34 protein-coding genes are annotated in these 40650 nt (G+C 72.5%); 13 read left to right on the top strand and 21 right to left on the bottom strand.

Annotation, left to right across the window (positions count from 1 at the left end; all coding sequences use genetic code 11):
• Nucleotides 1–170 precede the first annotated feature (170 nt).
• Together ACFV9J_RS39090 and ACFV9J_RS39085 are read right to left on the bottom strand one after the other, a co-directional pair.
• Nucleotides 171–1343, bottom strand: coding sequence for a serine hydrolase domain-containing protein (locus tag ACFV9J_RS39090; RefSeq protein WP_385362780.1), 1173 nt, complete (start codon nt 1341–1343; stop codon nt 171–173).
• On the bottom strand, nt 1304–2590 hold the full coding sequence (locus ACFV9J_RS39085) for a multidrug effflux MFS transporter (protein ID WP_385362779.1): 1287 nt from the start codon (nt 2588–2590) through the stop codon (nt 1304–1306). Before ACFV9J_RS39085 ends, ACFV9J_RS39090 begins: the two co-directional genes overlap by 40 nt.
• Nucleotides 2591–2692: 102 nt before the next feature.
• Here ACFV9J_RS39085 and ACFV9J_RS39080 point away from each other — a divergent pair, with 102 nt between their 5' ends.
• The gene (locus tag ACFV9J_RS39080) at nt 2693–3715 is read left to right on the top strand and encodes a Gfo/Idh/MocA family protein (protein ID WP_385362777.1); all 1023 of its coding nucleotides are present in this window, start codon (nt 2693–2695) and stop codon (nt 3713–3715) included.
• Here ACFV9J_RS39080 and ACFV9J_RS39075 read toward each other — a convergent pair.
• Entirely contained in the window at nt 3702–5414 is a 1713-nt protein-coding gene (locus ACFV9J_RS39075; protein ID WP_385362775.1) for an alkaline phosphatase D family protein, read from the bottom strand. The genes ACFV9J_RS39080 and ACFV9J_RS39075 overlap by 14 nt on opposite strands.
• A 132-nt stretch (nt 5415–5546) precedes the next feature.
• On the opposite strand from ACFV9J_RS39075, the gene ACFV9J_RS39070 reads away from it, so the two are divergent.
• Nucleotides 5547–6338, top strand: a complete 792-nt coding sequence (locus ACFV9J_RS39070; RefSeq protein WP_385362772.1) for an SDR family oxidoreductase — start codon at nt 5547–5549, stop codon at nt 6336–6338.
• 212 nt (nt 6339–6550) lie between these two features.
• On the opposite strand, the gene ACFV9J_RS39065 is transcribed toward ACFV9J_RS39070, so the two are convergent.
• Nucleotides 6551–6877 (bottom strand): nuclear transport factor 2 family protein, encoded by a 327-nt coding sequence (locus ACFV9J_RS39065; RefSeq protein ID WP_385362770.1) that lies wholly within the window; start codon nt 6875–6877, stop codon nt 6551–6553.
• A 153-nt stretch (nt 6878–7030) separates the two neighbouring features.
• Here ACFV9J_RS39065 and ACFV9J_RS39060 point away from each other — a divergent pair, with 153 nt between their 5' ends.
• Together ACFV9J_RS39060 and ACFV9J_RS39055 are read left to right on the top strand one after the other, a co-directional pair.
• Nucleotides 7031–7573 carry a DoxX family protein gene (locus tag ACFV9J_RS39060; RefSeq protein ID WP_385362768.1) on the top strand — a complete coding sequence of 181 codons (543 nt, stop codon included), beginning with the start codon at nt 7031–7033 and terminating at the stop codon, nt 7571–7573.
• Between the two features lie 30 nt (nt 7574–7603).
• Complete coding sequence (locus tag ACFV9J_RS39055; RefSeq protein ID WP_385362766.1) at nt 7604–7942, top strand: MazG-like family protein; 339 nt, start codon at nt 7604–7606, stop codon at nt 7940–7942.
• A gap of 64 nt (nt 7943–8006) precedes the next feature.
• Here ACFV9J_RS39055 and ACFV9J_RS39050 read toward each other — a convergent pair whose 3' ends face one another.
• A complete protein-coding gene (locus ACFV9J_RS39050) occupies nt 8007–9011 on the bottom strand; it encodes a polysaccharide deacetylase family protein (protein ID WP_385362764.1) in 1005 nt (334 codons plus the stop codon).
• Nucleotides 9012–9040: 29 nt separating this feature from the next.
• Nucleotides 9041–10051 (bottom strand): glycoside hydrolase family 11 protein, encoded by a 1011-nt coding sequence (locus ACFV9J_RS39045; protein WP_385362762.1) that lies wholly within the window; start codon nt 10049–10051, stop codon nt 9041–9043.
• Nucleotides 10052–10365: 314 nt separating this feature from the next.
• On the opposite strand from ACFV9J_RS39045, the gene ACFV9J_RS39040 reads away from it, so the two are divergent.
• Both ACFV9J_RS39040 and ACFV9J_RS39035 read left to right on the top strand, forming a co-directional pair.
• Complete coding sequence (locus ACFV9J_RS39040) at nt 10366–11415, top strand: LLM class flavin-dependent oxidoreductase (RefSeq protein WP_385362760.1); 1050 nt, start codon at nt 10366–10368, stop codon at nt 11413–11415.
• A gap of 276 nt (nt 11416–11691) precedes the next feature.
• On the top strand, nt 11692–12795 hold the full coding sequence (locus tag ACFV9J_RS39035; RefSeq protein ID WP_385362782.1) for a hypothetical protein: 1104 nt from the start codon (nt 11692–11694) through the stop codon (nt 12793–12795).
• On the opposite strand, the gene ACFV9J_RS39030 is transcribed toward ACFV9J_RS39035, so the two are convergent.
• From ACFV9J_RS39030 to ACFV9J_RS39020, 3 genes are all read right to left on the bottom strand, one after another.
• Complete coding sequence (locus ACFV9J_RS39030; RefSeq protein ID WP_385362758.1) at nt 12771–13394, bottom strand: hypothetical protein; 624 nt, start codon at nt 13392–13394, stop codon at nt 12771–12773. The two genes, ACFV9J_RS39035 and ACFV9J_RS39030, sit on opposite strands and share 25 nt — an antisense overlap.
• A gap of 148 nt (nt 13395–13542) precedes the next feature.
• Nucleotides 13543–14685 (bottom strand): hypothetical protein, encoded by a 1143-nt coding sequence (locus tag ACFV9J_RS39025; protein ID WP_385362756.1) that lies wholly within the window; start codon nt 14683–14685, stop codon nt 13543–13545.
• Nucleotides 14686–14721: 36 nt separating this feature from the next.
• Nucleotides 14722–15123: a hypothetical protein gene (locus ACFV9J_RS39020; protein WP_385362755.1), complete on the bottom strand. Its 402-nt coding sequence runs from the start codon at nt 15121–15123 to the stop codon at nt 14722–14724.
• Nucleotides 15124–15164: 41 nt separating this feature from the next.
• On the opposite strand from ACFV9J_RS39020, the gene ACFV9J_RS39015 reads away from it, so the two are divergent.
• The 3 genes from ACFV9J_RS39015 to ACFV9J_RS39005 all read left to right on the top strand — a co-directional run bounded on the left by ACFV9J_RS39015 (nt 15165) and on the right by ACFV9J_RS39005 (nt 19089).
• Nucleotides 15165–16703 carry a helicase-related protein gene (locus ACFV9J_RS39015; RefSeq protein WP_385362753.1) on the top strand — a complete coding sequence of 513 codons (1539 nt, stop codon included), beginning with the start codon at nt 15165–15167 and terminating at the stop codon, nt 16701–16703.
• A gap of 924 nt (nt 16704–17627) precedes the next feature.
• The gene (locus ACFV9J_RS39010; RefSeq protein WP_385362751.1) at nt 17628–18440 is read left to right on the top strand and encodes a BTAD domain-containing putative transcriptional regulator; all 813 of its coding nucleotides are present in this window, start codon (nt 17628–17630) and stop codon (nt 18438–18440) included.
• 34 nt (nt 18441–18474) lie between these two features.
• Entirely contained in the window at nt 18475–19089 is a 615-nt protein-coding gene (locus ACFV9J_RS39005) for an NADH oxidase (protein ID WP_385362750.1), read from the top strand.
• A 49-nt stretch (nt 19090–19138) separates the two neighbouring features.
• Here ACFV9J_RS39005 and ACFV9J_RS39000 read toward each other — a convergent pair whose 3' ends face one another.
• The 10 genes from ACFV9J_RS39000 to ACFV9J_RS38955 all read right to left on the bottom strand — a co-directional run bounded on the left by ACFV9J_RS39000 (nt 19139) and on the right by ACFV9J_RS38955 (nt 33352).
• Nucleotides 19139–19747, bottom strand: a complete 609-nt coding sequence (locus ACFV9J_RS39000; protein ID WP_385362748.1) for a DNA-binding response regulator — start codon at nt 19745–19747, stop codon at nt 19139–19141.
• A 79-nt stretch (nt 19748–19826) separates the two neighbouring features.
• Nucleotides 19827–21071, bottom strand: coding sequence for a sensor histidine kinase (locus ACFV9J_RS38995; RefSeq protein ID WP_385362746.1), 1245 nt, complete (start codon nt 21069–21071; stop codon nt 19827–19829).
• 94 nt (nt 21072–21165) lie between these two features.
• Complete coding sequence (locus ACFV9J_RS38990; RefSeq protein ID WP_385362744.1) at nt 21166–21813, bottom strand: response regulator; 648 nt, start codon at nt 21811–21813, stop codon at nt 21166–21168.
• 2 nt (nt 21814–21815) lie between these two features.
• Nucleotides 21816–23003 (bottom strand): sensor histidine kinase, encoded by a 1188-nt coding sequence (locus ACFV9J_RS38985; protein ID WP_385362742.1) that lies wholly within the window; start codon nt 23001–23003, stop codon nt 21816–21818.
• 50 nt (nt 23004–23053) lie between these two features.
• Nucleotides 23054–25258, bottom strand: coding sequence for an MMPL family transporter (locus tag ACFV9J_RS38980; RefSeq protein WP_385362740.1), 2205 nt, complete (start codon nt 25256–25258; stop codon nt 23054–23056).
• A gap of 88 nt (nt 25259–25346) precedes the next feature.
• Nucleotides 25347–26240 (bottom strand): kinase, encoded by an 894-nt coding sequence (locus tag ACFV9J_RS38975; protein ID WP_385362738.1) that lies wholly within the window; start codon nt 26238–26240, stop codon nt 25347–25349.
• Nucleotides 26237–29584, bottom strand: a complete 3348-nt coding sequence (locus tag ACFV9J_RS38970) for an amino acid adenylation domain-containing protein (RefSeq protein WP_385362736.1) — start codon at nt 29582–29584, stop codon at nt 26237–26239. The genes ACFV9J_RS38975 and ACFV9J_RS38970 overlap by 4 nt, the downstream gene beginning before the upstream one ends.
• Entirely contained in the window at nt 29581–30819 is a 1239-nt protein-coding gene (locus ACFV9J_RS38965; protein WP_385362734.1) for an ATP-grasp domain-containing protein, read from the bottom strand. Before ACFV9J_RS38965 ends, ACFV9J_RS38970 begins: the two co-directional genes overlap by 4 nt.
• The gene (gene argH / locus ACFV9J_RS38960; protein WP_385362732.1) at nt 30816–32285 is read right to left on the bottom strand and encodes an argininosuccinate lyase; all 1470 of its coding nucleotides are present in this window, start codon (nt 32283–32285) and stop codon (nt 30816–30818) included. The genes ACFV9J_RS38965 and argH overlap by 4 nt, the downstream gene beginning before the upstream one ends.
• Entirely contained in the window at nt 32282–33352 is a 1071-nt protein-coding gene (locus ACFV9J_RS38955; RefSeq protein ID WP_385362731.1) for a cysteine synthase family protein, read from the bottom strand. Before ACFV9J_RS38955 ends, argH begins: the two co-directional genes overlap by 4 nt.
• A 275-nt stretch (nt 33353–33627) precedes the next feature.
• On the opposite strand from ACFV9J_RS38955, the gene ACFV9J_RS38950 reads away from it, so the two are divergent.
• Entirely contained in the window at nt 33628–34338 is a 711-nt protein-coding gene (locus ACFV9J_RS38950) for a thioesterase II family protein (protein ID WP_385362729.1), read from the top strand.
• 13 nt (nt 34339–34351) lie between these two features.
• On the opposite strand, the gene ACFV9J_RS38945 is transcribed toward ACFV9J_RS38950, so the two are convergent.
• Nucleotides 34352–35704 (bottom strand): class II 3-deoxy-7-phosphoheptulonate synthase, encoded by a 1353-nt coding sequence (locus tag ACFV9J_RS38945; protein WP_385362728.1) that lies wholly within the window; start codon nt 35702–35704, stop codon nt 34352–34354.
• Nucleotides 35705–35881: 177 nt separating this feature from the next.
• Between ACFV9J_RS38945 and ACFV9J_RS38940 the strand changes: the two genes are divergently transcribed.
• Together ACFV9J_RS38940 and ACFV9J_RS38935 are read left to right on the top strand one after the other, a co-directional pair.
• Nucleotides 35882–37411: an anthranilate synthase component I family protein gene (locus tag ACFV9J_RS38940; protein WP_385362726.1), complete on the top strand. Its 1530-nt coding sequence runs from the start codon at nt 35882–35884 to the stop codon at nt 37409–37411.
• The gene (locus ACFV9J_RS38935) at nt 37408–37992 is read left to right on the top strand and encodes an anthranilate synthase component II (protein ID WP_385362724.1); all 585 of its coding nucleotides are present in this window, start codon (nt 37408–37410) and stop codon (nt 37990–37992) included. Before ACFV9J_RS38940 ends, ACFV9J_RS38935 begins: the two co-directional genes overlap by 4 nt.
• Here the strand turns inward: ACFV9J_RS38935 and ACFV9J_RS38930 are convergent.
• Nucleotides 37982–39364: a PLP-dependent aminotransferase family protein gene (locus tag ACFV9J_RS38930; protein WP_385362722.1), complete on the bottom strand. Its 1383-nt coding sequence runs from the start codon at nt 39362–39364 to the stop codon at nt 37982–37984. The two genes, ACFV9J_RS38935 and ACFV9J_RS38930, sit on opposite strands and share 11 nt — an antisense overlap.
• Before the next feature lie 141 nt (nt 39365–39505).
• Between ACFV9J_RS38930 and trpD the strand changes: the two genes are divergently transcribed.
• Entirely contained in the window at nt 39506–40597 is a 1092-nt protein-coding gene (gene trpD / locus ACFV9J_RS38925; RefSeq protein ID WP_385362720.1) for an anthranilate phosphoribosyltransferase, read from the top strand.
• The last annotated feature ends 53 nt before the right edge of the window (nt 40598–40650 follow it).

Here is a 40650-nt window from a genome sequence, read left to right as displayed (position 1 = left end):
TTGGCGCGTCAACGCCCCGCACCCCCGTAGCCAACCGATTCCGCGCCGTTCCGAGGACGGACACCCCCCGGCGCGCCCCCGACCCACCCACCGCACAAACGGCGCAACGCGCACCCCCACCCAACCCCACAGGCCGCCGCAGGCATCCACCCCGCCGCCGCCGCGGACGATCAGGCCCGCACGGCCCGCGCCACCCGCGTGCACAGCGCCGCGCGGCCCCGGTTGTCCGGGGCGCGGCGGCGCGGATGGACCGTGTTGGCGAGGAGGATCGCGAAGGTGTCCGTCGCCCGGTCGAGGACCAGCATCGTGCCGGTGAATCCGGTGTGCCCCGCCGCCCCCCGCCCCGCCAGCTCGCCCATGAACCACGGCTGGTCCAGGGCGAACCCGAGCCCCGGTTCGGCCAGGAGCAGTTCCACGAAGTCCGGCCCGAGGATGCGCGCGGGCCCGTGGGAACCGCCCGCCAGCAGGGTCCGGCAGAAGACCGCCAGGTCCCGCCCCGTGGAGAACAGCCCCGCGTGACCGGCCACCCCGCCCAGCGCCCAGGCGTTCTCGTCGTGGACGACCCCGCGCAGCATCCCCCGGTCCGCCTTGGCCCACGGCCGCCGCTGGTCCTCCGTGGCCGCGGCGCCCGGACACGGCCCGAAGCCCGTCGCCGTCATGCCCAGCGGCCGGGTGATCCCGTCCCGGACGAGGACGTCGAGCCCCCGCCCGGTGATGCGCTCCAGCACCTGTTGCAGGAGCAGCATGTTCAGGTCCGAGTAGCAGTACGTGCCCGGCACCCCCACCGGCGGCTCCGCCCGCAGCCGCCGCAGCCGTGCCTCCTTGTCGGCGAAGGCGGCGCAGTCGTACAGCGGGAGTTCGGGCCGCAGCCCGGAGGTGTGGGTGAGCAACTGCCGTACGGTGACGCGGTGCTCGGCCGCCGCCCGGAAGTCCGGCAGGTAGGCGCCGACCTCCGCGTCGATGCCGAGCGTGCCCCGCTCGATCTGCTGCACGGCGGCCACCGCGGTGAACAGCTTCGTCAGCGAGGCGAGGTCGAAGGGCGTGTCCACGCTCATCGGCACCCGCGAGCCCTCCGGCAGCTCCACACCCGCGTCGGCGTCCGGGTCGTAGGAGGAGTAGCGCACGGCCCACCCCGCCGCGGCCTCGGCGGCGAGCACGGGCCCGCGTCCGACGGCCACGACGGCGCCCGCCGCCCAGGGGCGTTCGCCGGCGGTGAGGTCGTGGACGTGGGCGACGGCACGACGAAGCTGCCCGGGGTCGAGCCCGGCCCGCTCCGGGGTGTCGCTGCGCAGTCTCGGAGCGCTCAGTTGCCCTCTCCCTTGCCTGTTCTCTCCCCGCGGCACATGGTCACGAGGAAGCCGAGCGCCACCACCGCGGCCGCCAGCTGGACCACGGCCATCGGTACGGCGGTGTCCTCCCCCGCGATCCCGACCAGCGGCGAGGCGACCGCGCCGATGAGGAAGGAGGACGTGCCGAGCAGCGCGGAGGCGGAACCGGCGGACTTCTTCACCCGCATCAGCGCGAGCGCCTGGGTGTTGGGCAGGCTGAGACCCATCGCCGACATCAGCACGAACAGCGCGGCGGCGACCGGCCCGAGCCCGACCTCGCCGAAGACGCCCAGGGACATCAGCAGCAGCACCGCCGCCGCGGCGATCACGACGACGAGGCCGAGGCCGAGCACCCGGTCCAGCCTGACCCGCCCGACGAGGACCTTGCCGTTGATCTGCCCGACCACCACGAGCCCGATCGAGTTGAGGCCGAACAGCAGGCTGAACGTCTGCGCGGAGGCCCCGTAGATCTCCTGCATGACGAACGGCGACGCCGCGACGTAGGCGAAGAGCGAGGCGAAGGCGAAGCCGCCCGCGAGCATGTACCCGGTGAAGGCCCGGTCGGCGAGCAGGCCGCGCATCGCGCGCAGGGTGTCGCCGACACCGCCCGCGTGCCGCTCCTCGACGGGCAGCGTCTCCGGCAGCCGGGCCCACACGACGACGCCCAGCACCACCCCGACCACCACGAGGACGACGAACACGCCCCGCCAGTCCGTCACCCGCAGGATCTGCCCGCCGATGAGCGGCGCGACGACGGGCGCGACGCCGGAGATCAGCATGAGGGTGGAGAAGAAGCGGGCCATGGCCACGCCGTCGTACAGGTCGCGCACGACGGCCCGGGCGATGACGATCCCGGCGGCGCCCGCGAGTCCCTGGACCAGCCGGAAGGCGACGAGGAGTTCCACGTTCGGCGCGACGGCGCACAGCGCGGTGGCGACGACGTAGACGGCGAGCCCGGCCAGCAGCGGACGCCGGCGCCCCCACTTGTCGCTCATCGGGCCGACGACGATCTGCCCGAGGGCCATGCCGGCCAGGCAGGCGGTGAGCGTGAGCTGGACGGTCGCGGCGGGTGCGCCCAGGGACCGGGTGACCTCCGGGAGGGCGGGGAGGTACATGTCCATCGCCAGCGGCGGCGTGGCGGTGAGGCTCCCGAGGATGAGCGTGACGAGAAGACTGATACGCCGCCCGGCGGGCGGCGTTTGCCATATGTGCGACGACTGAGACGTTTGCGGCGTTTGCGTGGACGGCCCGCGCTCGGGCATGTGATGTGCCCCTCCCTCTTCTGCAGATCCGCCACCTATGCTCTCAGCTCGTACGGCCTTGAACGAAACGAACCTGAGCGAGGGTGGGGCAGGGTGTCAGCGGTGACCGGACAGAAGGTGCGCTGGGGGATTCTCGCGACCGGCGGGATGGCGGCGAGGTTCACGGCGGATCTGGTCGATCTGCCGGACGCGGAGGTCGTGGCGGTGGCCTCGCGGACCGAGGCGTCGGCGAAGGCGTTCGCCGAGCGGTTCGGGATACCGCGGGCGTACGGCGACTGGGAGACGCTGGCGCGGGACGAGGACGTCGACGTGGTGTACGTCGCGACCCCGCACTCGGCGCACCGGACCGCGGCCGGCCTCTGCCTGGCGGCGGGCCGGAACGTCCTCTGCGAAAAGCCGTTCACCCTGAACGCGCGCGAGGCCGGGGAACTGGTCGCGCTCGCCCGCGAACGGGGCGTCTTCCTCATGGAGGCGATGTGGATGTACTGCAACCCGCTGGTGCGGCGCCTGAAGGAGCTGGTCGCCGACGGCGCGATCGGCGAGGTCCGCAGCCTCCAGGCGGACTTCGGCCTCGCGGGCCCCTTCCCGGCCGCGCACCGGCTGCGCGACCCCGCGCAGGGCGGCGGCGCGCTGCTGGACCTGGGCGTGTACCCGGTGTCGTTCGCGCAGCTCCTGCTCGGTGAGCCGTCGGACGTCGCCGCGCGGGCGGTGCTCTCGGAGGAGGGCGTCGACCTCCAGACGGGCGCGCTGCTCTCCTACGAGAACGGCGCGCTCGCCTCGATCCACTGCTCGATCACCGGCGGTACGCCCAACTCCGCCTCGATCACCGGCTCCGAGGGCCGCGTCGACGTCCCGGACGGCTTCTTCTTCCCGGACCGCTTCGTGCTGCACCGGACCGGCCGGGACCCGCAGGAGTTCCGCGCCGACCCGGCCGACGGGCCCCGCGAGAGCCTGCGGCACGAGGCCCGGGAGGTGATGCGGGCCCTGCGCGCCGGGGAGACCGAGTCACCTCTGGTCCCCCTGGACGGCACGCTGGCCGTGATGCGGACACTCGACGCGATCCGGGACCGCGTAGGCGTCCGCTACCCGGGAGAAGCGGCGGACCCGGTGGTCACACCGGTGTGAGCCCCGGCTCCCCCGCCTGCGTCACGAAGGACCCCGCGGTCGTGAGCGGCGCGCCCTCGGTGCCGACGTGGGACACCGTCTTGAAGTCGGCGCGCGCCGACTCGCGGCCCAGGGACACCGTGGCGTAGCCGCGCCGCCCGTTGAAGAACTTCAGGTGCGGATTGGCGGCCATCAGGGTGTCCCAGTTGGACGGCTTCTCCGTGCCGTCGCCGCCGCTGGTGACGGACGTGGTGACGATCTCCGTGCCCAGGGTCCGGGAGTCCGGGTCGTCGAAGTCGCGCTTGATGTCGAAGCCGTAGGAGACGTGCACGTCGCCGGTGAGGACCATGAGGTTCTCGATCCCGGCGGCCTGCGCGCCGGCCAGCACCCGCTCGCGGGAGGCCGGGTAGCCGTCCCAGGAGTCCATGGAGACCTTGGACGGCGTGGTGGTCATGTTGTACCGCTGGGAGAAGGTGACCTGCTGGGGCACCACGTTCCACAGGGCGTTGGACCGGTGCCAGCCGTTGATCAGCCAGCGCTCCTGGGCGTCGCCGGTGAGGGTACGCCCCGGGTCCTCGGACTCGGGCCCGGGGAACTGCCAGCCGTCGCCGTACGCCTGGTTGGAGCGGTACTGCCGGGTGTCGAGGACGTCGAACTGGGCGAGCCGTCCCCAGTGCAGCCGGCGGTAGAGCCTCAGGTCCGGGCCGTCGGGCAGCTGCGGGCGGCGCAGCGGCATGTTCTCCCAGTAGGCCCGGTAGGCGGCGGCCCGGCGGATGAGGAACTCCTCGGGCGGGACGCTGTTCTCCGGTGTCTCGTCGGCGTAGTTGTTCTCGGTCTCGTGGTCGTCCCAGGTGACGACGAAGGGGTGCGCGGCGTGCGCGGCGCGCAGGTCGGGGTCGGACTTGTAGAGGGCGTACCGCAGGCGGTAGTCCTCCAGGGTCACCGTCTCGTGGTTGAAGTGGGCGGGCAGGGTGCCCGCGGGGTAGGCGCGGGAGCCGCCGGTGGCGTTCACGGCGTACTCGTAGAGGTAGTCGCCGAGGTGGAAGACGACGTCCACGTCCTCCTGGGCCAGGTGCTTGTAGGCGGTGTAGTACCCCTGGTCGTACTTCTGGCAGGAGACGAGACCGAAGGTGAGGCCGGACACCCGGCTGTGCCGCGCGGGCGCGGTGCGGGTGCGGCCCACCGGGCTGACGTACCGGCCGGCGCGGAAGCGGTAGTGGTAGACGTGGCCGGGCGCGAGGTGGTCGACCTCGACGTGCACGGTGTGGTGGAACTCGGGGTGGGCGGTGGTCCGGCCCCTTCTGACGACGCGGCGGAACCGTTCGTCCAGGGCCAGCTCCCAGCTCACCTCGACGCGTTTGGCGGGCAGCCCGCTGTCGGCCTGGTACGGGGCCGGGGCGAGACGCGTCCACAGCAGCACCGAGCCGGGCTGCGGGTCGCCCGAGGCGACGCCGAGGGTGAAGGGGTCGGCGGTCAGCTGCGCGGCGTCCAGCTCGGCGGCGCTCGCGGTGCCGGCGGCCGGCAGGTTGACGGCGAAGGCGAGCGCGGCGGCGGCGCCGGTGACGGTCAGGAAGCGGCGGCGGCCCAGGCTGCGGGCGGCGGCGCGGAGTTCGGGCGCGTGCGAGGACTGCGACTGGGCCGGGACCCGGGTCGGGGCCGGGGTCGGGGCCGGGGTCGAGGCCGGGGTCGAGGCCGGGGCCTGGTGGTTCGCGGGTGTCATCCGTTCCTCCCCTTGCGGTGGTTGCAAGGGGCATTCGAAGCGCCGGGAGCGACCCCGGTTTGGCACGGACATGGCGATCGCGTGTCGGACGGATGAGTTCCGCATGTTCCGCGGCCCGTACGCTGCCGAGTCATGAACACCGTGAGAACCACCGACGAGGAAAGCGCCGGAGTGCGGAAGGCCGCCGTCGTCACGGGCGCCGGGTCCGGCATCGGCCGGGCGGTCGCCGTCGAACTGCTCACCGCCGGCTGGTCGGTCGCCCTGGCCGGCCGTCGCCCCGAGCCCCTGGCCGAGACGGCCGCGGCGGCACCGGCGGGCGGCGGCACGGCGCTCACCGTCCGCGCCGACGTGTCGCGCCCGCAGGACGTGGCGGCTCTGTTCGGCGCCGTGCGCGACCGGTTCGGGCGACTGGACCTGCTGTTCAACAACGCGGGGACGTTCGGTCCCGGCGGCGTGCCGGTCGAGGACCTTCCCTACGAGGCCTGGCGGCACGTGGTGGACACCAACCTCAACGGGGCGTTCCTGTGCGCGCAGGCGGCGTACCGGCAGATGAAGGAACAGGACCCGCGGGGCGGCCGGATCATCAACAACGGCTCGATCTCGGCACACACGCCGCGTCCGCACTCGGTGGCGTACACGGCGACCAAGCACGCGCTGACGGGCCTGACCAAGTCACTGTCGCTGGACGGCCGTCCCTACGGCATCGCGGTGGGCCAGATCGACATCGGCAACGCGGCGACCGACATGACGGCCGGGATGCAGACCGGCGCGCTCCAGGCCAACGGGGAGACGGCACCCGAGCCCGTGATGGACGTCGCCGACGTGGCGCGCACGGTGCGGCACATGGCCGAGCTGCCCCTGGAGGCCAACGTGCAGTTCGCGACGGTCATGGCGACGGCGATGCCGTACGTGGGGCGCGGCTGAATCTCTTCACACGATCGGAATTTCGGAGTCCGCGCTATTGCGGCCGGTGAAGGACGTATGCTCAAATCTCCTTCACCAGAACTTCACACTTGAAGCGTTGGACTTCCACACGTCCACCACGCTCCATGGGCCACACCGAGGGGGGGAGACGGCAGCCGTTCCACCGCACCGGCCACACCGGTGGGCGGAACGGCTGCCGTACCGTTTCCCGGCTATGCCTGCCCGGTCTCGAAGCGGGCGATCCGGCCGTCCTCGTCGACGGTGAAGTCCCAGCGGGTGCGCATCTCGCCCCAGGTGTCGTTGCGGTAGCGGGCGATGAGGGCGCGCCCGCCGTTCGACTCGTTGTCGACCTCCAGGTGGCCGTTGGAGGAGAAGATCTCCTGGTCGATCCACTGGTCGAGGTTCCGGTCGTCCCCGTCGTCGGCCATGGTGGCGTCCGGCGCGAGCAGCGCGCGGAAGGCCTCGCGGTCGTGGGCGTTGACGGCGGCGACGAAGGCGCGGACGGCCGGGTCGCTGAGTCGCGTGGTCTGAATCGTCATGGCGGCAGCGTCACACCGGCTCCGCGCCCCCGCCACCGGGCGTACCGCCCGCCGTCGCCCGCCACCACCCGAACGGCGCCCGGCGACGGGCCCGGACGCCGCGGACGGGCGACGGTGGGCAGATGAGCCGCCACCGTCCGCGAGGGAGTCGACGTGAAGTGCTGTGACCGGCGGGATCTCGGACTGCTGCTGCTCCGCCTGGGAACCGGCGGGGTCCTGGCCGCGCACGGCACGCAGAAGCTGCTCGGCTGGTTCGGCGGCGGCGGCCTCGGGGAGACCGGTCGGGCCATGGAGGCCATGGGCTACGCGCCGGGCCGGGCCAGCGCCGCCGCGGCGGGTCTCGCGGAGGCGGGCGGCGGGACGCTGCTGGCGCTGGGACTGGCCACTCCGGCGGCGGGTGCGGCCGCGGCCGGCGCGATGGCGGGCGCCGCGGCGGTGCACGCCCCGGCCGGCTTCTTCGCCCAGGCGGGCGGCTACGAGTACGCCGTCTCCCTCGGCCTGACGGCGGCGGGGCTCGCGGTCTCGGGCCCCGGCCGGCTCTCCCTCGACCACGCCCTCGGTCACGCGGTCAACCGGAACTGGATGGTCCCGGCCGCCTTCGCGGTGACGGCGGCGGCCACGACGGTGGTCGTGGGGGCGCGGAACAGGCGGCTGCGCAGGGCGGCCGAGGGGCGCCAGGAGACGCTGTTCGACTGACGCCCGCCGGGACGTGGCACGCTGCTCCACATGAGCGACGACCCGGACCGCGCGCCGACCGACCCCTGGAGCACGGTCGAGGACCTGTGGAGGTGGCTGGATGCGGACCAGCCCGTCGGCGGCAGGGAGGGCCTGCTGCTGCGCATGCTGAAGCTGTCGGAGGAGGTCGGCGAGGTCGCCGAGGCGGTGATCGGCGCGACCGGCCAGAACCCGAGGAAGGGTGTCACGCACACCTGGGACGACGTGGAGGCGGAGCTGTGCGACGTCGTGATCACGGCGATGGTGGCCCTGCGGACGCTGACGCCCGAGGCGCGCGAGGTGTTCGGGCGGCATCTGGCGCGGGTGGCGGGGCGGTCGCTGGGTGAGTGAGTGACCGGAGAGGTCCGTACCCGTGGAATGTGGTCCCGGGTACGGACCGGGGGGGCCGGATCGGTCAGCCCGCGCTGCAGGACACGGCGGGCCAGGTCCAGTTGCCGTTGGCCTGGATGGTGGCGCCCCAGTTGTCGCCGCTGCCGTTCGACCTGGCGGTCAGCGTCTGCGCACCGGGATAGCTCGCGTTGACGTTCCAGGTCGACATGACCTTCGCCGGGGACGGCACGTTCATCGTCACCGTCCAGTCACTGGCACCGCTCACGGAGACGTCGAGGTTGTACCGGTCCCCCCACCGCTGCCCGGCGGACAGAGTGGCCGTACAGGCGCCGCCACCACCGCCCCCGCCGTCTCCTCCCCCGCCGCCGCTGCCGTCGGGGGCGACCGCACGGCCGGTCTGCGGCGAGATCATGCCGGAGCACAGTCCCTTCCCCGCCAGGGTCTGCGCGATGCGCGGGATGGCCGCGAGCGTGTTGGCGGGCCAGTCGTGCATGAGGATGACCTGGCCGTTGCCGAGCCGTGAGACGGCCTGCACGATCGCGTCGGTACTGGCGTTGTTCCAGTCCTGGGAGTCGACGTCCCAGATCACCTCGGTCAGCCCGTACTTGGCCTCGACCGACCGGAGCGTCGCGTTGGTCTCGCCGTACGGCGGCCGGAACAGCTTGGGCGTACCGCCGCCGGCATTGACGATGGCCTGCTGGGTCCGGGAGATCTCCGAATCCATCTGGGCCTGGCTGAGCTGGGTCATGTGCGGGTGGGTGTAACTGTGGTTGGCGACCCACATGCCGGCGTCGACCTGGGCCCGGACCAGGGACGGGTTCTGGGCGGCGTACTGGCCCTGGTTGAACATGGTGGCCCGCAGCCCGTTCTGCCTGAGCGCGTTGAGCAGGGACTGGGTGGTGCCGGAGGGTCCGTCGTCGAAGGTGAGCCCGACGTAGCCGTTGCAGGCCGCGGCCTGGGACGGAGCGGCGCCGGCCGCCACCGTGCCCGCGGCGGCGAGCGCGGTGACGGCGACGCCGGTGACCAGGCTGTGCAGGGGACGCGACGAGGGACGTGGTCTGGTGCGCATGCGTGGTTCCTCCTCTCCGCTGTGGTGGGTCAGCCCGCGCTGCAGGACACGCTGGGCCAGGTCCAGTTGCCGTTGGCCTGGATGGTGGCGCCCCAGTTGTCGCCGCTGCCGTTCGACCTGGCGGTCAGCGTCTGCGCACCGGGATAGCTCGCGTTGACGTTCCAGGTCGACATGACCTTCGCCGGGGACGGCACGTTCATCGTCACCGTCCAGTCACTGGCCCCACTGACGGAGACATTGAGGTTGTACCGGTCCCCCCACTTCTGCCCGGCGGACAGCGTGGCGGAGCACCCGCCACCGCCACCACCACCGTCGTCGCCACCACCGTCGTCGCCGCCACCCATGCCACCGACGTTGATGCTGGAGCTGCCGCTGCTCTGGTAGCCCTCGGTGGCCATGATCATGTAGTAGCTGAAGTTACCGAGCGGCATCCCGGCCCGCGCCCACGCGTCGAAGTGGTTGCCGGTGGTGATGGTGCCGCCGGTCCGCTTCGACTGCCTGACGCTCCAGTACTGGTCGAAGGTGCGGGTGCCCTCGACGGAGGGCTTGTTGACGCGGGTCGTCTTGTAGATGTCGTAGGTGCCGCCGTCGCTGGTGACGGTGCCCTTGTACTCGCCGGTGGGCCGGTAGGTGCCCCAGTTGTCGACGATGTAGTACTCGACGAGCGGGTTCGAGGTCCACCCGTAGAGCGCCAGGTACGCGTTGCCGGACGGGTTGAAGGTGCCCGAGTACTGCACGGTCCTGCGCCCGCCGTTGCTCCAGCCCTTGCCGGCGACGAAGTTGCCGGTGTTGCGCCACGAGGTGCTGTACTGACCGCCGGAGCCCATGTTCATGGAGACGGTGCCCTGGCTGTCGGTCCAGAACGAGTAGTAGTAGCCGTTGTCGGTGCCCTCCTGGTTGGTCGTGACGACCGTGTCGGCCTGGGCGGTGCCCGGCAGCATCAGCGCGGCGAGCGCCGCCAGCGCGACGGCCCACGCGCTCCTGACGAGCAAGGTGACGGGACCGCGTCTGCGGCGCCTCGGCTGGACGAGCAGGTTCATGGGGGGTGTTCCTCTCCTGCGGGTTCGGACAACGGCGACAGTGTTGACCTGCACCCATCAAGCGTCAACGGTTTCGGTAGAAGTTTCGAAACCTTCGACGTCACAGAGGATGCTTTCCTGGAGAGGAAGTTGCAGCTCATGCAACCCTCACCCCACGACGACACACGGCATCCAGAATCCTCTCCCCGCGCGTGCCAGAAAGGATGGATCACTCTTCCGAAAATTTCGAAACCACGGTCTCTGGACAGCCGCAGCGCGGACTCACATCCTCGGTAGCGGCAGAGCACCGTTTCCCACAACGGAGGTTGGCGCTCGTGAAGTTCAGCTACGCGATGCTCCCCGACTACCCCCTGGCCGAGTCCCTGGAGTCGATCCGGCTCGCCGACGAACTCGGCTTCCACGCCTGTTACGCCGCCGACGAGACCTGGCACAAGGACCTCTGGCTCCTCTTCGCCGCGGCCGCCGACCGTACCGACCGCATCCGCCTCGGGCCCAGCGTCTCCCCGGTGACGCTGCGCGAGCCGACCCTGATCGCCCAGGCACTCGCCACGCTCGACGAACTCTCGGGCGGCCGGGCCGAAGGCGTCCTGTCCAGCGGCAACTTCGGCCTGCTGGCCCAGTACCGCATCGACTGGGCCCGCACCAGGCCGCTGTCCCGGGTCAAGGAAGCCCTGCACGTGATGCGCACGTTCCTCGACGAGGGCGCCATCACGCACGACGGCGAGTTCTTCTCGTACGACGGCCTGTTCACCTTCGCCCGGCCCGTCCAGGAGCGGCTGCCGCTGAAGCTCGGCGCGATGCGGGGGCCGAAGTCCTTCGAGGCGGCCGGGGAGTTGTCGGACGGCTGCCACCACGCCCTGAGCTACACCCGCGAGGCCTACGACTACGCGGTGCGGCACATCAGGGCGGGCGCGGAGCGAGCCGGCAAGGACTGGCGTTCGCTGGACATCGGGGCCTGGGTGGTCTTCGCCACCGGACCCGACTCGGCGGCCGCCAAGGAGGCGGCGCGCAGCATGGTCGGCATCTACGCCTCCTCCATGCCCCAGGAGCAGCTTCGCCGCAACGGCGTCGATCCGGCGGAACTGAAGCCGGTCGTCGACGCGATCGGCGCGGGCGACCTGGCCCGCGGCATCGAACTGACCACCCCGGAGATCGCCGAGCGCCTCTCGGTCGCGGGCACGCCCGAGGAGTGCCGGGAGAAGATCGAACGGGACATCGCGCCCAGCGGCGTCAACCACATGATCTGCGCGATCACCGACCGTGCCCTGGTCCGCGCGTTCACGGGCCGGGACCTCGCCGGGGCGGCCGACGTGAACACCCAGTTGCGGCTGATCGCGGAGCGGGTGATGCCGGGGATCGGCTGAGGGGACAGTCCGGATTCGAGGACCGTTCTCAGCCACCGTGACGAGGGGTGCCCCTGCGCCGCCGAGGAAGGGCCACAAACACACCGGCGCCTTCGTCACGGTGGCTGAGAACGGTCCCATACCAGAGACGCGGTCTTGTGGCCGTCATCACACGGCGCCGACAGTGAGACACGGCGGGGCGCGGCCTGACGACCGTGAGGGGGCGATCTCGTGGGGGCAGGGGTGGGAGCCGGAGCCGGGGGAATCGACGAACTGCTACGGGACCGTTTGCTCATCATGGTCAATGACCGATCGGCGACCCAGGTGCTCCCGTACGTTCCGGCCCGTAGGGGCGGACTGGTGCTGACAGGGGCTGCCGCGCCCGTCCGGTGTCGGGAGATCCGCAATGCCCGGCCGGAGACGGTGGTTGTCGTGGACTACGGCAGTCACACCCGGCGTACGGCCACCACTGACGCACCCTTCGGAATGATGTCGGATCAAGGCTGGCGCCATCTGGATCTCGCCGGGCTCGATGAGGTCCTGGACGGCCAGCGCGACAACGGAGCGTCCTACTCCGTGACACCGACGTGCTTCATCCCGGCCGCCGACGGGGCGGGGAGCGCACGGGTGCTCGCCGCCGCGACCGCTCAGGCGAACCGGTTGCGCCGCCAGGACATGGTGCTGCTGCTGCCGTGCAGTTGGCGATGGTTACGGCGGAGCTCCGTGTCCATTCTCGCCGAGCAGATCCGGGCCTGCCGACATCCGGTTGCGCTCGTCATGCAGGCGGACGGCGACCCTCTCGAACGGAATCAGGCCGCCGAGGGGTTGCGCCGGTTGTGCCGCTCCTGTCCTCGTCTCGTGCTGTGGCGGACCGACCTGGCCGCCTTCGACGCGATGGCGCACGGGGCGCTGGGCGCGGCGGTCGGAGGCTCTGCCGTACTCAGGCACGGCGTGGCGCCGCGGCCGGACAACGGAGGAGGGGGCCACAAGGCGTACCCGGTAGTCCTGGTACGGCGCCTGCTGCGCTACCACCGGGTGGCGACGCTCCAGGACTGGTTCGCCCACATCGCCCCGTGGACCTGCGACTGTCCTGTCTGTAGGGGCGCCGCTCTCACCCGCTTCACGGACCACAAGGCCGACACGATCGCCGCCCTGCAGCACAGCGTCTGCGAACTATATGCGCTGCACGAGGAGTTGGACGCGACACTGGTCGGTGACGAACGGACCGGCTGGTGGCGTCAGCAACTCGCGGACGCGTGGGAGTACCACCGCCTGCTGGCCGCCCAAACGGGTACAGAGGTCTCGTTCCCCAAGGTTCTGCAAGCCTGGCGGCGCCAGAGTCCGATGGCGTTGCCCAGGGCCCAGGAGCAGCCGGGTCATGACCGTGCTGGCCCCAGTTGACGCCAAGCCTGCTCATGGAAGAGCCACTGTGCGGCCGAGTGCCGCTCCGGCCGGTAGGGAGCAGGCTCGATCAGCCAGCGCAGCGATCCAGTCGGCTCGTGCCGGGCGACCCCGACGCCGTAGTAGCGAGCCTTGATGAGCAGCAGGTCCATGTCGGTATTCGGTCCCCGCTCCGGCGCGGAGCGGGTTACGACGACCCCGCGGGCGCAGAACGGCGCGAACTGCGAGGCATCCCGCACTGCGGCGTCCCACTCGCCGGGGTCGATGCCGTCCGGTCCGTGTACGAGGACGAGCTCGACACGGACAGCGGGCACGAGCCGCCGTACGACCATGCTCCCCTCGTCGCCCAGGTCCACGATGCCTGGCTTTGCAGTGCGCAGCGTCCGCAGCGCATGGGCGTCGAGGCAGGACCGCGGTACCGGCAGGTCGACGGGCAGGTGGTGAAGGGCGGTGAGCAGCTGCCGGCTGTCGACATCACCGAGGCCGACCGAGGAGCGGCGGCGGGCCTCGTCGTCGAAGACCGTGACGGCGGCCTGTACCTGGTGGCCGCGCAGTCTGAGCCCTCTGAGCCCGACGAGCGCCTGCTCGGCCTGCAGCATGTCCCGTGTCCTCGTCCAGGTCGGTCAAGCGGGCTGGGTGCGGCTGGTGCCGCTCGCCTTCGTTGTCTATCAGCCCCGGCCGTCCTCAGCACATCCACGGCGGAACTTGCCCGCCGGGCTGTTGCCCGCTCTAGGATGCGCTCTCTCGTCAGGCAGCCCTGCGGACGGCGTCCGGCGCAGGTCGGGTCGCGCCCTCCCCGGCGGCCGGTGAGGGCGCCAGGGGTTCGGCGAAGGAGTCGAGCACTGTCACGCCGAACCGGCTGGCAAGTGGCGCGGCTGCCATGGCCAGCGTGACAACGATCGGCGCGGTGAACTCGCCGGCGGCTCCCGAGAGTCCCAGTCCGACGGCCATGGCAAGGAGGGCGCACAGGAAGAGCAGTGGGACGACTACGCGGGCCTTCGGAGAGGGCATCGCAGTCGTGTCCGGGACGGCCTCCGGCACATCGGCGAGCCGGTCCGCGTCGCACACGCGGAAGTCCACGACGAGGGCGCGCGGACGGCTGCTGTACGTGAGGATGCTGCAGACGATGAGCACCAGTTCGCGCTCGTGGGCTGTCCGTTCCTCGCACGCGGCGTTGCCGTGGACAAGGGCGCTGTGGTGACGCAGGGCGCGGATGACGGATGCGGTGCTCAATGCCATGGCAAAGCGACTTCCCGGTACGGCTCCGACGGACGCCCGATGGGCCCTGCGAACCAGGGCCGCGCACAGCTGCTCGACCAGCTGGCTCTGCCAGGCGACCGGCGTCGACTTTGCCGGCGCCTTGTCGGAACGGGTGGTGAAGCTCTCCAGGACGCCCACGGCCACCGCGGTGACCGTGCCCGCGGGGTCTGCGTTGCGCACGGCCAGGATGTCGATGCACATCAGAAAGGCCGACACAAAGAAGAAGGCGAGGTAGACGCCGATTGCCCACAGCGGCGAGGTGCGCCAGTCCGAGGGGACGACGACGAGCGCGAGTGCGGCGCAGGCGAACATGCCAGGTACGGCGAAGACGAGCCGGCTCAGAGGTACCCACGTGCTGTGCGCGTGCACCTGGTCCACGAGCGATTCCCTCGTGAGTACCTGCAACTCCGGGCAGGTGAAGCGCCGTTCAGCAAGTACGTCTTTGACGGCACCGAGGCGGTCTTCTGCCGTGCGTCGTCCGAGTCGCTTAAGCAGTGGCACGCCGCCGAGACGCCGCCCCGGTACGCGCGTACCACTCACCCAGGGGATGTAGTACACGACGAACGTGCCCGACGTCGCGAGGAGCCAGAAGTAGAAGACGAACCACAGGAAAGTCTGTCGCGTGCTCATGGAGGCAGGGTGGCAGGAGGCACCGACACTTCCAGCTCAGCTGACGCCCTGTGGGCCCGACCGTGCACGCCGATCCTCCGGTTGCGCTGTCTGATCGTCAAGGAGCAGCGCTTTCGGGAAGGTCCCGGACAAGAATCCGTCCAAGAACCGACCTCGCAGCTCCCGCAGCCTTTCGCTCTCGCTCTCCGCGATGCGCGCTCGGTCATGCAGACGTCCGGCAACCCGGGCGAACTGTTCGCGCACCTCCTGTGGAAGCCATCTGATCGTGATCGCGGCGAATGCCTTTCGGCTGAGCTCGCGGCCCGCGGATCCCTGTGCGGTCGCGACCAGTTCGGCAGGGCGCAAGCGGATCTCGTGCAGCAGCCAGTACGCGTCGGACGCCGACTCGGGTTCCAGTGCGAGTACGTTGCGGCCGATGGCGGCGGGCACGTGGTTCATACAGCCCGCACACCGTCTTCCCTCGATGCGACAAGGAGGCCGTGGGAAACCCGGAGCAGCTGCTCACATGGTTGCAGGGAGCGAGGGCCGAGCAGCGCGCAGCGCGAATCGTCGCCCCGCATCGGGACGAGAAGGCACCAGAGCTCCCGCCTCCCGGGGATGTCCAGCTCGACTACGTCGGCTCCCTGGCCAACGCCGCGACGGTGATCACGGCTTTGCACCGGGGGGAGAAGCGCCTGGTCTTCTGCGAATCACGCAAGGAGGTCGAGGAACTCGGCGCGGCCCTGCGGGCGAAGGGTGTGACCACCTTCCTGTCCCACGCGTCACTTTCCGCGGACGAGCGGCGGCGGGCAGAAGAAGCGTTCGCGGAGGCTCGGGACTGCGTGATCGTCTCCACCAGCACCCTGGAACTGGGCATCGACGTCGGAGACCTCGACCGGGTCGTCCAGATCGACGCACCCAGCACCGTGGCCTCGTTCCTGCAGCGCCTGGGCCGCACCGGCCGACGCCCCGGTTCCATCCGCAACTGCCTCTTCCTCGCCACCGACGAAGCCGGACTCCTGTCCGCGGCGGCGCTTCTGCTGCTCTGGTCACACGGCTGGGTGGAGCCGGTCGTGCCTCCTCCGGAACCGCGGCACATCGCGGCGCAGCAGATGCTGGCACTCTGCCTCCAGGAGCACCGGGTCGGCGACCGGCTGTGGCAGGAGTGGTGGGGAGGACTTGGACCCTTCGGCCCTTCGGCCGAGCCGATCATGCGCCATCTGGTCGATCAGGGCTTTCTGGACCGGGACGGCGAGCTGTTGTTCATCGGCCCCGAGGCGGAACAGCGTTTCGGCTACCGACACTTCATGGATCTCACCGCGGTCTTCACGGCCGCTCCGGAGTTCACCGTGCTGTCCGGCCGCAGCGAGATCGGTACGACCGATCCCGCGCTGCTCACCGACGAGGTCGTGGGCCCTCGCCGACTGCTGCTCGCCGGGCGCAACTGGCAGGTGACGTACGTCGACTGGTCACGCCGCCGCTGTTTCGTAGAACCCGTGGAGAGTGGTGGCCGGGCCCGGTGGGGCGGCGTCGGACTGGCCCGGGCCTCTTCCTACGGGCTGACGCGGGCGGCACGCGACGTCCTGCTTGGTTCGACGCCTCCGGTCGCTCTCACCCGCCGTGCGGAAGGCGCGCTCGCCCGCGTGCGCGACGAGAACGCCGAGGTGGTCCGGCATGACAGCACCGTCATCGTGCGTGGGGGGCGGGACACGAATGTGAGGTGGTGGACCTGGGCGGGGCATCGCGCCAATGCCACTCTTGCGGCCAGTCTGTCCACCGTCGCCGACCCGCTTCAGCGCCCGACGGACACGAGTGTCCGGCTGCGAGAGGACGTCACGCCTCAGGACTGGAAACGGGCGGCTGCGGACGCCGTGGACGGTCTGTGCCTCCCCTCGGTGGATCCCCGCGCGCTTGCCGGGCTCAAGTTCGGCGCGGCGCTCCCTCCACGTCTGGCCGAGGCGACACTCGCGGCTCGGACGGCCGACCTGGAGGGTGCGGCAGCCTCGCTGCGTGAGGCCGTCACATTCACCGTCAGTTGAGGGGCCCTCAGCTGAATCGACCGTCATCAGCTCTGGTGGATCACCTCGACGACCACTCTGATCTCGCCCGTGTTGTCGTCGAGGCAGCCCTCGCAGAGTCCGGTCGGCCTCCGTGCCGTGGCCGGCCGGGCCGGTCATGGGCGTGGTCTGCTGGTCGCCCGTCCACTCGCCCTGCTGGAACCTCACCGTGACGGTGTCGCCCGCGCGGACCACGGCACCCGCGACCGGCTGCCAGCTCTCGTTGGCGCTGACGACCATTTCGACGCCGGCGGGGCGGGCGCGTCGGCCTCGCTCTGGGGGCCCGGCAGCGCCCTGTCCCCCGCCCTGGAACGGCGCCACGCCGGCCAGGGCCAACCCGCCGCCCGCGACGGCGACGAGTGTGGCGGCGCCGGCGAGTGCCGCAGTCGGTGGGTACCGCACTGCTGTTGGCCGCAGCAGAACGTCGGCCGGCTTCACGTCGCGGTGCAGGGTGTCGACGAGGTGTACGGCACCGAGGGCGTCGCCCCAGTTGTCGGCCGAGGCGCGCGGTGTGAGCCGGGGTGAGTGGCCCGGACGGGCGAACCGGGGCCGCGAGTGAGGGCCGACGAGATGGCCAAGGGCATGCGCGGCGCGATGTGCCTGCGCCACGGCGCCCGTCGCCTGATCGTCGTCATGGAGCGCATCTCCAGGGACGGCTCCCCCAAAATCGTCGAGGGACTGACTGCTCGTACCCGGCACAGACACACGGACGTCTCGGTGATCGGCGACGGGCCCACCGTCAAAACTGAACGTCTGCCTGCCCTTCGCACCCCCCGCCACCTGCCGCGTATGAAGTTCTCATACCGGTGGGCTCGCAGGATTCACCTCCTTCTCGTGGCGCCCTCACTGTCGCCCGCACGGCGCCGGATGCCAGGCTCACGCCATCCGGGAGAAGAGGTAACTGGCATGGTCTATCTGGACATTGGAATGCTCGGTCCGTTCACGGCCTCGGTGGACGGTGTCTCCATCGTCCCCAGCGCGGCCAAGCAGCGCAGGCTGCTCGCACTGCTCGCGGTCGGCGGCGGAAGGGAGACGAGCATGGCCGCCATCGCCGAGGAGCTGTGGGAGGGATGCCCTCCGGCCGGCCCGGCGGCCGCCGTGCAGACGTATGTGAAGCAGTTGCGGCAGCGGATCGCCGCCGCCGTCTCCCTGCGCACTCCGTGCGTCGATCCCAAGGAGATCCTCAGCCGCGGGCACAGCGGCTACCGGCTCGACATGCCCGACGTACGGGTGGACGCCCGGGTGTTCGAGCGTCTCGTGCGCGAGGGTGAGCGGGCGATCGGCCGCGGTGAGGACCGGCAGGGTGTCCGGCTGCTGTCGGACGCGCTCACCCTGTGGCGCGGGCAGGCCCTCAGCGACGTGCGCTCGTCGGGCGCCCTGCGGGCCGAGGCACTGCGGCTGGACGAGGTACGGCTCGCCGCCGTCCAGTCGCGCATCGACGCCGAACTGCGGCTCGGTCAGCACGCGCACCTGGTCAGCGAGCTGACGGCGCTCACCACGCTGCATCCGCTGCAGGAGAACCTGCACGCGCAGTTCATCGTCGCGCTCTATCGCAGTGGGCGCCCCTCGCAGGCTCTGGAGGCGTTCCGGAGGCTGCGTGAGGCATCCGTGCGCGAACTGGGGATCGAGCCGTCACGGCGGCTTCAGGAGCTGCACCGCTGGGTGCTGACCGGTGAGCCGCTCCTTGACGCCCCGTCCTATACCCTGACCGCGTTCTAGTGGGCGGCAGGTCCCCTCGAAAGGAGGGCAGGCAATGCCACACACGCCTGCTGACGTCGTCACGGTCCACCTCTGGTCGCTGTCCGAGGACGTGACCGTCGAGGACGACGAAGGACACGACCAGGTGGTGCTCAAGAGCCGCTGGGGCCTGGACTGCGTGGACCGTCCCGGGCCCGAGGTACGGGAGGTGCTGCGGCGGATGGAGCTGGGGCCCGTGGTCCTGGCCAACGTCGCCGAGCCGCACGTCGACCTCACCGAGATCCTGCTGCCGGTGCTGAGCCGGCTGTCCCATCTGGTGGTGCGCACCCTCGGGGTGGAGGATCTGCGGGGCCCGCTGCTGTCGGTGTTCCCGTTGACGCCGGACGCGCCGCTGCCCCTGGTCTGGCTGCCGGACCAGCGGGCGGTGCGGCTCCCGCGCGGGATGGTCCTGACCATGGGTGATGCCGGGCTCTCGCTGGAGGCCGACGACTGTCCGCACCGGGTCGTGCTGCACCGGCCCGAGGCCGCGCTGGTGGTGGCCATGCTGGCCTGGCCGGTCACCCCGGACAGGGCGAAGGCGGAACTGCCGCTGCCGCTGCACGTGACCGAGGGCATCCTCCGGTATCTGGCGGCGGCGGGCATGGCGCCGCCCGCGTACGACGGCGGATGAGCCGGCAGGCGTCAGACCAGCCGGCCGATGTCGGACCAGCCGGCCGGTGTCAGACCAGCCAGCCGGCGTCCCGGGCGATGCGGATCGCGTCGACCCGGTTGCGGGCGTTCAGCTTGGTGACCACCGTGGTGAGGTAGTTGCGCACGGTCCCGGTGGACAGATGCAGGGCGGAGGCGATCTCCTTGGCCTCGGAGCCCTCCGCCGCCCGCCGCAGCACCTCCGTCTCCCGCTCGGTCAGCGGGCTCTGCGCACCGCCCCACGAGGCGAGCGCCAGCTTGGCGTCGATGACCCGGTGGCCTGCGACGATCCGCCGGATGGCGTGCGCCAGTTCGGCCGGTGACTCGTCCTTGAGGAGATAGCCGTGCACCTCGGCGGCGAGCGCCCGGCGCAGGGTGCCGGGGCGCCCGAGGCTGGTGAGCATGAGCGTCTTGCAGCCGGGCAGACGTTCCCGTAGCTGGACGGCGGCGCTCAGACCGTCCAGGCCCGGCAGATCGATGTCGATCACCGCGATGTCGGGCCTGACCCTGAGGGCCGCGTCGACGATCTCGTCCCCACGCTCCAGTTCGCAGACGACTTCCAGATCCCTCTCCAGACCCAGAAGCGCCACCAGCGCCCCCCGGACCATGTTCATGTCCTCGGCCAGCAATATCCGAATCATCGCGGCGCGCCCCCCTTTTTGGCACAGCGATTCGTCGCGGCAGCTTATCAACCCGGTTGAGAGCGCAAACAATTCATTGTCACGCCGCCGACTGGCCGCCGTCCGCCCGGTCTTCCCAGTCCGCGTCGGCCGCGCCGCCGGGACTGCGCTGTTCGGGGACGCGGGCCACGATCCGGAACGTCCCGTCGTCGTTCTGCTCCACGCTCAGACTGCCGTCGACGGCGCGCAGCCGCGTCTGCAGATTGCCGAGGCCGCTGCCGCTGTGCGGTGACGGGTCCCGATGGCCCTTCGCCGCACCGTCGTTGACGACGATCAGCCGCACCTGGCCGGCGTCCCGCTCGGCGGCGATCTCGCAGAACGTCGCGCGGCTGTGGCGCAGTACGTTGGTGACCGCCTCGCGCAGCACCGTCGCGAACACGGTCTCCAGCTCCTGGTCCAGCCGCCCGGTCCGGACGTGTGCGACGACGCGCACGTCGGCGGCGCTGAGCACGGACTGGGCGGAGCCGACCTCGTCCTCGAGGGACATGTCGCGGTAGCCGCTGGCCACGATGCGCACGTCGGCCAGTGACTGGCGGGACATCGTGAGCACGTCCTTGACCTCGGACTTGGCCCGGGCCGGGTGCGCGGGCAGCAGGCGGTGGATCAGCTCGCCCTTGAGGGTGATCGCCGAGAGGCTGTAGCCGAGCAGGTCGTGCAGGTCCCGGGCGAAGCGGAGGCGTTCCTGGGTGACGGCGACGCGGGTGAGTTCACCGCGGGTCTCGTGCAGGACGCGGATCAGGTCGGCGAGCCGGGTGAGGCCGAAGATCACGAGCCCGGTCAGCAGGGTGGACTGGACGTAGTAGAACGTCTCGACCACCGGCAGGTCGACGAGCAGGGGCGGGGCGAGCATGGAGGCGCCCACCACCCCGTACAGCAGCCAGGCCTGCCGCGGCGGCAGGAGCAGCAGGAGCGAGCCCGCGAGGAAGCCCGCCATCGAGCCCCACTGCGTCCGGAAGACGAGGAGGGGGAGGTAGGTCAGAAGTGCCTGGACGCCCAGGGTCAGGGCCTTCTGGCCGGTGGACGCGAGGTGGGCGCCGGGCCTGGAGTGCAGTACCTGCAGTCCGAGGATTCCGAGCAGGCACAGGGTCGCCGCGGTCACCTCGACGACGGCGGAGTGTGAGCTGAGGATGTTGAGCAAGGTGACGCTGAAGTAGCACGACAGCGCCGCGAGGAGCACGAGCCGGCCCAGCCGGGGGGCGGGGATGTTGCCGCTGCCGCCGGGCGCCTCCTCCGGTTGCCCGGGGTCCTCGACCACCTCGCGCAAGGGTGCCTGACGGTACGTCATGTTCGAATCCCCTCTCGCGCAGCCCCGTCCCCGGTGTGGAGCATAGGCGAGCAGGATGTGGATCACCTATGGGGTTGCCGAACCTCGGACGGGCTCAGGAGCGCACGAGCAGTCCGCGTTCCAGGGCGACGACGACGGCGCGCGTGCGGTCGCTGACGTCGAGTTTCGCGAAGACCCGCAGGAGGTGTGTCTTCACCGTGGCCTCGCCGATGACCAGGCGGCGGCCGATCTCGGCGTTGGACAGGCCGTCGGCGACGGCGTGCAGCACGTCCCGTTCGCGGGCGGTGAGCGCGACCGGTTCGGGGCGGCGCATCCGGGCCACGAGTCGCTCCGCGACCTTGGGCGCGAGGACCGTCTCACCCCGCGCCGCCGAGCGGATGGCGTCGGCGAGCTGCTCACGGGTGGTGTCCTTGAGGAGGTAGCCGACGGCGCCGGCCTCCACGGCCCGTTCGATCTCGACGTCCGTGTCGTAGGTGGTGAGGATCAGCACCCGGGTGCGGACGGGAAGGGCGACGATCTCGGTGGTGGCGGCCACCCCGTCGAGCACCGGCATGCGCAGGTCGACCAGGGCGACGTCGGGGGCGAGCCGCTCGACGAGGCCCACGCCCTCGCGGCCGTCGCTCGCCTCGCCGACGATCTCGATGGTGGGCTCGTTGGTCAGCAGGGCGATGACTCCGGCGCGCATCACGGCGTGGTCGTCGACCACGACCACACGGATCCGGCTGTTCGCGGTGTCGGTCATGGTCAGTCCTGACTGTGCGTGGGAAGGCTGGCGAGAATACGGGTGCCGTCCCCGAGGGAGCTGGTGACGGCGAGTTCGCCGTCGAGTTCGGCCAGCCGCCGGCGCATGCCGTCGAGGCCGAAGCCGTGGGAATCCTCGACGAGGAAGCCGCAGCCGTCGTCGGTGATCTCCAGCTCGACGACGCCGGCGAGTTCGGTGAGGATGACGCCGACGGTGGACGCGCCCGAGTGCTTGCGCACGTTGGCGAGGGATTCCTGGGTGCAGCGCAGCAGGGCGACGCGGGTGCGCTGGTCCAGTTCCATGTCGCGCAGTTCGGCGGTGACGGTCAGGCCGGTGTCCTGGACGAAGCGGTCCAGGGTCCGGCGCAGGGTGGCGGCCAGGGAACCGGGTGCGACGCCGCTCTCCGGGGCGGAGCCGACCAGCACCCGGGCCTCGGCGAGGTTCTCGCGCGCGGTCTGCTCGATGGAGGTGAGCTGTTCGACGCAGCGTGCGGGATCGGTGACGGTGACGGCGCGGGCGGCCTCCGCGAGCACCACGATGGAGGCGAAGCCCTGGGCGAGGGTGTCGTGGATCTCCCGGGCGATCCGTTCACGCTCCTCGGCCGCGCCCTGCTGCTGGTACACGGCCACCAGTTCCTCCTGTGTGACGGCGAGTTCGGCGGTCAGTTGCTCCTGGCGTTCGTTGCTCTGGCCGACGAAGCGGTGCACCCACAGCCCCAGGCCCAGGCCGACGCCGTAGGCGACCATGGTGAGCACGACGTTGCCGGTGAGGAACTGGGGGCTCCAGCCCTGGCCGAGCGTGCTGCCGAGGACGGTGAGGACGGCGGCGGCGGCGCTGAGCGTGCCCGCGTCGCGCGGGGTGCGGGCGAAGAGCCAGAACTGCGGCAGGGACACCATGTAGAAGGCGGCCCCGCCGTCCAGCAGGTAGGACGTCCCGCCGAGGACGAGGCCCAGCACGGCGAGGTAGGTGCGGGGCCGCAGGACGGGGTTGTCCGGCCGGGCGATGAGGGCGAGGTGGCACAGCGCGATCAGGGCGAGCAGGCCGAGGACCCAGTACCTCCGGGCCGGCGACGCGTCGAACACGGCGACGGCCGGGGGCAGCAGGCCGAACAGGATCCAGCCTGCCGAGTACCATCCGCGGACGCGGTCCGGCACGAGCCGGTCGCCCGGCTGCTGCTGCCACTGAGCCACGGTGATTCACCTCGCTCACAAGGGAGTTGCGGGACCGACGGTCGAGTCGATCAGTTTACCGACTCCAGGGTGCGGGGGGCCGGTTCGGTGCTGCGCAGGGCTCGGCGCACCGCCCGCGAGGGCCACCAGTTGGCGCCGCCGAGCAGGAGCATCATGGACGGCAGGACCAGCATGCGGATCACGAAGGCGTCCAGGAGGACGGCGACCGCGAGGCTGAAGCCGATCTGCTTCATCTCGATGATGTGCAGGGCCGCGAAGCTGGCGAAGACCGTGACCATGACCACGGCGGCGCTGGTCACCACGCTCGCCGAGCTGCCGATGCCCTCGATCACGGCCTGGCGGGTGGGGACTCCGCGCAGGGCGGCCTCCCGGATCCGGCTGATCACGAAGACCTGGTAGTCCATCGACAGGCCGAACAGGATCACGAAGAGGAACAGCGGGACGCGGGCGCCGATCGAACCGGTGGAGGTGAAGTCGAGCAGGCCTTCCGCCCAGGTGTGCTGGAAGACCAGGACGAGCACGCCGAGCGCGGCGGCGGCCGACAGGAGGTTCAGGACGATGCCGACCAGGCCGAGGACCACGGAGCGGAACGCCCACACGGTCATGGCGAAGGTCACCAGGAGCAGGGCGCCGAGGATGAGCGGCAGCTTCTTCTCCTGGTGGACCGGGTAGTCGGCGTAGCGGGCGACGTCACCGGTCACCGCGAATTCGGTGCCCTTCACCTGGCCGACGGTCTCGGGCAGGTACGTGTCGCGGATGTCCTTGAGCGAGGACTGCGCCTGGTCGCTGCTGACGTGGTGCGGGACCTGCAGTTGGAGCAGGCTGATCCGCTTGTCGGGGGACGTGCTCAGCCGGGAGTCGCCGCTCAGCCGCGGGTCGTCCTTCACGTCGGCGGCGAGTTCGCGCAGGGCGGCGGTCACCTCGGGCGAACGGTCGGCGTCGGCGCGGACGACGACCTGGTGCATGGCCTTCAGCTCCGGGTAGGCCGCGTTCAGCCGGTCGTAGACCTGCATGGCCTCGATGGAGCGGGAGTGTGTCTCGCGGCCCATGTCGGTGAGGTTGAGGCCGAGGACCGGGGCGGCGAGGGCGAGCATCGCGGCCACGGCGACGGTGAGCGTGGCCAGGGGGTGCTTGCCGACGGGGCGCAGCGCGGCGGCGGTCAGGCGGCCGGGGCCGGCCAGGTGCGCCTTCTGCTTCTTCGGTGCGAGCCCCCGGGCGGCCCGGCGCTCGGCCCGGCGCTCGGCACGCATGCCCAGTTTGGCGAGGAGGGCGGGCAGTGCGGTCAGGGAGCTGACGACGGCGACGAGGGTGACGACGATCGCGCCGGTGGCGATGGAGGAGAAGATGACGTCGTCGGCGAGGTAGAGGGTGGCGCTGGAGACGGCGACGGCGAGACCGGAGACGACGACGGCCCGGCCGGAGGTGGCGGCGGCGAGTTCGACGGCGGCCTGCGGGCTCAGTTTGCCGCCCGCGCGGGCCCGCTCCTCACGTTCGCGCTTGAGGTAGAAGAGTGTGTAGTCGACGCCGACGGCGAGGCCGATCAGCAGGATGATGTTGATGCCGATGCCGTTGTCGGGGAAGACGTGCGAGGCCACCATCGACAGGCCGACGGCCGCGGCGATCGAGGACAGGGCGAGCAGCAGCGGCACGAGGGCCATGGCCACGGAGCTGAAGACCAGCAGCAGGGTGACGAGGGTGACCGGCAGGGCGATCATCTCGGTGCGCGCCAGGTCGTCGCCGCGCAGCTTGTCGACGCCCTTGCTGATGGACGGCGATCCGGTCTCCTCGACGCGCAGCGAGGGGTTGGCCTCCTGCACGGCCTCGGTCTGCTCGATCAGCGGGTCGACGTGGTCCTTGCCCTCCCGCTCCGGGGCCTTCATGGTGACGGTGACCCGCACCGCCGTGCCGTCCGCGTTGCGTACCGGGTCCTCGACGGTGAGCACCTCGGGGAGCTTCGCCATCCGGGCGGCGACGTCGGCGGCGGCCGAGTCGGCGGCGGCGATGTCGATCTTCCCGGTGCCCGGCTTCGCGGTGATCAGGACGTGTTCGACGGGCCGCTGCTGTAATCCGCCGTCGGCGGCGATCGCCTCGCCGCGTCCGGCCTCTCCGATGCGGAAGTCCTCGGTGCTCGCCTCGTTGGTGCCGACGGAGATGCCGACACCGAGGCACAGGACCACGAACACGAACCAGCCGACGATGCCCCGCCAGGGGTGGACGGCGCTCCAACGAGCCATGCGTACGGTGAGATTCTTCATGGCATCCATGCTCTTCGTCGGGGCCGTGGTGCCGACAGCGGCGACCGGTTGAACTTCGGGTCCACCGACTGGTGGACCCCCGTCCGGCTCAGTGGAAGCTGAGGGTGTGGAAGACCGTCACGTTGCCCTCCAGTTCCCGGCACCGCTGCGCGGCGGCGGCGAGTCGGCCCGCGCTGTCGGGCGCCGTGGTGTCCAGCAGGATCCCGAGGGAGGTGCCGCTGTGGCCGACGACGACGCCGAGGCCGCCGACGTCCTCGCAGACGCGGATCATGGGCTCCAGTGACCTCTTGTGGCGCAGTACCTGGTTCATCCGGGCGCTCTCGGTGGCGACGCGGCCGGCCTCGGCCAGGTCGCGGCGGGCGACGGCGCGCGTGATGCGGTCCAGGAGACGGGCGTACTGCCGCCGGTCGGCCCCGGTGAAGGGTTTCGGTATGGCGTTGAAGGCGACGGTGTCGACCGCGCCGCCCTCGTCGATACCGACGACCGTCATCGGGGGCAGCGAGCCGAGTTCCGCGCGCAGCCGCACGCTGCGGTGGTGGAAGGCGACGATCGCCGGGTACAGGACGCCGTCGGTCGGTTCGATCCTGGCCAGGTACGACTCGATCCGGCGGGGCGGCATGGGTTCGCCCAGGGCGTTGGCGACGGCCCGTGCCGTGGCCACCAGGTCGGCGGACGAGCTGGCCAGGCCCTTGCCCTCGGGCAGGGTGCTGTCGATGACCAGCGTCCCGCCGCCGGGCCTTCCCGCGTCGTCGAGGATCATCCCGGCCAGCCGCAGCGCCTTCTTCTTGTGCCCCGGTTCCACGCTCACCCGCGCGCGGTCCGGGGTGAGGACGAAGCGTGCCGTGGACCAGCGGGCCACCGGCAGGGTGACCAGGAAGTCTCCGTCCTCCTCGGGCAGCGCGCCCTGGAGCAGTTCACCGAAGGTGCCGAAGGCGGTGCTGACCCCGGTGGCCGCCACCTGGCGGTAGTCGGTCGTCGTCACGTGCGACTCCTGTCCTCGACGGGTCTGTCCCGCACGGGCGTACGGGTGGTCGCCGCCCGTACCCGGGCCGCGCTGAGGGCCGGCCGGGTGGCGACGAAGTAGGGGCCGCCGTCGTCCAGTTCGTGGAGGGTGACGCGCTCGGCGAGGGCCCGCCAGGCGCCGACGGCACGCGCGGCCTGCGCGGTCCGGGGGTCGTCGCGGGCCACGACGACGTCCACCGGGGCGGCCAGGCGGTGCGGCCGCGGCTGTTCCTGGAGCCGGATGAGGTGCCGGTGGGAGGTGTCCACGTCGTGCCGGTAGGCACGGTCGGCGACCTCGGCCCGCTCCGGCTGGTACCCGTCCAGTTCCACGTAGGCGTGGCCGCCGCGCAGCCGGCCGAGCAGTGTGCGCCGGTCCACGGCCGCCAGCTCGGCGAGTTCGGCCCGCAGCACCGCCGTGCCGGGCAGCAGCTGGGCGCCGAGGAAGACGCGTTCGACGGGACGTCCTGCCGCTTCCAGGAGCCGCGCGGTCTCCAGGGCGACGGCGGCTCCGGCGCCCTGGCCCCACAGCAGGACGGGCGAGGTGATGCGGGCGAGGATCTCGTCGGCGGCGCGGCGGCCCAGCTCCGGCACGTCGAGCAGGGGTTCGTCGGGGTCGGCGAAGTCGTGGCCGGGCGGTTCGGCCCCATACACGGCGACGCCGTCGCGCTCCAGTTCCCGCGCGAGCGCGCGGTAGTTGACCGCGTTCCCGGCGGCGTAGGGGAAGCAGACCAGGGTGTGGTGCGGGCTGTGCACCGGAAGCAGGGGATGCAGCAGCCTGGGCCGGCGCGGACGCGAGGAGGCGCCGGGGTGGCCGCGGGTGAGGGCGCGGGCCAGGTCGGCGAGGACCGGGTGGGCGACGAGAGCGGCGAGGGTCAGCCGGCGGCCGAGCTGGACGAGGAGCCGCGCGGCGGCCAGGGACGTGCCGCCGAGCGCGAAGAAGCTGTCGTCCCGGCCGATCCGTTCCAGGGGGACGCCGAGTACTTCGGCCCAGGCCACGGCGAGGCGCCGTTCCTCGGGTGTGGCCGGAGCGGTGCGGGTGGCACCACCGTGGCCGAGTGTGCTTGCGAGTTCGGCCAGGGCCGTCTTGTCGACCTTGCCGTTGGCGGTCAGCGGGAGCCGTTCGAGCCGGTGGCAGTAGGTGGGCACCATGTAGTCGGGCAGCAGCGCCGCGAGGAAGTCGCGGGCCCGCGCGGCGGCGTCGCGGGCGGCCGCGTCCGTCTCGTCCGTGGTGAGGAAGGCGACGAGGGTGCGGGCGGCGCCGGGGCCGCCGTCGATGACGACCGCGACGTCCCGCACGCCCGCCATGGTCGCCAGGTGGTGCTCGATCTCGCCCAGCTCGATGCGGTAGCCGCGGATCCGCACCTGTTCGTCGTGGCGGCCCAGGAACTCGAGGCGGCCGTCGGGCAGCCAGCGGCCGAAGTCCCCGGTGCGGTACATGCGGGTGTGGGCGCGGAAGGGGTCGGGGACGAAGGACTGCCGGGTGCGTTCCTCGTCGTTGATGTAGCCGCGGCCCACGCAGACGCCGGAGAAGGCGATCTCGCCGGTGGTGCCGAGCGGGACCAGCTCCAGGTTGTGGTCGAGTACGTAGGTGTTGACGTTCGGCAGTGATCGCCCGAGCGGCACGAAGCCGTGTCCCGGGACGCCGTCCAGGACCTCGTGCATGGTGTCGTCGCAGACCTCGGTGGCGCCGTAGGCGTTGACGAGGCGGACACCGGGGTGGGCGGCGAACCAGCGGCGGACGAGTTCCTGGCCGAGGACCTCGCCGGTGACGCAGAGGGTGTGCAGGGCGCCGAGGTCGCGCGGGTGGCGCTCCAGGTGGCGCAGCAGGACGTCCAGGTAGGCGGGCAGGGTCTGGGCGACGGTCACCTTGCGGTCGACGAGTTCGTCGAGGAACCCGGAGACGTCGAGCAGCACGTCGGTGTCGATGATGCGGGTGGTCGCGCCGGCCACCAGCGGCGCCGCGAACTGCCACAGGGAGATGTCGAAGCCCACGGACGCGGTCTGCGCCACGACCTGGCCGCGGCCCGCCGCGAGCCCCATGTCGTCGATCTTCGCGCTGAGATGGTTCAGCAGGCCCGCGTGCTCGCACAGGGCGCCCTTGGGGGCGCCGGTGGAGCCCGAGGTGAAGTAGATGTAGGCGGCCTGTTCGGGAGCGGGCGGTTCGGGCAGCGGGCCGTCGGGGCCGGCCGCCGTCCCCTCGATGTTCACGACCGCCGGGCCGTTGCCCTCGAGTTCGGCGGCGGCCTTGCGCACGACGCTCTCGCAGTGGTGGTCGGTGAGGGCCAGCACGCAGACGGACTCCCGGAGTTGGACGGCCACGCGTTCCACGGGCAGCCCGCCCGGCATCGGGAGGTACACGGCGCCCGCCTTGAGTACGCCGATGGCGCTCGCGATCCAGTCCAGGGTGCGGTCCATGACGACGGCGACGACGTCCTCGGCGCCCGCTCCCGCCGCGGCCAGGACCCGTGCGACGCGGTCGGAGCGCGCGTCGAGCTCCCGGTAGGTCCAGGTCCGGTCGCCGTGGGCGGCGGCGGGGGCGTCGGGCCGTTTCCGCGCCTGCTGCCGGAAGAGGTCCACGAAGGTGAGGGCGGGCACGTCGACGCGGGGACCGGCGAGTTCGTAGAGCTGTGTCGCGGTCTCCGCCGGGGAGAGCAGGCTCCGGCGGTCGTGACGGGCGGACGGGTCCTCGGCGAGCAGGCGCAGGGCGGCCCGCTGGTACCCGGCGAGTCGTGCCGCGTGACGGCCGTCGAAGGCACCCAGGTCGTACGTCACGTGCAGGGTGAGACCGCCGGCGTCCCGCGCCCACGCGAACCGCAGCGCGGCCCCCGGGCCGGTGCCGGGGGTGCCGGGGGCGCCGGGGGTGCCGGGGGTGCCGGGGGTGCCGGTCGTGAGCCCGGTCAGGTCGAGCACGGCGTCGGGCGCGTGGTCGAGCGCGGTGCCGCTCCCGCCGGTCGTCGCCCGCTGCGCGGCGGAGACGGCCTCGCTCAGCTCGGTCCAGGTGGAGGGGTCGACGGTCAGCCGCAGGGTGCGTGGCGAGGACCCGCGCTCCGGCGGCAGGTACCCGGAGACGACGCCGCGCTCGGAGGTGAGGGTGGCCAGCACGCGCGCGTGCGCGGTGAGCAGGAGGACGGGCAGGCCGGTGCCGAGGGCGCGGGCGGTGCGCTCCAGGTCGTCGAGCAGGTCGCGGGGTATTTCGCTGCGGTGGGTGCCGACTCCGGGCCCGCCCGCGTGCGGGGCGCGCCAGCGCGGGACGGCGGTGGTGGACTCCGGGGTGTGCGGGCGGGCTTCCTCGGGGGCCCGGCCCGAGGGGCTGGTCGCGCTCATCGGGCGGCCCTCTCTCGTGACGGATGCGGGGCGGGGACGGGCTCCACGTCGATCTCGATGAGATCCGCGGCGGCCACGGCCCGGCGGACGGCCTGCAGCGGGGCGGGCGCGGCGGCCACCACGCAGGCCAGGCGGTCCTGGAACGAGTGGGTGATGCGAAGGTCGCGGCCGGGTGCGGTGGTCGCCCGTGCGGCGAGGACTCCGGGGGCCGCGGCGGCCGCCCGCAGCCCCCGTACGGCCCTCACCCGGCCCTCGTGGGTGGCCCTGACGAACCGCACGGCGGCGTGGCCCGCGCCGGGGGCCGGGGCGGCGGCCGGGAGGCCCGCGGCACGGGCCACCACCGCGTCCACCAGGTCCACGCCCAGCGCGGCCCGCACCGCGACCGGGATCATGCCGCCCGCCAGGCGCGGGTTGACCTCGATGACGACCGGGCCGCCCGCGGACCAGCGCAGTTCGGTGTGGGCGGCGCCCCAGCCGAGGCCCAGCGCGGACAGGGCGTGCAGCGCGGTCTCCCCCAGGGCGTGGGTCGTGGGCCGCGGGGCGGCGGCGGGTACGTCGTGGCCGGTCTCCACGAAGTACGGTGTCGGACCCACGTGTTTGGCGACCACCGTGACGACCCGGCCGTCGAAGGTCTCGACGGAGAACTCCGGCCCGTACACCGCCTCCTCCACCAGGATGCGGGTGTTCGCGCCGTCGTCCAGGAGCCGCCGGGCCCACTCGCGGGTGTCGTCCGCGTCGCGGCACAGGCGTACGCCGACCGAGCCCGAGCCGCTGACCGGCTTGAGCACGACGGGGTGGCCGAGGGACTCGGCCGCGGCGACGGCCGCCGCGGCGTCCGCGACGGCCTCGAACGCCGGTACCGGCACCCCGGCCCGGCGGAGCCGTTCCCGCTGTACGTCCTTGGCGCGGCAGTCCGCCACCGCGGCACCGTCGGGTCCGGGCAGTCCGAGCGCCGCGGCGGCGCGGGCGGCCGTCGCGACGTAGTACTCGGAGCTGGAGGTGACGCCCGCGAGGCCGCCGGCCGCGGCGAGGCCGGACAGGGTGCGCAGCACCGCGTCCGGGTCAGAGGTGTCCAGGAGCCGGGTGTCGACGGCGTCCTCGGCGGCGTAGGGGTAGCGTCCGGGGTCGCGGGCGAGCAGCACGGGCCGCAGGCCGCGGGCGCGTGCGGCGGCGCAGAACTCCCGTCCCGTCCCGGTGGTGTTGCTCTCCACGAAGGCCATCCAGCTGCCGTTCATCGGGTGCCTCCCGGCGCGTACCGCGCCACGATCGCCTGTGCGTCGGCGTCCAGCCGCCGGCGTGCCTGTCGCTGACGGGCGCGGTGGGCGGCGGCCCAGTCCGCCTCTTCGCCGAGGCGGCCGCGCAGGGTGTCCAGTGCCTTGCCGCACTCCCCGGGGCCGCCGCCGCGGTTCAGCTGCGCGACCACCTCGTGCAGTGCGGCGGGGGGTGCCTGCGGTCCCTCGGGCGTCGGCGCGGCGAGTTCGGTGGCGCCGGACTCGACCGCCCGGCGCACGGCCGCGCCGACGGTGTGGTGCGCCGTACGGAACGGGACGCCCTGCGCGACCATCCGGTTGGCGACCACGGTGGCCGTCACGAAGCCCTCCTTGGCCCGGGCCTCCATCCGCTCGGCGGCCGGGCGCGCCCCGGAGACCAGCACCTGGCCGAGCAGGAGCGCGTCCCGCACGGCGGCCAGGGCCGGCCAGGCCACGGAGACGGCTTCCGTACCGACCTCGATGGAGTTGGTGAACGGGGTCGACTTCATCGCCGAGGCCGCCGCCGTCCACGCGCCGATGGCGAGAGCCGCCTTGGCCTTGACGTGTTCGAGCAGGAACGCGTTGCGCTTCTGCGGCATCGCGGAGCTGCCGCCGACGAGCCGTTCGGGGAAGTCGACGAAGCCGAACTCCTGGGTGCTCCACAGCTGCAGGTCGGTGGCGAGCCGGCTGAGGGTGACCGCGGCCGACGCGGTCACGGCGAGCCCGCGCAGCAGGGTGTCGCGGGCGCCGACCGCGTCGGTGGCGTGCAGCGGCGGCGCCGAGAAGCCCAGCAGGACGGCCGTGCGCTCCGGGTCGATCCGCAGGTCGGTGCCGGCGACGGCGCCCGCGCCCAGGGGGCAGCGGTCCAGTTCGCCGACCGTGTGCCGCAGCGCCGCGAGATCCCGGTCCAGGGCGGCGGCGATGCCCGCGAGGTAGTAGCCGTAGGTGACGGGCATCGCGGGCTGGAAGTGGGTGTAGACGGGCATGACGACGTCGGCGTACGCGCGGGTGCGGGCCAGGAGCACACCTTGCTGGCGCATCAGCTCCCCGTGCAGGCCGGTCAGTTCGTCGCGCAGCCGCATCGCCGTCACGGTCGCCTTGATGTCGTTGCGGGAGCGGGCGGTGTGCAGCCTGCCGCCGATGTCGGATCCCAGCTCGGCGGAGAGGTGGCCCTCGTACATGAGGTAGGCGCCGCGCGGGGCGTCCAGGCCCTCCAGTTCCCGGAAGCGGCCGGCCCGCAGCCGCCGTACGGCGTCGATCAGCCGGGCCGCGGCCGCACCCGGCAGCAGCCCGCTCTCCGCGAGCATCACCACGTGCGCGAGGTCGACGGTGGTGATGGGTTCGAGTTCGCGGCGGATCTCGCCGGGGCTCTGTTCGCCGTAGACGATGCGGCGGGTGCGGGGGGCGAGGGTGCCGGTGAGCCGGCCGGTGTCCTCGCCTCGGGCGCTCACGACAGGGCTCCTTCCGGCTGCGCGGCGGCGCGCGGGACGGCGCCGGGTACCTGGTCGTAGGAACGCCGGCGCCACACGAGCCGGGACCAGCGCTCCCCCACCGCACCGGGGTCGGTGACCCGCGAGGGTTCGGCCGGGCGGTCCGCGGCCGTGTGGCCGCCCGCGGCGAGCCAGGCGTCGTCGTAGACCGTGGCCTGGTAGCGGTAGCCCTCGTCGGGGAGCATCACCACACATGTGCGGTCGGGGTTGCGGTCGGCCCACCAGCGGGCGACCTGGTAGGCGGCGCCGCTGGTGGGGCCCTGGAACAGGGCGTGCCGGGCGTGCAGCGCCCGGGTGCTGGCGTACGCCTCCGTCGCGGACAGCCAGTGCACCTCGTCGAAGACCGGGTGGTCGAGGTTGGCCGGCCACAGGCTGTTGCCGAGACCGCGCAGCTCGCGCGGGCCGTCGCTCTGGCCGAACAGGACGCTGCGGTGGGTGTCGACGCCGAGGGCGACGGTGTGCGGGGTGTGGGCCCGCAGGGCGCGGGTGGTGCCGCACATGGATCCGCCCGAGCCGACCGGGCCGACCAGGCAGTCGACCGTGCCCAGCGTGCGCCGCAGTTGGTCGGCGACCGTGCCGTACGAGCGGGGGTTGTCCGGGTTGCTGTACTGCTCCGGGCAGAAGCTGTCGGGAAGTCCGGCGCGGATCTCGGCGAGCCGGTCGAGCCGGGCCGTCTGGAAGCCGCCGACCGGTGCGGGCTCGCGGCAGATCTCGACGCGCGCGCCGAGGTCGGTGAGCCTGCGGTACAGGTTGGCGTCGATGGCCGGGTCGCTGACCAGGATCAGCTTCCGCCGCATCAGGGCGGCCTGCATGGCGAGGGCGAGTCCGAAGGTACCGGAGGTGGTTTCCACGATGACCGTGTCGTCCCCCAGTTCACCCCGCTCCTCGGCGCGTTGCAGTATGTAGTGGGCGGGGAGCAGCTTCATCAGGGTGAAGACGGCACCGTAGAGGTTCGGGCCGATCCTGATGAGGCGCGGCATCATCGTCGCCTCGGTGATCGAGGGGTATGTCGAGGTGGCCGGAGGCATGGTGCTCCTGGGTTCGCGGGCGGACACGAGGTTCCTTCGGGAGAAGGCGGAGGGTTCCTTCGGGGGAAAGCGGAGCCGTGCGGGGAACGCCGGCCGCTCCGGGCGGACGCTCCCGTACGGTCCATGCTGTCGGGCCGCCCTGACAGGCGGCTGACACCCCTGGCGGGGCCGCCCTGTCAGCGGGGCGTCAGCGCGGCCCGACAGCCTCGTGCGGGCACCGGTGGGTGCCGGCGCGAGTGACGACCCCTGGGGGCAGCATGTTGTGGACGCAGGTCGTGGAACCGAGACCCTTCGCCGAACGGCGCCTGGTGTGCTTTCCGCACGCCGGCGGCTCGCCCTACTTCTTCCGCGGCTGGGGCAAGGCGCTGCACGAGCTGGAGGTGCACGCGGTGTGCTATCCGGGGCGCGCCGAGCGGTTCGGGGAGCCGCACGCCACCGCGCTCGTGCCGGCGGCCCGGCAGATCGCGGCGGAGCTGCTGGCCGTCGACGACGCCCGCCCGCTCGCCCTCTTCGGCCACAGCATGGGGGCGACCATCGCCTACGAGGTGGCCAGGGCCCTGGAGGCGGCGGGCCGCACCGTGGACCACCTCTTCGCCTCCGGAGCCCGGGCCCCGCAGTCGCACGTTCCCGACGCCGCGGCGGCGGCCGCCTGGGACGAGGCCGCGGTCGTGCGGACGCTGACCGAACTGGGCGGCACCGACCCCGAGCTGCTGGACAACCCGGCGTTCCTGGACCTGGTGGTGCCCTACATCGGCGCCGACTTCCGGATGCTCTCGGCCTACGGGCGCGGTCCCGCCCGGCCGCTGTGCTGCCCGGTCACGGCGCTGGTCGGCACCGAGGACCCCCGGGTGACCGAGGAGCAGACGGCGGCCTGGCGGGAGGTCACCCGGGGGCCGTTCCGGTTGCGGACGCTGCCCGGGGGGCACTTCTACCTGGAGCAGGACCCGCCGTACGACGTGGTGGCCGGGGCGCGGCACGGCGAGTGACCGGCGGGCCGCCTCACTGGTCGCGGTACATCTCCGCCAGCAGGAACGCCAGGTCCAGGGACTGCGTGTGGTTCAGCCGCGGGTCGCAGGCCGTCTCGTAGCGGGCCGGCAGGTCCTCCGCGAGGAGTTCGTCGCCCCCGCCGACGCACTCCGTGACGTCGTCGCCGGTCAGTTCGACGTGGATGCCCCCGGGGTGGGTGCCCAGGGCGCGGTGGACCTCGACGAAGCCCCGTACCTCGTCGAGCACCGTCTCGAAGCGGCGGGTCTTGTGGCCGCTGGGCGCCGTGGTGGTGTTGCCGTGCATCGGGTCGCTGACCCAGCACACCCGGCCGCCCTCGGCGCGGGTCTTCTCGACGAGGACCGGCAGCACGTCGCGTACCCGCTCCGCTCCCGCCCGCACCACGAACGTGAGGCGGCCCGGCTCGCGGTCCGGGTCGAGGCGGTCGATCAGCCTCAGGACGTCGTCGGCGGAGGTGGACGGGCCGAGTTTCACGGCGATCGGGTTGCTGATGCGGGAGAAGAACTCGACGTGCGCGCCGTCGGCCCGGCGGGTGCGCTCGCCGATCCACAGCAGGTGTCCGCTGCCCGCGTAGGACCGGCCGGTCTCCGGGTCGGTGCGCACGAGCGCCGCCTCGTAGTCGAGGAGCAGCCCCTCGTGGCTGACGTAGAACTCCGCGGTGCCCAGTTCCCCGGTGTCGATGCCGCAGGCGCGCATGAAGGCCAGGCTGCGGCCTATCTCGTCGGCGAGTGCCTCGTACCGCTCCCCGGCCCGGGAGCGGGCGACGAACCCGCGGTTCCAGGCGTGCACCTGGCTCAGGCCGGCGAAACCGCCCGTGGTGAGGGCGCGGACCAGCTCGAGTGTGTTCGCCGACGCCTCGTACATGGTGCGCAGGCGGGCCGGGTCGGGTGTGCGGGCCTCGGCGGTGAACTCCAGGCCGTTGACCGCGTCGCCGCGGTACGAGGGCAGGGCCACAGCGCCCTGCCGCTCGACCGGGCTGGAGCGCGGTTTGGCGTACTGGCCCGCCATCCTGCCGACCTTGACGACCGGCAGGGCGGTGGCGTGCGTGAGGACCACGGCCATCTGCAGCAGCGTCTTCAGCTTGCGGCGCACGGAGTCGGGGGTCACCTGCGCGAAGGTCTCGGCGCAGTCGCCCCCCTGCAGCAGGATGGCCTCGCCGCGGGCGACGGCCGCCATGCGCCCCCGCAGCTCCGCGCACTGGCCGGCGGTGACCAGCGGTGCGGCGGCGGCGAGCCCGTCGGTGACGTCGCGCAGCGCGGCGGGGTCGGGCCAGTCGGGTTGCTGGGCGGCCGGGAACGTCCGGCGCAGATCGGCGAATTCGGCGGTCCTTCTTTCCAGGACTTCCATGAACCGTGCCTTCCTCGAAGAGGGGCGAATATGCGCCCACTACATATCCGCTCCGGTCGTCCGGTCAAGCAATTCAGGAATGGACCGCATCGGCCCCGTCGAATTGGTCTGGCCGCGCTCGCCGGGCTGTTGATTGACTCTTCCCGTCCCTCACTCTCGATCGGCGGGGAGCTCGTCGTGAATGGAACGGAAACGGAAACCATTGATGTGCGGATGGCCGCCGCCCGGCTGCCCCGGCACGAACCGCTCGCCCTCTACACCCGGCTGACCGGCGGCCGCCCCTCGGCGGACGTGTTCCTCCTGGAGAGCCCGGCGGGGAGCGGGGAGGACCGGCGCTCGGCCGTCGTCGGCGTGGGGCGGCTCGCCGAGATCCGGGTGTACGCCTCGTATCTCGACATCGACGGCGTCCCCGCCGTGGCGGCGGCCCTCGCCCGCGCCGCCGGATCGGCGGGGCTCACGCGGGACGCGCCGCCGGGCCCGGCGGCCGGCCCGTTCCGCCTGCGCTTCACCGGCCAGGACATGCTGTGGGCGGCGCTCGGCCGGGCCCAGCGGGTCTTCGCGTTGCACGGTGACGTGCCCGAGGAGGGGTACGCGTTCGGGTTCCTGTCCTCGTTCGCGTACGAGTCCGCCTGGCACATGGAGACGCTGACGCCGCGGACCAAGGAGCCGCACGGCCCGGACATCACGCTCTCGCTCTTCCGGGACACCGTCCGGTACGACGTCGAAGGCGGCGCTCCCCGTCATCTGCGGGCCCACGGCGCCGGTTTCGCGGACGCGGGGCCGGCGGCCCGGGTCGCCGAGGCCGCCGCCGAGGCGGGGCGGGCCGCGGCCGTGGCGGCGCCGCGGGCGCCCGCTCCCCGCTCCGTCCACGACAGTGTCGCCCGCGACACGTTCCTGGACCGGGCGGACCGCTGCCTGCGGCACATCGCGGTCGGCGACCTGTACCAGATCCAGATCGGGCACCGCATCGACGTCACCACGGACCTGGAGCCGCTCGACGTCTACCGGCGGCTGCGCGAGCGGAACCCGTCGCCGTACATGTACCTGATGCCGCGGGCGGGCGGCACGCTCATCGGCGCCAGCCCGGAGCTGTTCTTCCGGATCGAGCCCGGCGGACCCGCCGGGGACGAGATCGTGATGCGGCCCATCGCGGGCACCGCGCGGCGCGGCCCCGACGACGAGGTGAACCGGCAACGCGTCAAGGAGATGCGGGAGTCCGGCAAGGAGCAGGCCGAGCACATCATGCTCGTCGACCTGTGCCGCAACGACATCGGCCGGATCAGCAGGCCCAGCACCCAGCCGGTGGACCGGCTCATGGACGTGGAGGCCTTCTCCCACGTCTTCCACCTGGTGTCGACGGTGTCCGGCCGGCTGGAGCCGGACGTGGACGTGTGGCAGGCGGTCCGCGCGACGTTCCCGGCCGGGACCATGACCGGGGCGCCCAAGGTCCGCGCCATGGAGATCATCGACGTCCTGGAGGAGGAGCGCCGCGGCAGCTACGCGGGCGCGGTGGGGCTGATCGACGTCCGCGGCTGGTGCGAGCTGGCCCTGTGCATCCGCACGATCGAGTACGACGGCGCCACGTACTCCACGCAGAGTTCGGCCGGCCTGGTCGCCCAGTCGGATCCGGAGGCGGAGTGGCGGGAGACCCTGGCGAAGATGGGCGCGGCCTACTGGGCGCTGACCGGGAAGGAGTTGCTGCCGTGAGGGTGCTGCTGATCGACGCGTACGACAGTTTCGTCCACATCATCGACCAGTACCTGCGCACGCTCGGCGCCGAGACCCGGGTCGTCCGTTCACTGTCCCGGACACCCGCCGCCCTGGCGGGGCTGGAGCCGGACGCCGTGGTGCTCGGGCCGGGCCCGGGGCACCCGGCCGACTCGGGGCACGTGGAGCTGGTGCACGAGTTCGCGGGGCGGGTGCCGCTGCTCGGCGTGTGTCTGGGGCACCAGGCCATCGGGCTCGCCTACGGCGGGCGGATCGAGGTGGCCGAGCAGGTGATGCACGGGCGGACCAGCATCGTGCGGCATGACGGGGCGGGGCTGTTCCAGGGGCTGGGACACACGCTGGAGGCGACGCGGTACCACTCGCTGCTGGTCGCCGAGCCGCTGCCCGAGGAGTTGGTGACGACGGCCGTGGCCGCCGACCACGGCTGCGTGATGGGGCTGCGGCACCGGACGCTGCCCGTCGAAGGGGTGCAGTTCCACCCGGAGTCCGTGATGACGACGGGCGGGCTGGCCATGATGCACAACTTCCTGGAGTCGGCCGGCTCACCGGTCAGCCGATGACCGCTCCCAGCTCCGCGACGGCCTCCCCGATCCCCGTGCGCGGAAGCTGGGCATGCCCCACCACGAGCGCGGGCGCCCCCTGCCCCGGCCGCGCGTGGAACGCCGCCGCGCCCCGCACCAGGACGGAGCGGCCGAGCGCCCCCGCCACCAGCGCCGCCTCGTCGGTGTGCGGGGGCAGCTGGACGTAGGCGTGCAGTCCGGCCGCCGGCCCCAGGACCGTGGCGCCTGGCAGATGCCGGCGCACCGCCGTCCCAAGGACCTCCCGGCGCTCCCGGCACCGGGCGTTGAGGTGGCGCAGATGGCGGTCGTACAGGCCGCTGCGCAGGAACTGCGCCAGGGCCAGCTGCGCCAGGCTGTCGGTGCCGAGGTCGTGCCGGGCCCGGGCGCGCAGCAGCGGGGCCAGGAGGGCGCGCGGTGCCGCGATCCAGCCCAGGCGCAGGCCGGGGGCGAGGGTCTTGCTGGCGGTGCCCGCGTAGACCACGTGGTCCGGGGCGAGCCGGCGCAGGGCGAGCGGCCGGGGCGTGCCGCGCTCGTACCAGAGGCCGCCGTCGTAGTCGTCCTCCACGATCCAGCCCCCGGTCTCCCGGGCCCAGGCGACGAGTTCCGCGCGGCGGCGCTCGGACAGGGTGACGCCGGTCGGGTACTGGTGGGCGGGCGTGACGAGCACCGCCCGTACCCCCGACGCCCGTACCGCCGCCACGTCGATGCCCTCCGCGTCGACCGGCAGCGGCACCGGCCGCAGCCCGCACTCGCGCACGAACCGGCGCTGGCGCGGATGCCCCGGGTTCTCCATGCCCAGGGCGTCCACGCCCAGTCCGGGCAGCGCCGCGCCGAGCAGGCCGAGGGTCTGCGCGAAGCCCGAGACCACCATGATCTGGTCCGGTGTGCTGGGCACCCCGCACACCCGGCCCAGGTAGTGGGCCAGTTCGGTGCGCAGGGCCGGTACTCCGGCGGGCGGCGGGTAGTCGTGGTCGGCCTGGTCGGCGGTCTGCAGGGCCCGCTGGTAGCAGGTGAGCCAGTCGCGGCGCGGGAAGTGCGGGAACGCGGGGGCGTTGGGGCGCAGGTCCCAGCGCACGTGAGGCACCCGGCCCTCCTCCAGCAGCGTCGGCCGGACCGGCGCGGGCCGCAGATGCCGTACGACCCGGGTGCCCGCGCCCTGCACCGCCTCCAGATAGCCCTCGGCGACGAGTTGTCCGTACGCCTCGACGACCACGCTGCGCGAGACGCCGAGGTCGTCGGCGAGGCTGCGGCTGGAGGGCAGCCGGCTGCCCGGGTGCAGCACTCCGGAGGCGACCTCGCTCTTGATGAACCGCTGGATCTGTGAGGTCAGCGGGACGCCGGAGTCCCGGACGACGTTCATTGCCACCTGCATGCTGCTCGCATCCCTTTTTCTGGACGGACAACCGGAGAACGGGGGTGAATTGGACCGCACGAATAACACGGAAGTGGTCTGGAACGGGACCGTCGAATTTCCCAGACTGAAATTGAACCCACCACTCATCTGGAGGTCGCCGTGAACAACTGGCCCCAATTGCTGAACGCTTTGCTGGACCGCCGGGACCTGTCCACGTCCCAGACCGAATGGGCGATGGACGAGGCCATGTCCGGGGCCGCGGGCCCGGCCCGGCTCGCCGCCCTGATGATGGGCCTGCGGGCGAAGGGCGAGACCGCCGAGGAGATCGAGGGCCTGGCGCGCGGCATGCTCGGCCACGCGGTGCCGCTGACGGTGCCGGGCCGCTGCCTCGACATCGTGGGGACCGGCGGCGACGGCTCGCACAGCGTGAACATCTCCACCATGTCGGCGCTCGTGGCGGCCGGAGCCGGGGCCCGGGTCGTCAAGCACGGCAACCGCTCCGCGTCCTCGGCCTGCGGATCGGCCGACGTGCTGGAGGAGCTGGGGGTGGCGCTCGACCTGCCGGCCGACGCGGTGGGAGCGGTCGCCGAGGAGACCGGCATCACGTTCTGCTTCGCCCCGTCGTTCCACCCGGCGATGCGGCATGCCGCCGGGCCCCGCCGCGAGCTGGGCATCCGTACGGTGTTCAACGCCCTCGGCCCGCTGACCAATCCGGCACGGCCGGCGGCCCAGGCGATCGGGGTCGCCGATCCGGCGCTGGGCCCGCGCGTCGCCGGGGTCCTCGCGCGGCGGGGCACGGACGCGCTGGTGTTCCGCGGGGACGACGGGATGGACGAGCTGACGGTCACCACTACCTCCACCGTGTGGTCGGTCACCGGCGGCGAGGTGCGCCGGGAGTCGTTCGACCCGCGGGACATCGGTGTCCCACGGGCCGCCGCGCGAGCCCTGCGCGGCGGGGACCGGGCGTTCAACGCCCGGGTCGCCCGGGATGTGCTGGCCGGGGCGCGGGGGCCGGTCAGGGACGCGGTGCTGTTGTCCGCGGCGGCCGGACTGGCCGCGTTCGACGGTGGTACCGGGCCGGTGACCGAACGCCTGGCGTCCGGCCTGGACCGGGCGGCGCGGGCCGTGGACTCGGGGGCGGCGGCGGGGGTGCTGGAGCGGTGGGTGGCGGTTGCTGCGCGGCTGAGCGGGGAGCGGTTGAGCGTCTGCGGGGCCGGGGCGGGAGGCCGGGTGCCGGTCCGTCGTGGCTGAGCGCGCAGTTCCCCGCGCCCCTGAGACGCGCGGCGGAGCCGCGCACTCAGGGG

The organism is Streptomyces sp. NPDC059906 (genome assembly GCF_042730645.1).
Lineage (GTDB): Bacteria > Actinomycetota > Actinomycetes > Streptomycetales > Streptomycetaceae > Streptomyces > Streptomyces rubrogriseus.
Note: the sequence above shows the minus strand (reverse complement) of the source record. Positions and strands in the feature narration are given on the sequence as shown.

Coding starts and splice junctions, on each gene's coding strand:
- ACFV9J_RS38965 (WP_385362734.1), bottom strand. CDS start 30,819: ATGAACGGCAGCTGGATGGCCTTCGTGGAGAGCAACACCACCGGGACG.
- ACFV9J_RS39065 (WP_385362770.1), bottom strand. CDS start 6,877: ATGACGATTCAGACCACGCGACTCAGCGACCCGGCCGTCCGCGCCTTC.
- ACFV9J_RS39070 (WP_385362772.1), top strand. CDS start 5,547: ATGAACACCGTGAGAACCACCGACGAGGAAAGCGCCGGAGTGCGGAAG.
- ACFV9J_RS39025 (WP_385362756.1), bottom strand. CDS start 14,685: ATGAGCACGCGACAGACTTTCCTGTGGTTCGTCTTCTACTTCTGGCTC.
- ACFV9J_RS38930 (WP_385362722.1), bottom strand. CDS start 39,364: ATGCAGGTGGCAATGAACGTCGTCCGGGACTCCGGCGTCCCGCTGACC.
- ACFV9J_RS39075 (WP_385362775.1), bottom strand. CDS start 5,414: ATGACACCCGCGAACCACCAGGCCCCGGCCTCGACCCCGGCCTCGACC.
- ACFV9J_RS39045 (WP_385362762.1), bottom strand. CDS start 10,051: ATGAACCTGCTCGTCCAGCCGAGGCGCCGCAGACGCGGTCCCGTCACC.
- ACFV9J_RS39010 (WP_385362751.1), top strand. CDS start 17,628: ATGGTCTATCTGGACATTGGAATGCTCGGTCCGTTCACGGCCTCGGTG.
- ACFV9J_RS38945 (WP_385362728.1), bottom strand. CDS start 35,704: ATGGAAGTCCTGGAAAGAAGGACCGCCGAATTCGCCGATCTGCGCCGG.
- ACFV9J_RS39005 (WP_385362750.1), top strand. CDS start 18,475: ATGCCACACACGCCTGCTGACGTCGTCACGGTCCACCTCTGGTCGCTG.
- ACFV9J_RS38990 (WP_385362744.1), bottom strand. CDS start 21,813: ATGACCGACACCGCGAACAGCCGGATCCGTGTGGTCGTGGTCGACGAC.
- ACFV9J_RS38980 (WP_385362740.1), bottom strand. CDS start 25,258: ATGAAGAATCTCACCGTACGCATGGCTCGTTGGAGCGCCGTCCACCCC.
- ACFV9J_RS38995 (WP_385362746.1), bottom strand. CDS start 21,071: ATGACGTACCGTCAGGCACCCTTGCGCGAGGTGGTCGAGGACCCCGGG.
- ACFV9J_RS39050 (WP_385362764.1), bottom strand. CDS start 9,011: ATGCGCACCAGACCACGTCCCTCGTCGCGTCCCCTGCACAGCCTGGTC.
- ACFV9J_RS39035 (WP_385362782.1), top strand. CDS start 11,692: ATGGTCAATGACCGATCGGCGACCCAGGTGCTCCCGTACGTTCCGGCC.
- ACFV9J_RS38955 (WP_385362731.1), bottom strand. CDS start 33,352: ATGCCTCCGGCCACCTCGACATACCCCTCGATCACCGAGGCGACGATG.
- ACFV9J_RS38970 (WP_385362736.1), bottom strand. CDS start 29,584: ATGAGCGCGACCAGCCCCTCGGGCCGGGCCCCCGAGGAAGCCCGCCCG.
- ACFV9J_RS39030 (WP_385362758.1), bottom strand. CDS start 13,394: ATGCTGCAGGCCGAGCAGGCGCTCGTCGGGCTCAGAGGGCTCAGACTG.
- ACFV9J_RS39020 (WP_385362755.1), bottom strand. CDS start 15,123: ATGAACCACGTGCCCGCCGCCATCGGCCGCAACGTACTCGCACTGGAA.
- ACFV9J_RS39085 (WP_385362779.1), bottom strand. CDS start 2,590: ATGCCCGAGCGCGGGCCGTCCACGCAAACGCCGCAAACGTCTCAGTCG.
- ACFV9J_RS39000 (WP_385362748.1), bottom strand. CDS start 19,747: ATGATTCGGATATTGCTGGCCGAGGACATGAACATGGTCCGGGGGGCG.
- ACFV9J_RS39055 (WP_385362766.1), top strand. CDS start 7,604: ATGAGCGACGACCCGGACCGCGCGCCGACCGACCCCTGGAGCACGGTC.